Source organism: Streptomyces sp. NPDC051064 (genome assembly GCF_044455985.1).
Lineage (GTDB): Bacteria > Actinomycetota > Actinomycetes > Streptomycetales > Streptomycetaceae > Streptomyces.
In genome coordinates, this window is sequence record NZ_JBITFK010000005.1 from 228,118 (window position 1) to 285,788 (window position 57,671).

Consider the following 57,671-nt stretch of genomic DNA (forward strand, 5'->3'; position numbering starts at 1 on the left):
GGTGCACCTGGGTTCGGTGCTGGAGTACGGCCGGACGCGGGTCGGGACAGCGTCGGACGTCGCCGCGCCCGCACATCCGACCAGCGCGTACGGCCGGGCGAAGCTCGCTGCGACCCGGGCCGTGCTGGAGCGGATCGAGGCGGGCGAGCTGGAGGGCATGGTGCTGCGCATCGCCAATCTGGCGGGCCCCCGCAGCCCCGACGTCAGCCTGCTGGGCCGGGTGGCCGGCCAGTTGTGGGCGGCGGGCGGGCAGCCGGCGGCGGTGGAACTGGATCCGTTGCTGGCCCACCGGGACTACGTGGACGTACGCGACGTCGCCGACGCGGTCGTGGCGGCCGTGGACTCGAAGGTCTCCGGCGAGATCGTCGACATCGGCAGCGGCCACAGCACCTCCGTCCGCACGCTGGTCGACATGCTCATCGAGCGCAGCGGGCTGCCCGCGTCGGTACGGGAGCGTTCGGACGTGGGGATCCAGCACTCCACCGAGGAATGGTCGCTCGTGAACACCGCGCCGGCCGAGCACCTGCTCGGCTGGCGCTCCCGTCGGTCCCTCGCAGAGGCGGTGGACGGATTCTGGCTCGAGTTCGTCGAACGCCAAGGCCCGCGGGACGAACACCACCCCCTAAACGAAACGGAGAACCATCCGCGATGACTGCGTATGTCTGGGACTACCTGCCGGAGTACGAGCAGGAGAGGGAGGAGTTGCTGGAGGCGGTCGACACGGTGTTCAGCTCCGGTCAACTGGTGCTCGGGCCGAGTGTCGACGGCTTCGAGCGCGAGTTCGCGGACTACCACGGGCTGGCACACTGCACGGGCGTGGACAACGGGACCAACGCGGTGCGGCTCGGTCTCCACGCGGTGGGGGTGGGCCCCGGCGACGAGGTGATCACGGTGTCGAACACCGCGGCGCCCACAGTGGTGGCGATCGACGGCGTCGGCGCCATACCGGTGTTCGTGGACATCCGCGAGGAGGACTATCTGATCGACATCGACCAGGTGGCCGCCGCGATCACCCCCCGCACCAAGGCCCTGCTGCCGGTGCATCTGTACGGGCAGTGTGCGGACATGGGCGCGATCAACGATCTGGCGGACCGGCACGGCCTGGCGGTGCTGGAGGACTGCGCGCAGGCACACGGCGCCCGGCACCACGGGAGGCTGGCCGGGACCATGGGCAGGGCCGCGGCGTTCTCCTTCTACCCGACGAAGGTGCTGGGCGCGTACGGGGACGGCGGCGCGGTCGTCACGGACGACGAGGCGGTGGACGCCTCGCTGCGGCGACTGCGCTACTACGGCATGGAGAAGACCTACTACGTGGTGGAGACTCCCGGCTACAACAGTCGGCTGGACGCGGTTCAGGCGGAGATCCTGCGCCGGAAGCTGACGCGGCTGGACACCTATGTGGAGGGCCGCCGGGCGGTGGCGAGGCGGTACGAGGAGGGGCTCGGCGATCTCGCCGAGAAGGGCTTGCTCCTGCCGTCGGTGAACGAGGGCAATGAGCACGTCTTTTACGTCTACGTGGCCCGCCACCCGCGCCGGGACGAGATCATCGAGGCCCTCAAGGGCTACGGGATCACCCTCAACATCAGCTATCCGTGGCCGGTACACACCATGTCGGGCTTCGAAAGACTCGGCTACGGGGAGGGCTCGTTGCCGGTGACGGAACGTCTGGCGAAGGAGATCTTCTCGCTGCCGATGTATCCGTCGCTGCCGGTCGAGCTCCAGGAGAAGGTGATCTCCGCGGTGCGCGAGGTGGTGCTCTCGTTCTGAGCCGTACGCGAGGAGGAGGGCCACCCCGCGGTCGCGGGGTGGCCCTTCTCCTCGTGCGGAGCTCAGGGTCGGACGAGTCCCTCGATGACCTTCACGACCTCGGCCTGGGAAGGCATCGAGGCGATCTCCGCGGCGAGTTCACCGGCTTTCGCGCGGTAGGAGGTGTCGCCGAGGATCTTCGACACCGCGGCCTCGGTGTCCTCTACGGGCACGGTGTGCGAGGAGAGCGTGATGGATGCCCCGAACTCGTCCACCGGGCGCATCGGGATCGCGGAGGCGAGGATCTCCGGCAGGACCAGCTGTGGGGTGCCCGCGTTGAGCAGCGTCATCACGGTGACCCCGCCGCCGTGGTGCAGCACCAGATCCGCCGTCGGGGCGACCACGTCCAGCGGGACGAAGCCGGCCCTCACGTCCGGAAACTCGGCGCGCAGTTGGGCGGCGACCGGCTCCGGGGCGGCGACTATCACCTCGACGTCGCCGCCACCCAGGACGGGTCCGCCGAGCAGCGGGCGGAAGAAGTCGAGCCCGAGGGCCGGGATGAAGACGCTGCGCGATCCCGAGGTGATGACCACGCGGGGGCGGTCGCCCTTGGCGTACATCCACGGCTCCAGCGCGATCTGCGGGTTACCGGGGGCCCAGCGCATCGGCTGCGCGGGCTCGGCGTGCCGGGGCCGTACCGTCGGCGGCGTGATGTCGACGAAGAGGTCGGGCTCCGGTATCGCGGCCAGTCCGAACGCGGCCAGTTCCGGCTTGAGTTCGTCGGTCGCACCCTGCCAGTCGATGTCGGTGCGGTCGTATATGGCCCAGGTGTGGCTCACCAGGGGGATGGAGAACTTGTGGGCTGTCAGCGGGGCGGCGTGGTTGTACTCCCCGCCGATCACCACGTCGGGCCGCCAGGCCTCGGCGAGCTCCTCGGTGCCCCGGTAGCTGGCCGCCGAGAGCCGTGCGAAGCCCCGGCCCGCGAAGTCCATCTCTGTGCTCTCGCTGGTGGGCATGGGCAGCCAGTTGCCCTGCCGGTCCTTGAGCATGGCGTCGCCCATGCCCAGGTCGGTCACGCCGCGGGCGGGCAGTCCGAGACCGGTGACGAGGTCGAGGTTCTCCTCGGGCGAGGCGACCAGGACCTCGTGGCCCGCGGCACGGGCCGCCCAGGCGAGGGGCACGCTGGCGTGGACGGGAGCCGAACCGCCTCCGACGACAAACAGGAACCGCACGATGGATCTCCTTCGTTCATCTGGGACAGGGGCCCCGGGCGTCCAGCGCACCCGTCGGACCCGGGGTCAGGTTCTTTCGTCCGGGTCGAGCCCGGCCTGACCCGGGCAAGAGGCTCTAGTGGTGCTTCGTTACCTTGAGTGATCTTGCCTGGTGGTGGGCATCCTCGAGGTCTGGAACTGGGGGATGCAGAAGGGCTCCGGGGTGGGTTGGCGGAGTTCGTGGGTGATGTGTTCGGGTCGTTGCCGAGGCGGGATCAGCGGCGGTGGGGTGCGTGTTATCTGCGCGGTCTGATGCTGGACGGCCGGCGCAAGTCGATCCAGCCGATTTCTGAGCGGTTGCCGGACGGGAACATGCAGGCCCTGCAGCAGTTCGTGAACCAGTCGCCGTGGGATCCGTTGCCGGTGCGGCAGCGGATCGCCCGGAGACTGTCCGAAGTGATCACGCCGCAGGTGTGGGGTGATCGACGATGTGTCGTTTCCCAAGTGCGGCCGGGCCTCGGCCGGGGTGGCCCGCCAGTACTGCGGGGCGCTCGGCAAGAGGGCGAACTGCCAGGTCGCGGTCAGTGTTCATGCCGCGACGGACACCGCGTCGTGCCCGCTGGACTGGCAGTTGTATCTGCCCCGGGAGTGGACGGACGAGCCGGGCCGCTGCCACCGGGCCGGCATCCCGGAGGGCACCGTCCATCAGGAGAAATGGCGTCTCGCGCTCGGGCTGCTGGACAACGTGGCCGGTTGGGGACTGACCGCTCCGGTCGTGGTCGCGGATGCGGGCTACGGCGTCAGCACCCCCTTCCGTCACGGCCTTCACGAGCGGGGCCTGTCCTATGTGCTGGCCTTGACAGGGAAGGAAGTCGCCCACGAGCTGGACATCGAGCCGCACCAGCCAAGTTACGGAGGACTGGGGCCACCGACGCTTCCCCGCTACCGGACGGCACCGCGAGCTCTTTCCCTCCACGCGGCCGAGGCCGCTGCCGCCGACCAGTTCACCGAGGTGGGCTGGCGGCAGGGCAGCCAAGGGCCGATGCCCTCCCGGTTCGCGGTCCTGACCGTCCGGCCGGCGGGCATGAAGTCCCTGGCCGACGCCCAGGCCGCGGGCGGCGGACGCAACCAGTGGGACGGCATCCTGCCCACCTCCACCGTCCTGGTGGAATGGCCCGCGGACCAGAACACTCCGACGGGTACTGGATATCGAACCTGCCGCCCGACACCCCGGCCGCCGACCTGGTGCGGTGGGCGAAGATGCGCTGGCGCATCGAACACGACTACCGCGAACTCACACACGGCCTCGGCCTGGACCACTTCGAGGGCCGCACCTGGCGCGGCCGACACCACCACGTCACCCTCGTCACCGCCGCCCAGGCATTCCTCACCCTCAGGCGGCTCGACCCAAAGTCCACACGCCGGCCTGACCCTCTACCAGGTCCTGGACACACTCCAGAACCTGCTGAAGAGCTGGACCGGCACCTGCACCACCTGCCACCGACCCCTGCCCCGCAGAAGAACCAGACACAGAACCTAACGAAGCACTACTAGCGGCCCACGGCCTTCGCGTAGCGGCGGATGGACAGCGGTACGAAGATCACGAGGATCAGCGCCACCCACAGGAAGGCCGAGAGAACGGGGTGTTGGAGCGGCCACACCTCCGGCTCCGGCCGGCCTGCCGGGATGTTGCCGAACAGTTGGCGGCACGCCTCGACGACCGCGGCCACCGGGTTCCAGTCGGCGACGACCTGGAGGACCTTGGGCAGCCCCTCACTCGGCACGAACGAGTTCGAGATGAAGGTGAGCGGCAGCAGCACCATGAGCATCACGTTGCCCAGCACCTCGGGCGACTTCGCGGTCAGACCGATCGCCGCGGTGATCCAGGAGGCCGCGTAGGCGAAGAGGAACAGCAGCAGGAAGGCGAGCGCGGCGTCCAGGAAGTTGGACCGGATGCGCCAGCCCATCAGCAGCCCGGTCAGCGACATCAGAATGATCACGAGAACGTTGTTCACCGCGTCGCCGCTGGTCCGACCGACCAGCACCGCGGACTGCGAGATGGGCAGCGACCGAAACCGGTCCACGAGGCCGAGCTTCATGTCGTGCGCGATGCCCACGCCGGTGTTGGAGGCGGTCAGCAGCATCGTCTGGGTCAGGATGCCGATGATCATGAACTCGCGGTAGTTCGAGCCGTGCACGTCGATCGCGCTGCCGAACACGAACCCGAAGAGAAGCGCGAAGGCGATGGGAGCGGCGCTGGTGAACACCACGATGTCGGGGTTGCGCAGGTTCTTGAGAACGTTGCGCTTGGTGAGGACGAGGCCGTCCTCGACGGCCTGGGTGAAGGCGCTCAATGGACCTGCTCCTCGATCTTGCTGCCGGCCGCCGCCGTGTCGGAGTTCTCGGTCAGGGCGAGGAAGACCTCGTCCATGCTGGGCCGGCGCAGGGTGACTCCCGCCAGCCGGAGGTTGTGCTGATCGAGCAGCCGGATCGCGGAGACCAGCGTGGCCGGGCCGTCGCTGACGGGCACGATCACCCGCTTGTCCGCCTCCTCCACCATGGGCTCGCCCGAAGCGAGTTCGGCGAGCAGGGCACCGGCGTGCCGGGCGTCCTCGGCGGTGCTCGTGGTCAGTTCGATGCGCTCTCCGCCGACCCGGTCCTTGAGTACGTCGGGGGTGCCTTCGGCGATCACCCGGCCTCGGTCGATCACGGTGATCCGATCGGCCAGCTGGTCGGCCTCCTCCAGGTACTGGGTCGTGAGCAGCAGGGTGCTGCCGCCGCTCACCAGCTCGCCGATCACCTCCCAGACGGCCATCCGGCTGCGGACGTCGAGCCCGGTCGTCGGCTCGTCGAGGAAGAGCACCTCGGGCTTGGAGACCACCGCGCAGGCGAGGTCCACGCGGCGGCGCATTCCCCCGGAGTAGCCCTTGACCTGGCGGTTGGCGTTCTCGGTGAGGTCGAAGCGCTCCACCAGTTCGTCGGCACGCCTGCTGCTCTCGGTGACGCCGAGGTGGTAGAGCCTGCCGATCATCCGGAGGTTCTCCCGGGCGGTGAGGTCCTCGTCGACGGCCGCGTACTGGCCGGAGAGGCCGATCTTGCGACGGAGCTGGACGGCGTCGCTCCGCACGTCCAGGCCCGCGACGGTCGCCCGTCCCGCGTCGGCGCGCAGAAGGGTGGCGAGGACGCGCACGGTCGTGGTCTTGCCGGAGCCGTTGGGCCCGAGAAGTCCCAGTACGGATCCTTCGGGGACGGTCAGGTCCACCCCGTTCAGGGCGGTATGGGTGCCGAACTTCTTTCTGAGCCCCTCGGCGACAATCGCGTGGGTCATTGGTCCTCCATGAGCGGTACCTGCGCGGTGTGATCGCAGCGGCCGGCCGGTGGTCTCCCGGCGGGCCGGGCCCAGCGTAGGAACGATCGCGGTCAGCTTCGGTCCCCGATTCCCGGGTCGGCACGGTGGGACGGTTTCTGGCCGAATGTGCCCCGCAGACACGCCGGAAGCAGACCGGAAGGTACTTGCGCTCCTGACCGCCGGCTCGTCAAGCAGCCTAAAAAGCACAGAAGTTGTGGGATCAAGGCGGAATCCAGACGTCCCTGAGTGATGGCTCGCACCCTGGCACCGAGCCAAGCGCGTGGTGACCGGAGCGCCCCCGGCGTCCGGCCCCGGCGTCCCCACCAGTTGTCGTCGAAGCGGTCATCAGCCGACCGAAAACGGAGCCAGCAGATGAAACGGATTCTCGGCCCTCTCGCCATCACCGTCGCCCTCGGCGCCGCCCTGACCACCGCTCCCGCGGCGGCCGCCACCCCGGAGACCGTGGCGGCTCATCAGATCCGGGCGAAGGCCGCCGGCGTGTGGACCGGCACCGTGGCCGTCCCGGACGGAACGGTGGAGGTCACCATGTCCTTCCACCCGAACGGGACCGTCTGCTTGGTGGAGCCGCCGCCCGGCCCCGACGGTGGGGCCGAGGGCAGCGGGACGTGGACACGGACGGGCCCGGCCACATTCTCCTTCCGGGTCACGGAACGCTTCCTCGACGGTTCGGGAGCCACCGTCGCGTCGCTGCGTGCCGGTCACCGGGCGACCCTGCAGGGAGCGAACACGTTCACCACGGTGGGCGAGGCCTCGTACTACGACCCGGCCGGCAACGTTCTGGCCACGTTCGCCACGAGCAGCTCGATGCACCGGACCCAGCAGGCGCCGACGCCGAGTTGCCCCTGACGCCAGGGCCTGCCGGCCGGATCCACCGGCAGGCGGCCCGCTCAGCCCTCGGCGGGCTCGTCGCGGACGAGCGACCGTGACTTGACCAGCAGTTCGCCATCCTCCCGCACCAGGACGTCGCTGACCGCGTAGCTCGACTCGAACCGGGTGTCCCCCTCCGCCCCGGTGAGGGTGACGAGCGAGCCGTAGGAGACGGCGATGCTGCCGTCCTCGGCGCGGTCCATCAGGTAGTGGTCGTTCCAGTGCCGGACCACGACGGTCCGGTACCTCGGCAGCGCCTGCTCGGCGTGGGCGAGCATCGCCGCCCTGCCGTCGAGCGACTGCCCCCGGTGGACGTGGTGGGTCACACCGTCCTCGGTGAACGTCTTCACGTAGGCCTTGACGTCCTGTGCGTCCAGCAGGCTCATCTGATGTGCGTAGAACCGGAGGATGTCGACGTACTGGTCCGTGCTTACCGCTGCCATGCGGCGCCCCCATTCGTCGTGGCGAGAAGCCTTCGGGTGTCTGATCGGTCGGCCGGTCGGCCGATGTTCCGGGTGTCCCATGCCTCTGCGTTCAACGGCGGTGAGTCAGGCCGCAGTTGGGCTTCCAGATCGACGGCGGAGCGGAGCACGGCCCGCTGCAGTTTCTGCAGCCGGATGGACGGCTCCACGCCGAGTTCCCTGTTCAGGGTGTCGCGCAGGGTCCGGTACGACTGGAGTGCCTGCGACTGCCGGCCTGCCCTGTACAGGGAGACCATGTAGTGCGCACAGAGGTTCTCGTGCATCGGGTGCTGGGCGGTCAGCACAGTGAGTTCACTGAGAACCGCGTGGTGTCGGCCGAGCCGGATGTCGGCGCCGATCCGGCTCTCCAGCACGTTGAGCCGACTCTCCTCCAGCCGGGCGACCTCTATGCTCAGCGGCATCCCGATCCGTACGTCGGCCAGCGCGCGGCCCCGCCATTCGGCCAGCGCCCTGCCCAGGTAGTGGGACACGGCCTCGTCGTCGGAGTGCTCGATCGCCTGGTTGCCGGCCTCGACGAAGCGCTCGTAGACGCGGACGTCCACGCTCTCCGGGTCGATGTCGAGGAGGTAGCCGTCGAAGCGGGTGACGAGGATTCCCTTGGCCCGACCGCGGTTCTCGGCCGTGAGCGCTGAGTCGATCAGCTTGCGCAACTGCAGAATGTACGTCTGCAGCGTTGTACGTACGCTCATCGGTGGGTGGTCACCCCACAGTTCTTCGATGAGCGTGGGCACCGATACAATACGGCCCGCATTCAGGGCCAGCAGCGCCAGGACTTGACGTGGTTTCGCCGCAGTCGGAGTGACCGACTGCTCGTTCAGGTTGGCGTCCAGTTCCCCTAGTAAACGTATGCTCACGGTTCCCCCTATGGAGCGCAATGACCATCAGTGCAATCCCAGGACGTGCAAAGAATCCTTAAAGCAGTAATCTTGGTCGAGGCTTTTTCCACGCCGAGGCATTAATACTTCCGCTAAACCGCACTATCCAGCCTTCAATCTTCCCCACCGCAACAATCCGGCAGCCAGCCAGTCACGCCCTCACCTCTGGCCGCATCGTTGTCCGGAGCGCTTGAGTCTGCCTGGAACCGGCGCGAAACAGAAGCCCCTCACGGCCGACGAGGCCACAGAACAAGCCTGTGACCTCGCCCTTCGCCGTGAAAATGACATCGCGCCACTCGGGCGACAGCTAGTAGTTGCCCAGGCCGCCGCAGACGTTGAGGGCCTGAGCGGTGATCGATGCCGCCGCGTCACTGGTCAGGTACCCGACAAGTCCAGCTACCTCCTCGGGCGTCGAGTAGCGCCCCAGTGGAATTTTACTGTTAAACCTTTCAAGCACCTGACCCTCGGTAATGCCCCAGTAATGCGCGTACCCCTGCCTGACGCGAACGGCCATCGGCGTCTCCACATATCCGGGGCAGACGGCGTTCACGGTGATGCCGCTGGTCGCCAGCTCGAATCCGACCGACTTGGTGAAGCCGATAATTCCGTGCTTGGACGCCGTGTACGGTGCCGCCAGCATGACACCTTGTTTTCCTGCGGTCGAGGCGATGTTGATGACGCGCCCCCACCCGGCGTCGGCCATACCGCCATTGGCCAGCACCTCCCTCGTGACCCGGAAAACGCTGTTGAGGTTGGTGTCCATTACATCGAGCCAGAGCGACTCGTCGAGCTTCGCCGTCTCTCCACCACCTCCGCGCCCGGCGTTGTTCACCAGAATGTCGATGCGGCCGAAGCGGTCCACCGCCGTGCGCACGGCGGCCTGTACCTGCTCGGTGGAGGTGACGTCGCAGGAGACACCGGCGGCGCGGTGGCCGGCGGCACGCAGTTCGTCCACGGTGGCGGTGACGTTCTTCTCGTCGCGCGCGCAGCCGAACACGGTGACGCCCTGCTGCGCGAGGGTCCGCGCGGTGGCCAGGCCGATTCCACTGCTGACACCGGTGATGAAGGCGATTTTCGGGCTCGTCATGGTAGTTCTCCCTGGGAAATACGGACGGGAAGCGCAGAGGGGCCGCCCGGGACGGCTGGGGTCAGGCCGCGCTGAAGGGCAGGCCGCCGTGGAACTCGACCATGTCCCGGAACCCGGCGGCCACATCGATCCGGTCCCCCGGAGGCAGGCCCGCCAGTTCGGCGTAGGCGCGGTGCAGATTGCCCGCGAGCCGCTCGGGGTCGACGAGGGCCACGAACGGGCCGGGGTCGGCCGCCCGGGCCGCCCGCAGTGGGGACAGGCCCGCGCGCAGTCCGTCCTCGGCGATCCCGCGGAGCCAGCGGACGTAGGCCTCGGTCGCGTCCAGCGCGTCGGTGCCCGCCACCGCGCCATGGCCCGGGACCACGATCTCCGGCCCGAGGGCGCGCAGCCGCTCGACCGCCGCGAGCGACCCTTCGACCGAACCCATCAGGAGGAACGGGGTGACGCCCGACCAGATCACGTCCCCGGTGAACAGCACCCTGCGCTCCGGCACCCAGGCGACGACGTCGGTGGCCGTGTGCGCCGGACCGATCTCCAGCAGTTCGACGGTGAGTCCGCCCAGGCGCACGGTCATGGCCTCCCGGAAGGTGACGTCGGGCAGGGTGAGCCGGGGCTCGCCCCAGTCGACGCCCGGCCACAGGTGGCAGAGGCCGAGGCCCGCCTCCTCGATGTCGGACCGGGTCTGCTCGTGGCTGATCACCGCCGCGCGGGGAACGAAGTGCTCGTTGCCGAAGACGTGATCGCCGTGGAAGTGGGTGTTGACCACGAAATCGGGTCCTCCCGGCACCACCCGCCGTGTCTCGTCCCGCAGGTGCAGTGCCCGCGCCCGGGTCGCGACGGTGTCCAGGACCAGGGACCGGTCCTCCCCGGCGACCAGCCCCGCGTTGTTGAGGCACCACCCACCGGGAAGCTGCTCGTAGACGTGCACGCCCTCGGCGATCTCCCGCAGCCGCGGGAAGGGCGCGCGCACCGGGTCGGGGGCCGGGGCGGCCAGGCCGCTGCCGGCCGGCCGGCCGGGAGCGCTCATCGCACGGCCCGCGCGAACAGCTCCAGGGTCTCCCCCGGACTCGGGCCGTCCAGCGCCGCGAAGATCCGCCGGCCGTCCGCACCGTGCTTGTCCAGGCGGACGTGCGCCAGATCCACCCGGGTGGAGCCGTCCTCCAGCGGGGTGAAGACGACCTCGATCTCGCTGGCGCGCTCGTCGTCCGGGATCGACTGCCAGCGGCCGTCGATCCGCCAGGTCAGCCGCAGCCGCCGCGGCGGGTCCCATTCCAGGACCTTGCCCCAGTCGATCTCGTTGCCCTCGGCGTCCCACTCGTAGTAGCGGCCGTCGGCCTTCGGGTCCATGGCCAGACCGACGCGCGGCGTGCGCAGCAGCACGTGCGACGGCGGCCACCACTCGGCCATCCGCTCGGTGAACGTCTCGAAGCAGCGCTCCGGGGACGCCGCGACGACCACCGTCTTCCTGACATCCGGGATCAGCTGATCTCCCATGGTTCCTCCCACACGATTGCCGGGTTTCGGCCACCCTCGTCCGGCGGGCTCGACCCCGCGCGGAGCACCGCTCGACCTCGCCGGACGGCCCCCGGGTCTCCAACGCGCCTGGATCGCGAGTCAAGGAGCGGCCCGCACTCTGCGAGCCAGGCCGGACCCCTACCCGGCCGGTCATCCGTCACGGAGGGAACACATGGCCCGCAGGGCAGTCATCACCGGCATCGGCGTCGTCGCGCCGAGCGGAATCGGGAGGGAGCCGTTCTGGCAGCTCCTGACCAGTGGCAGAACCGCGACCAGGACGATCACCCAGTTCGACGCGAGCGAGCACCGGTGCCGGGTCGCCGCCGAGTGCGACTTCGACCCGCTCGCGCTGGGACTGACCCGCCAGCAGGCCCGGCGCACCGACCGGGTGTCGCAACTGGCCATGGTGGCGGCCGGGGAGGCCCTCGCGGACAGCGGTCTGGAACTCGACGGCGAGCTCGCCGAGCGCACCGGGGTGGCCATCGGCAGCGCCGTCGGCGGCACCACGACGATGGAGCGGGAGTACGCCGTGCTGTCGAACGGCGGCAAGGACTGGGTCGTCGACCCCTCCTTCGCCCCGCCCCATCTGTACGACTATTTCCTGCCGAGCTCGATCGCTTCGGAAGTCGCCCTGACGACCGGGGCGTTGGGACCCGCGGCGGTGATCTCCACAGGCTGCACCTCGGGCATCGACTCCGTGGGGTACGCGGCCGAGCTGGTCCGGGACGGCACCGCGGATGTCATGATCACCGGTGCTACCGACGCACCGATCTCCCCCATCACTCTGACGTGCTTCGACGTCATCAAGGCCACCTCCGCCCGCAACGACGACCCGGCGACCGCCTGCCGGCCGTTCGACCGGACCAGGACCGGGCTGATCCTCGGCGAGGGCTCGGCCGTACTGGTGCTGGAGGAGTACGAGCACGCGCGGCGGCGCGGCGCCACGATCTACGCCGAGGTGGCCGGCTACGCGTCCCGGTGCAACGCCTTCCACATGACCGGGCTCAAGGCGGACGGCAAGGAGATGTCCGAGGCGATCGACCTGGCTCTGGGCGACGCGAGGCTCGACCCGACCGCCATCGACTATGTCAACGCCCACGGCTCGGGCACCAAGCAGAACGACCGGCACGAGACGGCCGCGGTCAAGCTCAGCCTCGGGGACCATGCCTACCGCACGCCGATGAGCGGCATCAAGGCGAGCGTCGGCCATTCCCTGGGGGCGATCGGCTCCATCGAGATCGCGGCCTGCGCGTTGTCCATGCGGCACGGCGTGGTCGTCCCCACGGCCAACCTGCACGAGGCCGATCCCGAGTGCGATCTGGACTACGTGCCGAACACCGCCCGCGAGCGCGAGCTCGGCGCCGTCCTCACCGTCGGCAGCGGTTTCGGCGGATTCCAGAGCGCGATGGTACTCAAGAACCTGGAGCGGAGCGTCTCATGAATCAGGATGTCGTCGTCACCGGCGTCGATGTGATCGCGCCCAACGGGGCCGGACTCGACGCCTATTGGGAAGCGACCCTCAAGGGCGTGTCGGCAATCCGGCCGATCAGCCGGTTCGACGCCGCGGGTTATCCCGTACGGCTGGCCGCCGAGATACCCGCGTTCGACGCGGAGTTCGCCTTCCCCAAGAAGCTGACACCGCAAACGGACCGGCTGACGCGGCTCGCCCTGATCTGCGCCGAGGGGGCCCTGTCCGACGCCGGGATCGATCCCGCCGAGCTGCCCGAGTACGCGGTCGGCGTGGCCGTCTCCAGCTCCACGGGCGGCCTGGAGTTCGGCCAGCAGCAGCTTCAGCAACTGTGGGGAACCGGCTGGGAGTCCGTCAGCCCGTACATGTCCTTCGCCTGGTATTACGCGGTCAACACCGGCCAGATCTCCATCAGGAGCGGCATGCGGGGGCCGGGCGGGGTCGTGGTCTCGGAGCAGGCCGGCGGCCTGGACTCGATGGCCTTCGCCCGCAGGCGGGTCCGCAAGGGGACGCAGGTGATGACGACAGGCGGCTTCGACAGCCTGCTGTGCCCGTACGGGATCTCCACCGTTTCGGCGGCGCCCGGGGTCAGCGGCAGCACCGACCCGGACCGGGCGTATCTGCCCTTCCGCGCGGACTCCACCGGCTTCGTGCCGGGCGAGGGCGGCGCGGTGCTGGTCCTGGAGTCCCGCACGGCCGCCGAGGAGCGCGGTGCGGAGACGGTGTACGGGGTGGTGGCCGGGCATGGGGCCGCGTTCGACCCGGATGTGACCGGGTCCGGGGGCGACGGTCTGCTGCGGGCGGCCCGTGCGGCGCTCTCGGACGCCGGGCTCATCCCGGAGGACGTCGACGTGGTGTTCGCCGACGCGTCCGGCAGCGTTCCGCTCGACCGGGCCGAGGCGGCGGCGATCGAGCGGCTGTTCGGGTCGCGGCGGGTGCCGGTCAGCGCACCCAAGTCGCTGGTGGGCCGACTGATATCCGGCGGTTCCGCCCTCGATGTCGTCACCGCGGTGCTGAGCCTGCGTGACGGGGTCGTACCGGCGGTGCCCGGCACGGTGCGCGATCTCGTCGACCCCAGGATCGACCTGGTCGTCGGAGAGCCGCGCACCGCGAGCCTGCGTTGTGCGCTGGTGCTGGCCCGGGGGCACGGCGGTTTCGCCTCGGCGATGGTTCTCACCGCTCCGTGAGCCGGAGGCGGCGCGGCCGTCCCGTACCGGTCAGCGCCGCTTGCCCGCCGGCACCACGAAGCGCGTGTACAGCAGATCGCGGACGACGTCGTCGCCGCCCTCGACCAGACCGACGTACCGCAGGTCGCGTACCAGCTTCTCGACCGGGTGGTCGTGGGTGTAGCCGAGACCGCCGAACATCTCGGACCCCGTGGTGGCCACCTGCCAGCCGGCCTGGCCGCAGTACATCTTCGCGGCCAGCGCCGAGCGCAGCGTGCCGGTCCGGTACAGGGCGGAGGCCGGTTCGGCGCCCGACAGGTACCGGTCGAACTCCGCTGCCGCCGCCCGGCACTGGTGGCGCATCACGTCGATGAGCATCTCGATCTGACCGAGCTTCCCGGCGAACACGGCGTTGTCCGCCAGCCGGGCGCCCTTGACCTGCTTCACCGCCGCGTACTCCATACAGAGATCGCGGACCCGGCGGGACGCCCCGATCGCGGTGGAGGCGATCAGGATTCTGCTGGCGTTGAGCCCCATCTCCAGGTTGCGCAGCCCGTTGCCGCGCAGGGTGTGCGCGGCGGGCACCGAACAGTCCTGGAGCCGGACCCGGTAGGTGGCAGAGCCCCGCATGCCGACCATGTCCCAGCGTTTGACGATCTCCAGCCCGGGGGTGTCGCGAGGGACCAGCAGCACCCGGAAGTCGGCCGCGTCCTCGGCGTCCCGGGCCACCACCAGCAGCAGCCCGGCCGCGTCCGCGTTGGTGGAGAAGAACTTGTCACCGTCGAGAACCAGTCGACCGCCGTCGCGCCGGAACGTGGTGCTGATCCGGGCGAGTTCGCTGCCGGCCTCCTCCTCGCTGGCGAGGATCGCGCAGACGCCGCCGTCGCGGGCCAGCCGCTCCAGCGGCTCGCGCACCAGCTCGTCGTCGCCGCAGAGCTGAAGCATGGTGGTGCCGAGGATGGAGAGAAACGACCCGAAGGCGAACCCGGCGTCTCCATAGGCGAGTTCGGAGACGATGTCGACGCTGTCCACCAGGGGGACCCCTTGCCCCCCGTAGGCGGCGGGGATCCACCAATTGGCGAGACCGGCCTCGTGCAACCGGGCCGACTCCCTGGTGGGCGCCTCCGGGAGGCTGTCGAGATGGTCCGTCCGGGGCAGGACCTCCGCGTGCACGAAGGTCCGTACCCGCTTCAGCAGACCGTCCGTCATCGGAGCCTCCCGGACGTCGTCGCCGCTCACGCCGCCTGGGAGAGCTGCTGGTTGAAGGCGTCGAGGAAGTCCCTGGGCGTCTCGATCTCCGATATCCCGTCCTCCGGAAGCTTGAGTCCGAAGTGCTGCTCCAGGCTGCTCGTGGTCGCGATGACGGCGAGCGAGTCGAAGCCCAGGTCGGTCAGTCGGGTGTCCAGGATGTCTCCGGAGAGGTCGATCGTCTCGTCCTCCCCCATCGCGCTCTTCAGGAACGTCCTCAGCTCGTCGATCGTCAGTTCGGCCATGGCGGGTCGCCTTTCTCGTAGGGTGTGACTGCGTTCGGTGCGGACTGCGGTGTGGTTCAGCGGGCCTCGACGTACTCCTGGGCCCTGGCCAGCGTCGCCCGGCTGTTCGCGCCCAGGGAGTCGCGTACGGCCTTGCGGGCCGCTTCGAGTGACGCGGGCGGGTCGGGCAGCGCCGCGATGCCCTCGGGGTCGAGGATCACCCGGTGCCGGGAGGTCACCTCGACCACACCGTCGGCGGGCGAGGTGAACAGCCATTCGCCGTTGTGCGCCTGGAGCGCGGGCGGCAGCTTCACCTGCTTGTAGACGATGCGCCGCTGCGGCTCGCAGACCCGGCCCGAGACGGTCGTGTGGACCGAGCCGTCCGGTGAGCGGGTGTCCATCTCCATGTGCTGGAGGCCCTCGGCGTCCTCGCGGAGTCCGATGCGCAGCACGTGCGGGATGCGGTCCGGCCAGTGCCGCACGTCGTACAGGAAGTCGTACGTGTCCTTCAGGGAGCCGCGGATGGTCAGCGAGTCGGAGAAGTCCAGCAGCAGTTCCCGCTCGCTCCCACCCCGCTCGACCGCCCGGCGCAGGTGCTCCAGTTCGGATGTGCTGTTGTCCTCCACCGCCCGTGCGATACGGGCGAGTTGGTCCGGGTCGTCGCCGGTGGCGCGGTAGAAGTGGTCGAGGACGACCGTACTGGTCCCGTCGCCGTGCTCCGTCACCGACCACGCGCCGCCCATCGCGGCGACCGGGTCGGTGGGAGTGGCCTGCTCGAACTCGACCCGGTGCTCCTCGGGGCGCAGCCGACGACGGGACTCCCAGGTGCGGATCTCGTCGTTGGCCATGGCCCAGATCCGGATGCGTTCCTCACGGTCGTCCCCCGACACCCGCTCGGCCCGGAGCGTGGGCGGGAAGTACAGCGGCCACAGCCCGACGTCGGACACGACGCGGTACACGGCGTCCGCCCCGGCGGGCACAGTGATGGTGTGGGTCACCTCGGTCTTGCTCATCTCGAACCCTTCCTCCCGGTCCGCGAACGCGGTACGGGGAATCTGGCAGGGCCACGTCGAGCGGCCCTACAGTGGTGATCCAGCGGCCCGTCACGCCTCGCCGAGTGCCTTGATCATGGACTCGACCAGGGCGCGCGGCGTCGGGTTCTTCAGGACCACGTCGGCAGGCAGCCGCAGTCCCGTGGCCGCGTTGAGCCGGTTGCGCAGGTCGACACTGAGCAGTGAGTCGAAGCCGAGGTCCCGGAAACCCTCGTCCGTCCCGACCGCGGAGGCGTCCCCGTAGCCGAGCACGTCGGCGGCGTGGGAGCGGACGAGCGTCAGGAACGCCTCTTCGGAGGGCTGTTCCGTGGGAAGCGCCCCGGTCTGCCGTGCCTGCCCCGTCTCCCGCGGCCCATGGGCGGGGAGGTCGCGGCTCCCGGTCGGGGCGGGCGAGTCGTTCGGACCGGTCAGTTCCTCGAACAGGCGGGCGGCCCTGCTGCCCGGCCGGATGCCGGTGAGCGCCGGCCGCAGCGGTACCCGGAGCGATCCCGCCGAGGCGAGCGCCTCCTCCAGCAGCCGCAGCGCGCGGTCCGTGGCGATGGGCGCGATCCCCATGCCTGCCAGGGCGCCGACGGCCCGCTCGGACAGGTGCGAGGTCATCCCGGTCTGCTCGGCCCACAGCCCCCAGGCCACCGAGGTGGCCTCCAGGCCCTGGGCCCGCCGGTGCTGGGCGAGCGCGTCGAGGAAGGTGTTGGCCGCCGTGTAGTTGGCCTGGCCCGGACTGCCGATCACTCCGGACGCCGAGGAGAACAGGACGAACGCCGACAGGTCGAGATCGCGGGTGAGGTCGTGGAGGTGCCAGGCGCCGTGTGCCTTGGGAGCCGTCACCGCGCGGAGCCGGGCGGGTGTGAGCTGGGTGAGCGGCGCGTCGGCGAGCACCCCCGCGGTGTGGAAGACGCTGCCGGGCGGGTTCTCGGCGATCACCTTGGCGAGCGCGGCCCGGTCTGTGACGTCGCAGGCCATGACGGTCGCCTCCGCCCCGGAGGCGGCCAGTTCGTCCCGCAGTTCCGTCGCTCCCGGGGTGTCCGGGCCGCGGCGGCTCAGCAACAGCAGCCTGCGGGCGCCGTGCGCGGCGACGAGATGGCGGGCCACCCGGGCGCCCAGCCCGTCGGTACCCCCGGTGACGAGTGCGGGCCGGTTCGGGTCGACGGCGCGCGGCATGGTCAGGACGAGCTTGCCGCGATGCTTGGCCCGGCTCAGCATCCGCAAGGGCGTCCGGCCCTCGTGGACGTCCCAGGTGCGTAGCGGCAGATGAGCCAGGGCGCCGCTCTCGAACAGGGCGATCAGCTCGTCCAGCACCTCGCCGATGCGGTCGGGGGAGATCCCCAGGATGTTGTAGGCCCGGTAGGTGATGCCCGGGTGGTCGGCCTCGGTCCGCCCGATGTCGCGGATGTCGGTCTTCCCCATCTCCGCGAACCGTCCGCCCGGGGCGAGCAGCCCCAGCGAGGCGTCGATCGCTTCCTTGGCCAGGGAGTTGAGAACGACGTCCACGCCGCGTCCACCGGTGACGGCGCGGAAGGCGTCGGCGAAGTCCAGGGTACGGGAGGAGGCGATGTGATCCTCGGGGACGCCCCAGGCGCGCAGGGTGTGCTGCTTGCCGGCGCTCGCGGTGGCGAACACCTCGCCGCCCAGGTGACGCACCAGTTGAATCGCGGCGAGTCCGACGCCCCCGGTGGCGGTGTGGATGAGCACCGACTCGCCGGGGCGGACGTCGGCCACCTCGACCAGGCACTGGTAGGCGGTGATGAACACGATCGGCACGCTCGCGGCCTGGGCGTGGCTCCACCCGGCCGGCAGCGGTCTGACCATGCGCTCGTCGACGACCGCGAGCGGGCCCAGGGAGCGTTCGAAGACTCCGAACACCTGGTCCCCGGCGGCGAACCGGGTGACGTCGACGCCGGTTTCGACGACGACGCCCGACCCTTCGCTGCCCATGGTCTTCTCACTGGCCACCAGACCGAGGCCGACCGCGATGTCGCGGAAGTTGAGCCCGGCCGCGCGGACCTCGATGCGGACCTCCCGGGGACCGAGGGAGGCCTCCGCCTCCGGGTGTGGCAGCAGGGCGAGGTGGTCGAGGGTCCCCTTGCTGGTCACATCGAGCCGCCAGGCGCGGTGGCCGTCCGGCTCCCGGAGCGTGTCGCCGGACGGCATCCGCAGCCGGGGGCGGAGCAGTACCCCGGCCCGGACCGCCACCTCCGGTTCGCCGGTGGCCAGAGCACGCGGCAGCGCCCGGAGGGACGCCGGGTCGTCGTCGATGTCGATCAGCTGGAAGGCGTCGGGGTGTTCCGCCTGGGCGGTCCTGACCAGCCCGGTGATCACCGAGGAGGCCAGGTGGCGCACCGGTTCACGGTCGACGACGGACTGCGCGCCCCGGGTGAGCACCGCCAGGCGCGCCGAGGCGAACCCGGGGTCCGCCAGCCAGCTCTGGAGCAGGTCGGTCGTCTCCCCGGCGAGCGCGTCCACATCGGCCGTCAGCGTGTTCTCGCTCCCGTCGCCGCCGAGAGCGGCGACGAGGACCGCGGGCGCGGGCCGGGCGACCCCGTCGAGCCCGGGGAAGTCGTGCGTGGCGCCCAGTCCAGGGGTGGACAGCGCCGCCCAGGCGTCCGGGGCGAGCGCCTCGGGGGTGTCCGGGACCGGGGCCCAGTGCAGGGCGAGCCCCGCTCCCTCCTCGTCGAGGCCGCCGGGCGCCGCTTCCTCCGCGAGGGGGCGCATCGTGAGCGAGGCGACGGTGGCGACGGTCCGGCCCAGCGTGTCGGCACAGTGCACGGTGACCTCGTCGCCCTCGGTGCTGATGCGCACCCGCAGGCCACGGGTCGTGGAAGGCGCGAGGGTGACGTCCCGCCAGGCGAAGGGGACCACCAGTTCGCCGCCGCTCCGGAGGATCGCGGCGTGCAGGGCGGCGTCGAGCAGCGCCGGGTGCACGGTGGCTCCGGAGCCCTCCGCGGTCCCGTCGGGCAGGCTCACCTCGGCGAAGGTGTCGGAGCCGCGCACCCACATCCCGCGCAGCCCGGCGAAGGCCGGACCGTAGCCGTAACCGCGCGCGGCCAGCCGAAGGTAGGCGTCGCTCAGGTCGATGCGGGAGGCGTCGGCGGGCGGCCAGGCGACCGAGGGCGCCGTGTCCGCCTGCGGGCTCCCGGGGGCCAGCACGCCGGAGGCGTGGGCCGTCCAGGCTTCCCCGTCGGCGGGGCAGGCGTGGACGGTGAGACGGCGGTGGCCCGCTGCGTCCGCCGGTTCCAGCAGCACGCGGAGATCGGCCGCGGTGTCCTCGGGGGAGATCAGCGGAACGCCCAGGGTCAGCTCCTGGACAACAGGAAGTCCGGCCGCCCGTCCCGCCTCGGCGAGCAGCGCCAGGAAGGCCGTCGCCGGGGCGAGCACGGTGCCGCGCACCCGGTGGTCGGCGAGCCAGGGGTGACGCGCCGGGTCGAGACGCGCGGCGAACACCGTCGTTCCCGTCGGCAGTTCGAGTGACCGCAACGCGAAGTCGCCCGTGTCCGGCCCGGCTTCGGAGGCTGGTACGCCTTCCGGGGCACTCGCCCAGTAGCGGCTGCGGTCGAAGGCGTAGGTCGGCAGCACGGCCCGGCGGCCCGGCGGCTGGAGCGGACCGAGGTCCACGGGGACGCCGACGGCCTGGGCCGCGGCGGCCGAGGTGAGGAACTGCCCGGGGCCTGCGCTGCCGCGCCGGACGGTTTCCAGGACCGAGCCGCGCACTCCCGCGGCCTCCAGGATCGCCTGCAGACCGAAGGTGAGGACCGGGTGCGGGCTGACCTCGACGAACACCCGGTGTCTGCGGTCCACGAGCCGCTGGACCGCCTCCTGGAAGCGCACGGGGTTGCGCAGGTTCTCGAACCAGTACGAGGCGTCCATGGCCGAGGCCTCGATCGGCTCGCCGGTCAGCGTCGAATACACCGGCACGGTCCCGGGGCCCGGAGCGACGCCGGACAGGCCCTCGGCCAGCGGTTCGCGCAGGACGTCCATGGCCTCGGTGTGCGAGGCGTAGTCGACCTCGATGCGCCGGGCGTCGATCCCGCGCGCCTCGCAGACGGCCAGCAGGCCCTCCAACGACGGGACACCGCCCGCCACGACCGTGCTGGAAGGCCCGTTGAGCGCGGCGATCCCGGCCTTCCCGTTCGTGCCGTCCGCCGCGTCCAGCAGTCCCTGGGTCGCTTCCGCACCCAGCGGCACGGAGACCATTCCGCCGCTGCCCGCAACCGTGTGCAGGGCCTTGCTCCGCAGGGCGACGATCCGGCACGCGTCGTCGAGGGTGAGCACCCCGGCCACGTGCGCTGCGGCGATCTCACCCTGCGAGTGGCCGACGACGGCCGCGGGCCGCACCCCGGCCGCCTCCCACATCCGGGCCAGCGACACCATCACCGCGAACAGCGCGGGCTGGACGACGTCGACGCGGTCCAGGTCCTCGCCACGCAGCACTTCGGACAGCCGCCAGTCGACGTACGGCTCCAGTGCCCGTTCGCACGCCTCGACGCTGCGGCGGAACGGCTCCGACCGGTCCATCAGCTCCCGGCCCATCCCCCGCCACTGCGACCCCTGGCCGGGGAAGACGAACACCGGTCCGGCGGAGCCCTGCCGGGCCTCGCCTCTCAGCACGGTCGGCGATCGGTAGCGGCCGGGCGAGGGGGGTTCGTAGGTCCCCGAGGCCAACTGGCCGAGTCCGCGGGCGAGGTCAGCGGCGTCGTCGGCGACCACGGCGGCCCGGTGAGCGAAGCGGGTACGGGAGCGGAGGACCCGGGAGACGTCCTCGGGCGCGGTGTCAGGGGCGTCGGTGAGGAATGCGCCTAGGGCCGCCGCCTGGGTGCGCAGGGCGTCGGGGCTCGGGGCGGACAGCTGCCAGACGTGGGGGCCCCCGGCGGGTGCGTCCTCCGTCGGCTCCGGGGCAGGGGCCCGGACGGCCTCCTCCAGGACCACGTGGGCGTTGCTTCCGCTGATGCCGAAGGAGGAGACCCCGGCACGCCGGGGACCTTCCTCCGCCCGGTTCCAGTCACGGGCCTCGTGCAGCAGGGCGAGACCGCTGCTCGCCCAGTCCACGTGCCGGCTCGGGGTGCCCGTGTGAAGGGTGGCGGGCATGACCCCGGCGCGCATCGCCTGCACGACCTTGATCACGCCGCCCACGCCGGCGGCGGCCTGCGCGTGTCCCAGATTGGACTTCAGCGAGCCGAGCCACAGCGGGCGCTCCGCGGTACGGCCCGAGCCGTAGGCTGCCGCCAGCGCGCGGGCTTCGATCGGGTCACCCAGTTCGGTGCCGGTGCCGTGCCCCTCCACCAGGTCGACGGTGTGCGGGTGGAGCCCCGCCCGGTCCAGGGCGAGCGAGATGACCTTCTCCTGGGCGGACTTGCTGGGCGCGGTCAGCCCGTTGCTCGCACCGTCCTGGTTGGTCGCGCTGCCCCGGATCAGGGCGAGGATCTCGTGGCCGTGGGCGAGGGCGTCCGACTGCCGCTCCAGCAGGAGCAGGCCGGCGCCCTCCGACCAGGCGGTGCCGTTGGCGTCGTCGGAGTAGGAGCGGCAGCGTCCGTCCGGGGACAGTCCGCCCTGGCGGCTGAAGTCGATGAACATGCCGGGGGTCGGCATCACCGCGACCCCGCCGGCCAGCGCGCGGTCGCACTCGCCCTGGCGCAGCGCCTGGACAGCGAGGTGCAGGGCGACCAGCGAGGAGGAGCAGGCGGTGTCGACGGTGAGTGCGGGGCCGCGCAGGCCGAACCAGTAGGCGATGCGGCCCGACGCGACGCTGGTGGTGCTGCCGGTGATCCGGTAGCCGCCCGCGTCCTCGTTGTCCTCGTGCAGCCGGGGCCCGTACTCCTGGGCCATAGCGCCGACGAATACGCCGGTGTCGCTGCCGGCCAGCGTGTCCTTGTCGAGGCCGGCCCGTTCGAAGGTCTCCCATGCCACTTCGAGGAGCAGCCGCTGCTGCGGGTCCATCCCGGCGGCCTCGCGGGGTGAGATGCCGAAGAACTTGGCGTCGAACAGGTCCGCGTCGTGGACGAACCCACCGTGCCGCGTGCTGGAGCGCCCGTCGGCATCGGACAGGTCCCAGCCGCGGTTGCCGGGGAACGGGGAGATGGCGTCGCCGCCGGACGCGACGAGCCTCCAGAGGTCCTCCGGGGACCGTACGCCTCCCGGATACCGGCAGCCCATGGACACGATGGCGATCGGTTCCTGGCCCCCGTGGGGAGCAGGTATTTCCTGGGTCATGGTGCTCAAGGCCTTTCGTCGCGTGGAAGGTGGGGCCGGGGCGGACGGGGCTACAGCGGCGCGTCGCTCCCCAGGGCCTCGATCAGGGCCCCCGGGGTGGGGTGGTCGAACAGCAGGGTTGTGGGCATGGACCGCCCGGTGGCGCGGGTGAGCACCGTGCGCAGGGTGACGGCCATCCGGGAGTCCAGACCGAGCGCGTTGAAGTTCTCGTGCAGGTCGAGTTCGGTGGCCGGGGGCAGCCCGAGGGTGCTCAGGGTGCTGCTGACGACCAGTTCGTAGAGGTCGCCGGACCACTGCGCGGTGGGTTCGGCGGGCAGCGGCGCGGTGGACGGCACGGTGTCGAGCCAGAACGGTTCGCGCCCGAAGGGGTAGGGCGGCAGGTCGGTGCGGCGGGCATGCGGGCCGTGGACCGCCCCCGGATCGATCGGCGCGCCGAAGACGTAGGTCGCGGCGGCGGTCCCGGCGACGCCCGCCACCTCGTCCCGGTCGGCCATCGGCGCGCTGAAGAGGGCCTCGCCCAGGTCCACGGTCTCCGCCGCCATGTTCACCAGGCCCCGCCCCGGACCGATCTCGACGAAGAACCGGGCGCCGAGGTCGTGCGCGGTGCGCAGCGCGGGCCCGAACCGCACGGTGGCGCGCAGGTGGTGCGGCCAGTGTTCCGGGCGGTCGATCTCCCCGGGGATCACCGGCCGGCCGGTCACCGCCGAGATGATGCGCGGGCCGGTGGGCGGATGCCAGGTGAGCCCCTCGGCCAGCGCGAGCAGTTCGGCTTGGATCGGTTCCATCAGCGGGGAGTGCCCGGCAACGGCGATCCGCAGCCGGCGGGTGCGGCGGCCCAGCTGCTCGAAGTGGGCCGCAGCCGCGAGGGTGGCCTTCTCCTCGCCGGAGAGCACGAGGGACTGCGGGCTGTTGACGGCGGCGACGGAGACCGGTCCGGGCTCGGGGCCGAGCAGGCCCCGCGCCTCCCTCTCCGCGGCCTGTACTGCGATCATCGCGCCGCCGGGCGGCAGGGTGTTGATGAGCCGGCTGCGGCGCGCGACGAACAGCGCCGCGTCCTCCAGGGACAGGACGCCCGCCACGTGCGCGGCGGTGATCTCGCCCTGGGAGTGGCCGAGCAGCAGGTCCGGCGCCATGCCCCAGGACTCGAACAGCCGGTAGAGGGCGGCCTCCAGGGCGAACAGCGCGGGCTGGGCGTGGTGGCGCCGGTCGGGCAGGTCGTCGCGGCCCCACAGGATGTCGGCGAGGCTCGCGCCGAGGGCCGGCTCCATCGCGGCGCATGCCGCGTCGAAGGTGCGGGCGAACACCTCGAACTCCTTGTGGAGCCGCTGGCCCATGCCGGGCTGCTGCGCCCCCTGCCCAGGGAAGAGGTAAGCGGTGAGACCTTCGCCGGGGGTTCCCTCGACGACGCCGGGGGCGTCGGGGTGCGGGCCGTCGGCGAGCACCCGAAGCCGGGCGACCAGTTCGTCGAGGTCGCTCGCGACGACCGCGCCCCGGTGGTGCAGGAGTGTCCGGGTGGTGACGGAGGAGAGGCCGATGTCGGCCAGGGACACCGGGTCCGCTGCCGGGTCCCGGCGCGCGGGGTCGAGGGCGTCGGCGAAGGCGGCCGCGTGCCGGCGCATCGCCGGGTCGCTGCGGCCGGACACCAGGACGGGCACGGGGGTGGCGGCATCCGTCTCCGGGCTCGCGGGGACGGTCCCGGCGGGGTGTTCACCCAGCACCACATGGCAGTTGGTGCCGCCGAGGCCGAACGAGGAGACACCGGCGATGGACGGCTCCGGTCGTCGAGGCCACGTGCCACGGACCGCGCACACCCGCAGCCGGTTCGCGTCGAGGTCGATCGCCGGGTTGGGCTCCTGGTAGTTGAGGCTGGCCGGCAGCTCGCCGTGGTGCAGGCCGAGCGCGGTCTTGATGAAGCCCGCGATGCCCGCCGCGCCCTCCAGGTGGCCGATGTTCGTCTTGACCGAGCCGACCCACAGGGGGAAGTCCGACGGCCGCCCGGAGCCGTGCACCGCGCCGAGCGCGGACGCCTCGACCGGGTCGCCCAACGCCGTTCCCGTACCGTGCAGTTCGACGTAGGAGACGTCTTCGGGCGCGACGCCCGCGCACCGGCAGGCGGCGGTGAGCACCGACTGCTGGGCCTCGCTGCTGGGCGCGGTGAGGCCGGTCCGTCCGCCGTCGCTGTTCATGGCGCTGCCCAGCACGGTGCAGTAGATCCGGTCGCCGTCGGCGAGCGCTCGCTCCAGCGGCTTGAGGAGCAGGACGCCGGCCCCCTCGCCCCGGACGATCCCGTCGGCCCGGGAGTCGAACGTGTGGCACCGCCCCCGGGGCGAGAGGGCGCCGAGCGCCTGGACGGCGTCGTCGCCCTCGGCGGCGAGGTTGAGCTGCACCCCTGCGACGAGAGCCGCCGAGCACTCCCCCGCCTCCAGCGACCGCAGCGCTTGGTGGAGGGCGCTGAGCGACGAGGACTGCCCGGTGTCGACGGTCAGGCTGGGGCCGGTGAAACCGAGGAAGTGGGAGAGGCGGTTGGCCAGGAACGCCCGGCCGGTCCCGGTCATCGTGTAGGCGGTGGCGGTCCCGGCGGTCCGGCCCATCAGGGAATAGTCGTCGGCGCAGTTGCCGACGAAGACGCCGACAGGCTCCCGGGAGAGGGTGTCGGGAGCGGTCCGGGCGTCCTCCAGGGCGTGCCAGGCCAGTTCGAGGAGCAGCCGCTGCTGGGGATCCGTCGCGGCGGCCTCCGGCGCGGGCATCTGGAAGAACTCGGCGTCGAAGAGTTCGACGCCGTCGAGGTAGCCGCCGTCGCGGCGCCCGGTCCGCCGGCTCCCGGCCGGGCCGATGGCCTCGCTGCCGGAGATCAACAGCCGCCAGAACGCGTCGAGGCCGTCGGCGCCGGGGAACCGGCAGGACATGCCGACCACCGCGACAGGTTCCTGCTGCCGGGGCGTGGGTCGTCGGGTCGGGTTCTGGGACACGGTCTCCTCCGGATTCGGCGGTCGGGCGGGCGGTGGCAGCGTGCGCGCGGGCGCTTCCAGCGGCGCGAACAGCCGCTCCACGGCCGCTGCGGTCTCCCGGCGGTCGGCCTCGTCGCCCCGGCACCGGTCGGGCAGCAGCGGCAGCACGGAGCTACGGCGGGCGACCACGGACGGCTGTCTGCGGGCCAGGACGCTGAGGCTGTTGCCCGGTCCGGCCTCGACCAGCAGACAGTCGTGGTCGGCCAGCAGCCCGGTGAGTGTGGGGGCGAAATGGACGGTCGCGGCGGCCTGCCCGGCCCAGAAGTACGGGTCCACCGCGTCCCGGTCGGTGAGCAGGCCCCGGGTGTAGGCGGAGTACAGGGGCAGTTGCGGGGGCCGCAGTCCGGTGGCCCGCCAGTCCGGCAGGGAGGCCGTCACCGCCTCGGCGACCAGGGGGCTGTGGAACGCCTGCCGGGCTCGTACCTTGCGGCAGATCAGTCCCCGTTCCTCCAGCGTCCGAGCCGCCCGCGCCAGCGGGGCCTCCGCGCCGGCCAGCAGCAGTTGCCGGGGGGCGTTGACCGCCGCCAGGTGTACATCAGCGTTCAGGAGGTCTGCGACGTCGGCCTCCGAGGCCGCCACGGCGAGCATCCCGCCCGGCGGGGTGTCGGCGAACTGCCGGACGCGGTCGCGCAACAGCCGGACCCCGTCGGTGAAGTCGAGCACTCCGGCCAGGGTGGCGGCCGCGAGTTCCCCGACGCTGTGTCCGATCAGGGCCACCGGGCGCACACCTCGCTCCAGCAGCATCCGGCCGAGCGCGTGGTTCACCGCGTACAGCAGGGGCTGGGCCACCGACACGTCGTCGTACAGGGGTGAGGGGCGCTCGGCCAGCCACTCGGACCGCAACGCGGGTCCGGCGTCCTCGTACAGCGTGAAGGCACGGTCCATCCAGGCGGTGAACGACTCGTCGTGGCCGTAGAGGCCCGCCGCCATCCTGGGGTGCTGGGCGCCCTGTCCGGCGAACATCAGGGCGACGGGCCGGGTGGTCGGGGGCAAGAGCGGCATCCACGTACCTTTCCTGGGATTCGGCCACACGGTGCGTCCCGGCGTTCGAGCCACGCCTGAGAACGGTTCGAACCGCGGGGGCTCCATCCGGCCTCGAGCCGGTTTTGACGTCGCCGCCACAGACTCCGGGCCCGGGGGCCGTATCCGGCTTCACCCGCCGGCGACGATCCGGCCGAGTGGTGCACGAGGGAGGATCCGGTGAACGTCACGGACGTGTTCATTTCCGGGGTCGGGCTTCATCTGCCGCCTGCCCTGCCCGTCGCCGAGGTGGCGCGGCAGGGTTTCGCGGACGAACGGACGATCCGGCGCAGCCGGATGCGTTCGGTGTGCGTCGGCGAGGAGTCGGGGCCCGAGATGGCGGTTCGAGCGGCCCGGGAGGCGTTGCGCGCGGCGGGAGCCGGCCGGGAGGACATCAGCCTCGTTCTGCACGCCAGTACGTACTACCAGGGGCATGACCTCTGGGCGCCCGCCTCCTACGTCCAGCGGGAGACAGTGGGCGGCTCCTGCCCGGCGATGGACGTCGGGCAGCTCTCCAACGGTGGTATGGCGGCCATGGAGTTGGCGGTCGCCGCGCTGCTGTCCGGCCGGGCCCCGCACAGTGTGCTGATCACCACGGGCGACCGGTTCGCCCTGCCCGGGTTCGACCGCTGGGAGACCGACCCGGGGACGGTGTGCGGGGACGGCGGAACGGCGGCCGTCCTGTCCACCGCCGGCGGCTTCGCCCGCCTGCGCAGCCTGGTGACGGTCTCAGATCCGACACTGGAGTCGATGGGCCGGGGCGACGACCCGTTCGGTACGACGCCGCTGGGCGTCCGCTCCCCGGTCAGTGTGGCCGGGCACCGGGCGCGGCTGGTCGAGCAACTCGGCATGGGCGAGCTCATCGAACGCCTGCAAGCCGGGCAACGTAATGCGTTCGAGCGGGCGTTGACGGACGCGGACGTCAAGGCCGACGGCATCGCCTGGTTCGTGTTGCCCCATCTGGGCCGCCCGAAGATGGACTTCCAGTTCTTCGGCGCACTGGACATCGACGCCGACCGGAGCACCTGGTCGTGGGGGTCCGGGGTGGGACACCTGGGTGCGGGCGATCCCTTCGGGGGGCTGGCCCATCTGGTGCGGACCGGCGCCCTGGCCCCCGGACAGTTCTGCGCCCTCGTCAGCGCCGGCGGAGGTTTCGCCTGGTCGGTGGCGGTGCTGGAGATCGTCTGCCTCCCGACAGCCGGGACGCCCTCCCCTTCTGCCCCTGCGACAAGGAAGTCGAGCGCATCGTCATGACAACCCGTGAAACCCCGCCCGACACCGGGCCCGACCCGAGCGCGAACGCCCCGGGCGAGAACGCGCTGACGGCGTTCCACGAGCAACGGCCTCAGTGGGCCCCGGCACCTCCCGGCGGCGGTGCCGCCTCGGCCTGGCTTCCGGCGGCCGCACCGACCCACGTACCCGTCGAGCACGCGGTGGTGGTGGTGCCGATGGACTACACGGACCCCGCGGGCCGCAGGCTTTCGATCGCCGTCAGCCGGCTCCGGGCCAAGGACCCGGAGCGGCGTCGCGGCATCCTGCTGCTGGTCAACGGAGGCCCCGGGGGCTACTTCGGGCTCGGCCGGGGCTTTCCCGCCGCGCTGGCGCACACAGGGCTCACCGAGGTCTACGACCTGATCGGCTTCGACCCGCGCGGCACCGGGGACTCCACGCCACTTCGCGGCGAGATCACCCCGCCGGCCGCGCCGTTCGACTCACGCCCCCCGGACTCCGCCTTCGCGTTGATCTCCGAGGACTTCCGCATACGCGAGGAAGGCAACCTGCGAGCGGGCGGCGAGCTGCGTCCGCACATCAACACGCCCAACACCGCCCGGGACATGGACGTGATCCGCGCGGTGCTCGGCGAGGACAGCCTCAACTACCTGGGCTACACCTACGGCACCTACCTCGGCGCGGTCTACGGAGCACTGTTCCCCGACCGGCTGGACCGCAGCGTCCTGGACTCCTGTGTGCATCCCGACTGGTCCTGGCGCGAGCAGGCCATGGCCCAGGGGCGCGCCAACCGGGACAACGTGGAGGCCTGGGCCGCCTGGACCGCGCGGCGCGAGAGCCACTTCGGGCTCGGGACCTCCGGCGAGCAGGTGCTCGCCGCGGTCGAGGCGGCCGCCGCCGCGATCACCACCACCCCGGGCGCCGTCCCGCTGCGGTCGCTGTTCGACGGGGCGATGGGGTTCCGCTCGGCCGACCGCTCGAAGTGGCGGGAGCTGGCGGACCTGGTGGCCGACGTCCGGACGGGCGGCGCCGAGGCGGCCGGGAAGTGGCTCGCGAACGAGAAGGTGTGGCCGCCGAGCGAGACCGAGGGCGAGACCCGGTGCGGGGTGCTCGACGCGGTGACGGTCGAGAAGGACTGGCCGGCGGACCTTGAGGTCTACTACGAGGACATGCGCCGCTTCCGGGAACACTTCCCGTACGGCTACGGCGTGATGCGCGCCCAGACCTGGGTGGGGGCCTTCCGTACGTTCACCCCGCCGGAGCGTCCCGTGGAACTGTCCGCCCGCGGCTACCCGGCCGGGCTGGTCGTGCACGCCGAGGGCGACCCGACCGACCACTACGAGGGCGGGGCCGCGATGGCCGCCCGGCTCGGGCACCGGCTGATCACGGTCGCCGACTCGGGCCAGCACGAGATCTATGGCTTCGTTCGCAATCCGGACGTGGACAGGCTCGTCGAGGGCTACTTCGTCGACGGCGTCCTGCCCGACGACACGTCCTGCCTGAGCACGGTGAGCCGCCCGGACGTTCCGGCGGACGACGGCGCCGGCTCCGTCCCCCGTGAACAGAGGAAGGAATCATGACTCGCGTGCTCGTCATCGGCGGCGGGATCGCCGGGGCCGTCTGCGTCATCGCCCTTCAGAAGGCGGGCTTCGAGCCCACCCTCTACGAGGCCTTCGACCGCACCGCCGACGGCATCGGCAACTTCGTCAACATCGGCCCGAACGGCATCGACGCCCTGGACAGCATCGGCCTGGGCCACCTGGTCCGGGAGAAGGGCTTCGACACGCCCGCCATCGCGTTCTACAGCGACACCGGCCGGGCGCTGACCGGCGACGTCGCCACCGACCGGCTGGCGCACCGGGGCCAGATCATCCAGACGATCCGCCGCTCCGACCTCTACGTCGGGCTGCGGGACGAGGCGGCGCGGCGCGGGATCCCCATCGAGTTCGGCAAGCGGATCGTGGACGCGAGCGTCGACGGCGACGGGGTGCGGGCGGTCTTCGAGGACGGGACGCATGCCGGGGGCGATCTTCTGGTGGGGGCGGACGGTCTGCGCTCGCAGGTCCGCCGTATCATCGACCCCTCGGCTCCCTCGCCGCGCTATCTGGGGGTGCTCAACGCCTTCGGCCGCGCCGATGGGCTCCAGTTGGAGGGCCCGCCGGGCGTCATCCGGATGTTCTTCGGCAGGCGGAGCTTCTTCAGCTATACCAAGCACCCCGACGGCAGCCTCTGGTGGTTCGCCAACCCGCCGCGCGCCGAGGAACCGGACCAGGAGCTGTTGCGGCTCAGGACGGCGACCTGGCGCGGGGACCTGCTGCGCCTGTTCGAGGACGACCGTACTCCGGCGGCCGCCATCATCGGGGCGACCCGGGACCTCGCACCGCCGTCCCCGACGTACGACCTGCCGCCGGTGCCCCGCTGGCACCGCGACCGGATGATCGTGATCGGTGACGCGGCGCACGCGGTGTCCCCCACGGCGGGCCAGGGCTGCGCGGTGGCCATGGAGGACGCGGTCGTGCTGGCCAAGTGCCTGCGCGACGCGCCCTCACACGAGCGGGGATTCGTCAGCTACGAGGCGGCGAGGCGCAAGCGCGTCGAGGACATCGTCGCGCAGGGGAAGTACAACAACGAGGGCAATATCCGACGCGGCCCTGCGGGCCGTCTGCTGCGCAACTTCTTCATCTCCAGAGCCTTCCGCGGGACCGGGGGCAAGGGCGACCCCACCTGGATGATGAGCCATCACATCGACTGGGACGCCAAGGAGCCGGCCGTGGACGGGGTCGCCGCCACCGGGCCCGGACCGGGGCTACGCACCCAGGGATGACCGGACACCCCGGGCGCCCCGGGGCCTCTGGCCGTGACCGCCCCCGCGCCCCCGAGAAGGGCCGGACAGCCAAGGAGATCGCACGATGACGACCGAATCCCGTTGCCCTGTCGCCCACCCCCCCTTCCCCTACGCGCGTCAGGGGCCGTTCACCGCGCCCGCGCAGTATGCGGAAATGATCGAGAAGGGTGTCACGCAGGTGACACTCGCCCAGTCGGGCCTGCGGGTCTGGACGGTGACCGGCTACGCCAACGTCCGCAGTCTGCTGACGGACCCCCGGGTGAGCGCCTCGCGCAGACTGCCCGGCTTCCCCTTCTACTTCATCGCGCCGCCGGAGTTCCGCACGGAGACCTCCTTCATCGGGTACGACGCGCCGGAGCACACCCGGGCGCGGGGCAAGGTCGCCGCCGCGTTCACGTACCAGCGGGTGCAGAAGATGCGCGGGCGCATCCAGGAGGTCGTCGACGAACACATCGACCGGATGCTCGACCTGGCCCCGCCGGTCGACTTCCACCGGCTGTTCTCGCTGTCGCTGCCGACGACGGTGATCTGCGAGATGCTGGGCGTCCCGCAGGACGACCACGACTTCATCATCGAGCACAGCAACAACATGTTCGGCGGCCGCAGTGCGCCCGAGCAGCGGCGGGCCGCGATCATCGAGGTCAACGCGTACGTCGAGAAGCTGGTGCGGCTCAAGACGGAGACGCCCGGCGAGGACGTCATCAGCATGGCCATCGCGGCGTACGAGGAGTCGGGCGAGGAGTACACGGAACGCGATCTGGTCAACATGGTCCGAATGCTGATGAACGGCGGTCACGAGACCACCGCGAGCATGATCTCCTTCGGCACCGCCGCCCTGCTGGAGCACCCGGAGCAGCTGGCGGAACTGCTGGCCGATCCGGAGAAGATGATCGGCCCGGCCACCGAGGAACTGCTGCGCGTGGTGACGATAGGCGACGTGGGGGTGCCTCGGGTCGCGCTGGAGGACATCGAGATCGACGGCACGGTCATCCCGGCCGGTGACGGGATCCTGTGCCTCCTGCTCACCGCCAACCGGGACCCCGAGGTCTTCCCCGACCCCGACGAGCTGATCCTGAGCCGGGGCAGCCGCAAGCAGGTCGGGTTCGGGTACGGGGCGCACCTGTGCATCGGCGCGGAGCTGGCCCGGTTGGAGATGCAGATCGTCTGGACGACGCTGTTCCGCCGGATCCCATCGCTGCGGCTGGTCAAGCCGTTGGACGAGGTGCCCCGCAAGGAGGGCGCGATCGTGTACGGCGTTCACGAGCTGCACGTCACCTGGGACGTGTGAGGGCCATGGGCGAAGAGGTGTACGGCTCCGGACTCGCGGAGATCTACGAGCTCATCTACGCCGGCCGCGGCAAGGACTACCCCGCGGAGTCCGCCGAGGTGGCCGCCCATGTGCGGGCCCGGAGGCCGGACGCGAGCACGCTGCTCGACGTGGCCTGCGGGACGGGCGGCCACATGGCCTTCCTGCGGGAGACCTTCGACGTGGTGGAGGGACTCGAACTATCCGAGCACATGATCGTCAAGGCCGGGGAGAGCATGCCCGGCATTCCGGTGCACGCGGGCGACATGCGGGACTTCTCGCTGGAGCGGTCCTACGACGCGGTCATCTGCATGTTCAGCTCCATCGGGTACATGGACACCCCCGAGGAGTTGGAGGCCTCCCTGAGCGGCATGGCCCGGCACCTGACGCCCGGCGGGGTCATCGTGCTCGAACCCTGGTACTTTCCGGACGCGTTCCTCCCCGGGTACATCGCGGAGGACCTAGTGCGGTCCGACGGCCGGGTCACGGTGCGGATCTCGCACTCCACCCGCGAGGGCGACCGGGTCCCGATCGTCGTCCACTACCTGGACGCGTTGAAGGACAGCGGGATCCGGCACTTCACCGACGTGCACCGGATGCGGTTGTTCACTCGTGAGACCTACGAGCGGGCCTTCGAGGGGGCGGGCTGCTCGGTCGAGTACGTCCGGACCGACCGGTTCGGCTGCGGGCTGTTCGTCGGCGTGCTGAAGTGAGAGCGCCGCTCTGAAGCGGACGAAGGGGGTCCGGGCCACCTGGCCCGGACCCCCTTCCTCGTTCCTCCCGCTGATCCGCCTACCGGCCGGCCACCGGCCGGTGCTCCGCCCGGTCCGTCCGCCACATGTCCCGCAGGGAGACGGCGAGGGTGGTCCGGGGCCGCCAGTCGAGCAGTTGCGCGGCGCGTCGGATGTCGGCCCGGGTCCAGGCGCCGCCGAGGCTGCGGACCTCCTGGGCCCGTTCGTCGAGGATCTCGGCCGGGAAGCCGGCGGCGGTGACGAAGAGCCGCACCAGGGTGGGCATGTCCACGGCCGTCCCGCTGCCGATGTTCACGGCCTGGCCGGTCGCCGTCGACTCGGCGGCCTTCAGGACCGCTTCGGCGACATCGCGTACATCCACGAAGTCGCGCCGCGCGTCGCCCAGGGTGACCGGCATCCGGTCACCGGTGGCCACCGCCTCACGCAACAGGGCGACGAGCTTGCCGGGAAAGCTCTCGGGCGACGGGTGGGGGCCGCTGACGTTGGCGACCCGCAGGACCAGCCCGTCCGCCGCACCGGTCCGGGTGGCTGCCAGCACCGCCTGCGAACCGGCCAGTTTGCTCCGGGTGTAGGGGGTCACCGGGCGCGGATGGAGCGCCTCGTCCATGACGGTGCCCGCGGAGACCTCGCCGTACTCGTGCATCGTGCCGATGTGGACGAGGCGGACACGTTCCTCCACGGTGCCCAGGGCCGCGAGCAGGCGGCAGACCAGGCCGAGGTTCAGGTCCGCCAGTTCCTCGTCGGTCCTGGCCCAGCCGTCGGTGGCGTTCGCCGCGTCGGTGGCGTTGACCACGACGTCCACCCGGTGCTCGCGCAGCAGCCGGCCGATGCTCTCGGGCGAGGCGCGGCCGAGGTCGAGCCCGACGAACCGGTGGTGGGTGGCGACGTGAGGTCGGGGCCGACGGGCCATGGCGAGGACGTAGTGGCCGCGCCGGGCGGCCAGCTCGCAGACGTGTCTGCCGAGCCAGCCGGTGCCGCCGAGGACGGCCGTCCGGAGTGTGCCGGGCGCGCCCGGTCGGGGCGTGGGCACGGCCCTAGGCCGTCCTGTACCGCAGGGCGAGGTCTTCGAGGACCGGCACGACCGCGCCGGGCGAGGGCTGCCGGGCGATCTCCTCGCGTACCTCCTTGGCCCGCTTGGCATAGCCGGTGTCCTCCAGCAGGGTGCGGCAGGAGTCCAGCAGGCTCTGCGGGGTCAGGTCGGCGGGCGGCAGGTGGCGCACCGCACCGAGGTCGGCCAGCCGGGCGATGGCCTCCAGGGGCTTGCCGCGGCCGGGGACGACGACCTGGGGGATGCCCTGGAATGAGCAGGCCATCATGGTGCCGGGGCCGCCGTGGTGGACGGCCGCGTCGCAACCGGGCAGCACGGAGGTCAGCGAGATCCACCCCGCGGCGACGACCTTGTCCGGGAGCGTGCCGAGCTTGTCGACCAGGTGGTCGGCGACCGCGACGACCAGCTCCGCGTCCAGGGACGCGAGGGCCTGGATCATCTGGCCGAGCATCGGGATGCCACCGATCTGCGGCTGGACGGACCCCAGGGTCACCAGCAGCCGGGGCCGGGTGCGGGGCTCGTGGACCCAGCCGGGCACGGCCCCCGGCTCACCGAAGGGGACATACCGTACGGGCTGCGCCCCGGGCACCGGATCGCCGAGCGCCGGGGGGCAGTTGTCGAGGACCAGGGCGGGCGGGGGCAGCTTGTCCAGCCCCAGGCGCTCCAGTTCCGGGGCCATTTCCCGCTCCACCGCGTCGGCGACCGGCAGATCGCCGGGGCCGACGATGTGCTTGACCCACGGGACGCCGTGCATCCCGGCGGCGATGGCCGGGGCCGCGAAGGAGTACGAGTCGGTGATCACGAGGTCGGGCCGCCAGCGCCCGACGAGCTCGACGGTGGCGTCGACGGTCCGCGCGGCCAGCCGGCCGAAGCCGGCACCGACGCCCGCGGCCATGTCGGCGTCGTTGTCGGGGACGCGGACCGGTCGGCCCTCCCGGTCCAGGGCCATGACCTCGCCCATGTCCAGGGGGCCATGCACCGGCGTCATGGCGAGACCGGAGCCGCGTACGGCGGGTTCGAAGCTTTCGGGGACCGTCACGAGCACTTCGTGACCGGCGGCGCGCAGCGCCCAGGCGATGGGCACGACCGGGAAGTACAGCGGGTGGGCAGGCCCTGTGGCCACGAGAATCTTCATGTTCCGGAACCTAGGAGCCGGTGCCTGATTCCCGCTCGAATCCGGCTGGTCGCGACCGGGGCCGCGCGCTGTCGGCGTACCGTCTCAGCGGGCGAGTCGGGCATCCAGCTCCAGGCACTGTTCGTAGTCGGGCAGCACCCCCGACTCCAGGGCCTGTGCGAGGCTCTGGGCCGCCCGGTCGCGTTCCGAGACGACCGGTTCGATGTCCTCGGGCAGGGACAGCGCCAGGTCGGGGTCGTCCACCGACAACGCCAGTTCGTTCTCAGGGGCGTAGGCCAGGGACAGGGTGTAAGCCATCACCGTGTCGTCCTCCAGCGCGACGAAGGCGTGGCCCAGACCGACGGGGAAGTACACCGCCCGGAAGTCCACCGGGTCGAGGACGACGGTGGCGTGGCGGCCGAAGGTCGGCGAACCACGCCGCAGGTCCACGATGATGTCGAGCGCCCGGCCCCGGGGGCAGTAGACGTACTTCGCCATACCCGGCGGGGTGCGGGTGAAGTGGACCCCGCGGACGACGCCCCGGCGGGAGCGGCTATGGCTGCTCTGCGCCACCGGGAACAGCCGATGCCCGGTCTGCCGGACGAACGCCTCCTCCTGGAAGGGCGACACGAACGCGCCGCGTGGGTCCGCGAACACCTGCGGGGTGAAGACGTGCGCGCCGACGACACCCAGTTCCTTGGCTTCCATGAGCCGTTCCTCCCGTTCCCCGTGAGCCGTTCGGGCGACGGTCGTGCCCGCACAGATGCTGGGTACGCCGTCTGGAGTGCGGGTGGGGAATCACTGGAGGCGTCCGCCGGGGGCGTCGCCAAGGCGATCGCGGACAGTGGATGACCGCGATCCCGGCTATCGTCCGGCACAGTTCGCCGCCTCGCGTGCGCTCCGTAGGAAGGACACCATGGCACTGCTCACCCGCCGGAGCCTGAACAGGGCCACCTCGCAGCGGCAGTTGCTGCTGGAGCGGACCGGCCTCTCGGCGTTGGAGGTGACGGAACGCCTCGTCGGACTGCAGGCACAGGACCCCGATCCGCCCTACATCGGCCTGTGGAGCCGGGTGGAGGACTTCCGCCTCGACGATCTGACCCGGTTGCTGTACGAGCGCCGGGTGGTGCGCGCGACGCTGTTCCGGGGGACCCAGCACCTGCTGAGCACCGAGGACTACCTGTGGGTCCGGCCGCTCCTGCAGTCGATGCTGGACCGGTGGCAGAAGGGGGCCTTCGGCAAGTTCACCGCCGGGCTCGACCTGGCCGAGATCGCGGCGTTCTCAAGGGAGTTCATCGGCGAGGGCACGGTGACCCGGGTGGAGCTGGGCCGGGCCCTGGTGGAGCGGTGGCCCGGCACCGACAAGGTCGGCATGGCCCGGTCGGTACAGGGGCTGCTGCCGGTGGTGCACCCGCCGCCGGACGGCACCTGGGGCAAGCGGGGGGCCACGCCCATCGCGCTCGCCGACCACTGGCTCGGCCGGAGTCCGGCCGTCGAGGAGCAGGCGGCCCGCAAGCTGGTCCTGCGCTACTTGGCCGCGTTCGGCCCGGCCACGGTGAAGGACGTCCAGGCCTGGAGCGGAATGACACGGCTGCGCGAGGTGGTCGACGGCCTGGGATCGCAACTGCGGCTCCACCGCAACGAGGCCGGCCAGGATCTGTACGACCTCCCCGACGCCCCGCTGCCCGACCCGGACACCCCGGCGCCGGTCCGGTTCCTCGCCGCGCTCGACAACGTGGTCCTCAGTCACTTCGACCGGTCCCGGATGATGGACGAGGTGGTGCGCAAGCACATCGTCGTCGAGGCGGCGGTGACCGTGGACGGCTTCGTGCGGGGGCTCTGGCACATCCGGCAGGAGAAGGCCGGGGCGACGCTGGTCGTCAAACCGTTCCGGCCGTTGACGGGCACCGAGGAGGAGTCCGTCATGGAGGAGGGTGGTCGTCTGCTGCGCTTCGCCGCTGACAAGGCCGAGCGCCACGACATCGAGTTCCGGCCGGTGGATCGGGGCGTCTGACCGGCCCCCTGCGGGCGACCGCCGGGGGGCGGCCGCGCGGATCATCCGGTGGGGGGACTCCCCCACCGGATGAGCACCCCGAGGAACCATAGCCGTCGTCGTGCGCCCACCGGGGATGACGGGGTAGGCCCCTAGAGGTCGGCGAGCTCCTTGGCGATGGCCATGACGTACTGCCCGTAACGGGACTTGGCGAGCCGGACGCCGAGGCTGTGGCACTCGTCGCTGGTGATGTAGCCCATGCGCAGGGCGACCTCCTCCACGCAGGCGATGCGCACGCCCTGCCGCTCCTCCAGCGTCCCGACGTACTGTCCGGCCAGCAACAGCGACTCGGGGGTACCGGTGTCCAACCAGGCGAAGCCCCGGCCGAGGTCGACCAGCCTGGCGCGTCCGCCCTCCAGGTACCAGCGGTTCACATCGGTGATCTCCAGTTCGCCGCGCGCCGACGGCCGGACGTTCTTGGCGACGTCCACGACGGAGTTGTCGTAGAAGTACAGCCCGGTGATGGCCCGGTTGGACCGCGGGTGCGTGGGCTTCTCCTCGATGGACACGAGCCGGCCGTCGGCGTCGACCTCGCCCACACCGTAGCGCTCGGGATCGTTCACCGGATAGCCGAACAGGACGCACCCGGACACGTCCCGGCTGTTTTCCGTGAGTACGGAATAGAAATTGTGCCCGTGAAAGATGTTGTCGCCCAGAATCAGGGCGACCGAGCTGTCGCCGATATGGTCGGCGCCGATCACGAATGCTTCCGCGAGTCCGTTGGCCTCGACCTGTTCGGCGTATTCGATCTGGAGTCCGAGATGTGATCCGTCGCCCAGCAGCCGCCGGAACTGCGGGAGATCGTCGGGGGTCGAGATGACCAGGACCTCCCGGATGCCGGCCAGCATCAGAATGCTCAACGGGTAGTAGATCATCGGTTTGTCGCCGACCGGCAGTAGCTGCTTGGAAACAGCGATGGTCACGGGCTGGAGTCTGGTTCCCGATCCGCCCGCAAGAATGATCCCCTTCACCGGGTGACACCTCTCGATCACTGGTTGCACAGCACCGCAGGGCGATCAGTGCATCATGGGGCATTCGAGCAGGTCTCGATGTGCGCTCGAATCCGGGGTCCTTCTCGAATGAGCGGGCATGGCACCCCGTCAAGTTCCTGTCGAGCAATTTTCGAGAACCCGCACCTACGGTCACCGACATGACTTCATGCCGTATCTGCCAAGGCGTGGTGCAGGAGTTCTTCGACTTCGGCCGACAGCCTCTCTCCGACGCCTTCCGCAGGCCCGAGGACAGCTCGGAGGCATTCTTCTACCGGCTCGCCGTGGGCGTCTGCGAACAGTGCACCATGGTGCAGCTGATGGAAGAAGTGCCCCGCGAACGGATGTTCCGCGCGGACTACCCGTACCACTCCTCGATGTCCTCGGTGATGCGGGACCACTTCACCCGCACCGCCCACCAACTGCTCGCGGCGGGCGGGCAGGGCGAGGACCCCTTCGTGGTGGAGATCGGCTGCAACGACGGGGTCATGCTCAAGACCGTCGCCGAACAGGGCGTCCGGCACCTGGGCGTGGACCCGTCCCGGGATGTGGCCGAGCTGGCCGCCGGCAAGGGCGTCCGAGTGAAGATCGACTTCTTCCAGGAGTCGACGGCCACCGCCATACGCGCGACCGACGGACCCGCCGACGTGATCTACGCCGCGAACACCATCTGCCACATCCCCTACCTGGACTCGGTGTTCCGCGGGGTCGACGCCCTGCTGGCCCCCGACGGCATCTTCGTGTTCGAGGACCCCTACCTCGGGGACATCGTCGAGCGCACCAGCTTCGACCAGATCTACGACGAGCACTTCTACCTGTTCTCGGCCTCGTCCGTACGGGCCACCGCGCGCAGGTTCGGCTTCGAGCTCGTCGACGTCGAGCGCCTCCCGGTGCACGGTGGCGAGGTGCGCTACACCATCGGCCGCGAGGGGCGTCGGGAGCCCGCGGCGGCCGTCGACTCGCTGATCGCCGAGGAGCGCAAGCGCCAGATCGTCGACATCACGATCCTGGAGAACTTCGCGGTCGAGGTGAAGCGGAACTGCGAGGCGCTCACCACGCTGCTGGCCCAGTTGCGCGAGCAGGGCCACACAGTCGCCGCGTACGGCGCGACGGCGAAGAGCGCCACCGTCGCCAACTACTGCGACATCGGCCCGGACCTCGTTCCGGCGGTGTTCGACTCCACGGCGGCCAAGCAGGGCCGGCTCACGCCCGGGACGCATATCCCGGTCCGGCCGATGGAGGAGTTCTCCGCTCCGTACCCCGACTACGCGCTGCTCTTCGCGTGGAACCACGCGGACGAGATCATCGCCAAGGAGCAGGAGTTCCGCGCCCGGGGCGGGAAGTGGATCGTGTACGTCCCCGAGGTGAAGATCATCTGACCGGACGGCCGACGGCCACCGATGCCCGTCCGTGCGCGCCCTCCCCCCGCCATGGGGGGACGGCGCGCACGGACGCGCGAGCCGGCCGCGCCGTGCGGCACGCGGACGGCCGTCGGTCAAGCGCGGATCACCGGTTCGGGACCCGTTCGGGCGGTGTCCTTCTGCGGGGCGGGCCTGCTCCACCGCCGCATGGCCGGACGCTCTACGCTCACGTACAACAGCCAGGCGAGCAGCATGCTGACAACGATCACGAGAGCGCTCTCGTAGAGCGCACGCGAAAGCGTCGACTGGCGCATCCAGCCGTCGGGTTTGGACATGCCGAGCGGTCCGTAGCCCAGGACGAACCAGTGCACCATGTAGAGGGCGAAGGAGATCTCCCCGAAGAAGACCATGGTCCGGCTCTTCAGGAGTGTGCGCCGGCCGTCCGCGTCGGCGGTGGCCGCGGCGGCGATGACCAGGGCGAGGAAGAACGCGATCCCGGACGACTGACTGAACGTCTCCGGCAGCGTCTTGACGATGACGAGATAGCTCGCCAGCGCCAGCACGACGGCGGGCAGAAGGCCCAGGCGGATCCACCGGCCGCTCAGCACGATCTGCGCGACCAGCATGCCGAGAACGAACTCCAGCGCCCGGACGACCGGGAAGTAGTAGACGAACCACTCCTCCCACCACGGGATCGAGCTTGCCAGGGAGTCGGCCATGGTCGGGGTGTCCGGGAGCAGCCAGGCCACGAACGGCAACACGCAGATCGCGACGGCGACACCCCCGGCCCACAGCCAGAGCCGCTGCGCCCGGACCCGGCGCACCAGCAGAAGCAGCGCCGGGAAGCAGAGGTAGAACAGCAGCTCACAGGCCAGTGTCCAACTGGCACCGCTGGACGCGAAGTTGAGGACGACCTCCTGGGAGGGTATCCAGCTCTGCACGAGGAACAGGGTGGGCAGGGTGTTGGCCGCCGTGACCGGGTTCCCGTACACGAGCATGAGGACGGTGACGACGGCCAGGGTGACGAGGTGGTTGGGGTAGATCTTCACCAGCCGACGACGCCAGAACAGACGTTTGGTGTCGGTGGGCCGGGCCACCCAGGTCAGCACGAAGCCGCTCAGGACGAAGAAGAACACCACCCCGGTCGGCCCGGCCGGGTAGAGGTAGTCCCCGACGGAGGCGACCCACGGCTCCTGCACCCGGGGCACGACCACGATGGTGATGTGGCAGATCAGCACCATGAAGGCGGCGACGAATCGCATTCCGGTCAGGGAGGGAAGCCGCGCCGGGAAGGCGTCAGAGGATGGGGGCGTGGCGGCGCGCCCGCGTGGTGACGGCGCTCCGGCGTCATTGTCGGGACGTTGGATGTGTGGTTGCGAGGGGCCCTTCATGGTGACCAACATGGGCCGGTTGGCTTGAGGACTCCTCGGAAACCGCCTCACCAGCCGGCTCCAAAAATCGCGTCGCGGTCCAAAGCGCGTACCCACGCGCCACCTGACTCTGCGCCATTCGGCTTGTGCAACGCCCGAGCAAGATGATCTCCAGGTGAGCTTGTTTGTGCAGGTCAGGAGCGTTGTACAGGAGTTCCGCGACATCTGAAAGCCTGCTGAAGAGGCACCGTCACACCCCTCCTGACCTGCACAAATGCGAGGTGGGTGAGGCGTGACGGAGTCTCTGGGACTTCTCTGGGACAGAGAACCAGGAGCAACGCCTCTCAGCAAGCCCGGTCAACGTGTCACTCATCCGTGCAGCAGTCCCGAACCGTCTACCAGCGCAAGGACGGCCGCTGGGAAGCAGCCGGATACGTCCTCGCCCCCGGCAACACCCGCAAGCCCATCCGCGTCTACGGCAACACCCGCAAGGAAGCGCAGGCCAAGCTCACCGAGAAGATAGCCGCCAGCAACCGCGGCCTCCCCGTCCCCTCCGCGCAGGGCAGTGTGGTGGCTTACCTGACGTACGGGCTGGAGAACGTCGCCGTCCACCAGCTCCGCGAGAACACCCACACCCGCTACAACGCCGTCGCCCGGCTCTACCTCATCCCCGAACTGGGCAAGAAGAAGCTCGCCAAGCTCACCGCCAAGGATGTCCGCACGTGGCTCGACCGGCTCCGCAGCACCTGCCAGTGCTGCACCCGTGGCATCGACGCCCACCGCGATCAGCCCCGTTGCTGTGCCGCCGGGGCGTGCTGCTCCAAGCGGCTCTCCCCGCTGACGTACATCCACTCCGTCCTCAAGTCCGCCCTGGAGCACGCGGTGCGTGAGGAGGAGATCCCGCGCAACGTCGCCCGCAACGTACGCACCGGTACACCGCGCCCTCGTCGGTTCGAACCGCTCACGGCAGATGAAGCCCGCCAGTTCCTCGCCGCCGCCCGCAATGACCGCCTGTGCGCGCTGTACGAACTCGCCCTCCGCACCGGGCTCCGAAAGGGCGAACTCCTCGGCCTCCATTGGGAAGACCTCGACGACGTCCTGACCGGCACTGCCAGCATTCGCCGCACCCTCCAGCGCACCCAGACCGGCGGGCTGACCACCCTCCCCACCAAGACCCGCGCATCCGAACGCCGCATCGCCCTTCCCGGCGAGTGCATCCACTCGCTCAAGGAACACCGTGAGGTCCAAGAAGGAGAACGACAGGCGGCGGCGTGCGATTGGAGGGACAACCGCCTTGTCTTTAGCACGCCGGCAGGAAGGCCGATCGATCCGGCGAACGGACGCGCGTAGGGCTTGAGGGTCTACGGTGTCCCGGGCCAGCGCCACGAGCGTCACATGGACACTCCTGCCACCGGGCCGGCCGCTCGCCATCAGGTACGGAGTCGCCGAGTGCGGCCGCCGGGCGGCCCCGCCCATGGGAAGGGCGCCCGGCGGTCCGGTCAGGGGCGTGGTCAGCGCACTGCGTACGCGCTGACCACGGTCTGGGTGACGGAGTTGCCGTTGGAGTCGGTCAGTTCGGTCTTCAGAGTGACCGTCTTGCCGGCCGCGTCCGCGTGGTTCACGGTCGCGGTCCAGTGACCGTTCTGCTGTGCGGTGGTGGCCTCGGCCCAGGTCTGGCCGCCGTCGTACGAGTAGGAGACCTTGGCGGCGGTCAGCTTGCCGGGCGTGTAGCCCGCGTGGCCCGTGACGCTCAGGCCGATCTTCTGATCGTCTTGAGCCGCAAGGGCCTTCATACCGTCCGTCGCCAGGTCGTAGCCCGGGAAGAGCAGCGGTATGCCCTGAGAGTACGCGGTCTCGTCCCGCTTCGAACGGAATTTCCAGGTCGTCTCGGTCCGGGTGGACCGCTTCCACACGGCGGCGGGCGAACCGAACTTGGCGGTGGTCATGGTGAGTTCGTAGGCCGCGTCCTCCGCCGGGACGGTGAACACCCCGGAAGGCCAGCCGGACTCGCCGAGCACCTCACCACCGCTGCTGAGCCTGATGTTGCCCATGTCCCCGAAGCTGCCCTGGAGACCGCCGTGTTCGTTGTCGGCCCAGAAGCCCGGGGCGACACCGATCAGGTTGTCCTGACGCTCGGCGGCGAGCTGCGGCTCGCCCGAGGAGTCGCGCGGAGCGGAGGGACCGAGGATGCCCCGGTACCAGCTCTCCGTGCGCTGTGAACCGGACTTGTAGGTACGGGGCTTGTCGAACAGCGACTCGCCCCAGGGGAAGCTGGAGGAGAGGTACCGCTGCCAGCTGGTGTCGCCCGCCGAGTAGTACTCGGTGCGTTTGCCGGGGACGGAGACGGTGTCGTAGACGGCGGAGTAGCTGCCGCCGTAAGGCCGGTCGTAGATCATGACGTCGACGTAGTCGGCGGCGACACCCATCGCCTCGTACGTGGCGGTGGACTTGCCGAGCTTGCTGTCACGGACCTTGTACGTGCGGTCCGAAGTGACCGGGCCGGTCTCGGGGAAGCTCAGGTTGTAGACGAACGGACTGACGGCAGTGCCCTTCCAGCGCAGCGTCACGGGTCCGTCGGCCAGGGCGGCGGTCAGGTCGGCGGCCTCTCCCGTCTCGATCCCGAGGGAGGGCAGCGGCGCCGTACCGTAGCCGATGACCGGTTGCCAGGAGCCGGCGGCCGGCCGGTACCCGATGATCGCCTTTGCGCCGGCGGTCTTGGCGTTCCGCGCCTGGGTGGCCATGTATCCGTCGTCGGTGACCTTCACCAGGGCGATCTTGCCCGTGACATCGGCAGCCTTCAGCTCGGCGGCGGTGCCGGTGCCGGCGTCGACGAGCGCGGCCTCACCCGTACCGTCGAGGTTGGCGGAGCTGGTGCTCGCGGCCCACGGGTGCAGCTCGGCACCGCCGACGACCGAGAGCTCCTCGATCAGCGGGGCGTACGCACGCCAGAAGCTGGTGAAGTCGAAGTCGCCGTCGCTCGCCTTGCCCTCGATGTCGACGAGGTAGTTCTCGACGAAGCGGTTGCCGGTGAGGGAGCCCGCGTGCAGCCAGACGTCGTCCCAGCTGCGGCCGAAGGCGAGCGTCGTGGAGCGGCTCTCGGAGTTGCGGTCCTCGGTCTTCACCTGGACCCGGTGGGCCTTGCGGGCGTCCAGTACAAGGGTGGTGTCCTTGGTGACGTTCAGCTGCGGCCGCGCCAGATAACCGACGGACTCGACGCGCGTCCCGGTGGCGTCCGTCAAGTCCGGCGAGGTGACGAAGCTGGAGACGAAGTACGCGCCGGGCCGGACCTGGTACACCTGGTCGGTGGAGCCGTCGTTGTAGCGGCGCTCACCGCTGGCGTCGTCGGTGCCGATGACGTCCACCGAGGAGGAGCCGGCGGCGGGCTTGCCGGTGCGGTCGATGAGCTTGACCCGCAGGGTGACCGTCTCCGCGCCGACGTACAGGGAGAACGGGGTGGAGACCTTGGCGCCGTCGGCACCGGTGGCCAGCACGCGGCCGGTGACATCACCGTACTGAGCGGCCTTCAGGCTCGCCGTCGGGTCGATGTCCAGCGGGACCTTGACGGTCGCTCCGGCCGGGACGGTGACACTGCTCGCGTCGAGCTTGGCAACCGAGGAGCGGACGTCCGAGCCGTCGTTGCCGGTGACACCCGTGACCTTAAGGGACAGCTTCACAGGCTTGCTGCCGGAGTTCGTGTACGGGACCTCGACCGTGGTGCGGTCGGACTTGTCCTGCGGCCAGTTGAACGTGCCACCCTGGACGGCGGGGGCGCCGACGACGGTGGTGTCGATGGCGGCCTTCACATCGAGACGGCCGCCGCCGGTCTCTCGTACGTCACCGGGGATGTCGCTCTTCGCGGTCGACACGAGGGCCGCCTTGATCTGCTGTGCGGTCCAGTCCGGGTGACGCTGTTTCACGATGGCTGCGGCGCCCGCGACATGCGGGGTGGCCATCGACGTACCGGACATCGACCGGTACGCGTACACCCCGCGGCCACCTGCTGCCGCAGCCGAGATGGCGACGCCGGGCGCGGCGATCTCCGGCTTGAGAGTGTGTGCACCGACCGCGGGTCCGCGGCTGGAGAACACGGCCGTGGAGTCGTCGCGGTCGACGGCGCCGACGGTCAGCACGCTGGGCGCGCAGCCCGGCGAGGAGACGGTGTTCAGCGTCGGACCGGCGTTGCCAGCCGCGATCACGAACAAGGTGTCCTTGCTCTGGGCGAGTTCCTCGGCGGCGACGCTCATCGGGTCGGTACAGTCGGTCGGCGCAGTGCTGCCGAGGCTCATCGAGACGACATCGGCCTTCTGGTCGACGGCCCACTGCATACCGGCGATGATCCAGGACTCGGCACCTTCGCCGGAGTCGTTGAGGACTTTGCCCGCGAGCAGGTCGGCGCCGGGGGCGACGCCCTTCTTCTTGCCGTCGCTGGCCGCGCCGGAGCCGCCCACCGTGGAGACGGTGTGGGTGCCGTGGCCCTGCCGGTCGTCGGTGGTGTCGGAGTCGGTGAAGTTCTCCGAGGCGGCGATCCGGCCCTTGAGGTCAGGGTGTTCGGCGTCGACACCGGTGTCGAGCACGGCAACCTTGGTGCCCTTGCCGTCGTAACCGGCGGCCCAGGCGAGGTCGGCGCCGATCTGCTTGGTGGACCGGTCCAGGCTGGCTTGAACCTTGCGGTCGAGCCAGAGCTTCTTCAGACCGGAGGCCGAACGCGAACGGGTGTTGGTGACGTCCGACCAGAAGTCGTCGGCCTTCGTCTTGTCGGCCTTGAGGGCGACGCCTTCGATCGCCTTCAGCTCGGGTCCGCGCTTCGCGCCGCGCGGGGTGACGCGCGCGGTACGGGCCAGGTCCTGGCCGTACACCGCGATCACCGGCAGAGACTTCGTGCTCGCGTCGTCGTAGCCCTGGCGGATCAGTCCCGTGACGTTGAAGAGCTCCTCGTCGACCTTGCCGGCAACGAGTGCGCCGGTCGCGGTGTCCGGGTAGACATACAGGTCCGTGCCGGACTGCCGGGTCTCGAGGAGGGGCACGGTGCCGTCCTCACGCGGCAGTGCGGTGGCCGACTGAGTCCCTGAACCGTCCGTGATCACCATGACCTTGTCACCGGTGACCAAGGTGATGGTGACGGGCTTGCCGCCCTTCTCGGCAGCGGCAGCGGTGGCTGCGGCACTGCCGGTCAGCGGTCTCTTCGCGGCGGACTCGTCCGGTGGCGCAGCCACAGACGGCGCGACCACGGTGACGGCCAGGACGGCGGCGGTTGCCGCCCCCAGTGCCGTACGCGATATCGGGCGCATCGCTCTCCCCAGATGAACCCGGAACAGCACAGTTCAAACTGTCTGATTCCGGAGGCTATTGGTACTGCAGTGGGCGCCACATTGGCAGAGTGGAGGGCGATAAAGGGATGATGTACACGGCGGGTTTACGCCGCGGCCACTTTCCGCCACAAGCCGACCCGCCAAAGAGCGTGGAGCAATGTGGCCTTGACGCGTCCGGGGGCCCCGCACCTGTTCACCGATGCCGAATGAGCTGGTCGTGGGTGCGCTGCGCGCCCTGGCCACCGCCACCCTGCCGGTGATCGCGGCGGTCTGCGGGAGGACCGTGCCCGCCGCCCTCTACGAGGCCACCCGCCCGGCGAGCACGCCGGGGAATGTGGCGGGCAGCGCGGCGGCGTATGCGCCGCCCGTCTTGTCCGGGGCTCTGTCCGTGCGCCGGCGCCTGCCGCGAACGCGGTTGATGCGCCGGCGGAGAGCGGCCGGGCCGCGCCTGATCTGTCCGAACTGCAAACTTCTGCGAATATGGAGCAGCCGGCACGACATCCCCTTCGTTATGAGGCCGGGTGATCCTGGTCCGGATGCCGCACTTTCACCTGCTCTCAATCCACTGCCCCCGCATGCCGTGATCCGGTGCGTATGAAGAAGTCGCACCGCATGAACAGCAAGAGTTCCCTCATTCGCCGTAACGCCTCCGTCATGGCCCTGTTCTCCCGAGGGACTGTAGAACGTTCGGATCTGTCTCACTTGCGGTGGTGACGGATAGTGAAGTCATCCCAGAAGGATGCGGTGCGGAGAAGGGGGAATCCGGCCCGGCCGTACATCTGCCGTTTGATCAGCTTCGTTTTGTTATTGACGCCTTCGGTGCCGCCGTTGTGATACGCCCTGGTCAGAGCGGCGTTCACGGCATCGCGGTCTCGTTCGAGACCGCGGGAAGGCATTTAGAGGTCATCTCATTTCGGTGACTCGGTATTCTGTGAGTCATGGTGAGGATCGTTGAACGGCTGGTGCCGGACGAGTTGTGGGAGCTGTTCCAGCGAGTCGTGCCGGAGGCGCCGTCGCGGCCGCAGGGCGGAGGTCGGCGTCGGCACGGTGACCGGGAAGTGCTGGCCGCGATCGTCTTCGTGGCCACGTCGGGTTGCACCTGGCAGCAGCTGCCTTCGGCGTCGTTCGGACCGTCCGGAGCGACCGCCCACCGGCGGTTCTCGGAGTGGTCGAAGGCCAGAGTGTGGGCCAAGCTCCACCGCCTGGTCCTCGACGAGCTCGGTGCCCGTGGCGAGCTGGACTGGTCGAGGTGCGCGATCGACTCGGTGAACATGCGGGCCCTGAAAAGGGGGACCTGACAGGTCCGAATCCTGTCGACCGGGGCAAGTATGGCTCGAAGATCCACCTGGTCACGGAAAGGTCAGGTCTGCCCATATCCGTCGGCATTTCCGGGGCCAACCTGCACGACAGTCAGGCCCTGATCCCGCTCGTGAAGGGCATCCCGCCGATCCGTTCGCGCCGCGGCCGGCGACGGCGCAAGCCCGGCAAGCTTCACGCCGACAAGGGATACGACTACGTCCACCTGCGGCGATGGTTACGCGAGCGCGGCATCACCCACCGCATCGCCCGTAAGGGAGTCGAGTCCTCGCAACGGCTGGGCCGCCATCGCTGGACCGTGGAACGCACCATGGCCTGGCTCGCCGGGTGCCGACGACTCCACCGACGCTACGAACGCAAGGCCGACCACTTCCTCGCCTTCACCAGCATCGCCTGCACCCTCATCTGCTACCGCCGGCTCGCCAAATGAGATGACTTCTTAGCACGCCGCCGTGACCTGGACCGCTTCAACGCGCTGAGCTCCTTCCCCGGAGTGCGGCTGATTCTCCGCTTCTCCGCCTCAACGGTGTTCCGGACGCCCGACCGCATGCTCAGCGAGATCCGCGGCGCTGGCGAGTCCGGTGCGGGCGTGACCGAACTTCGAGACTCGGGACCCCGAGCTCCGAGCCCACCATTCGGCCCTGCGGCTCATATCGGCTCGCACCAGCCTCGCTGGGCGACGACAGGAACTGCTGGCTGTGACACGGAAGCCGCCCCAGGCGGACGTAGTCGATCCCGGCTCACTCCAGCCACTCGGGCATCGCGTCGTGGGGGAACTGCGGGCTCCGCCGCGAACCGGGGTGCGCCCGGACGTCGGCCGGTACGTGGATGCGCTGGGCGTCGAGCAGGCCGGTGAGGGTCTCCTCCGGGCAGGCCCAGTGCCCACGGCTCCACGCGGATCTACGTCCGGTCGGCCATCGAACCGTCCGTCACGCCCGCTCCCGCGAGTAAGGCTCCGTAAGGCTGCCGGCGCACGCCAGGGAGGCGGATCGGCGTCGGCGCGGCAGCGGTGTCATGCCAGCGGGTAGCCGACGATGCTGTGGGTGGCGGCCGGGCTGTCCTCGGTCGTGTAGTAGTGGCTGACCCGACCGTCGAAGCGGGCGCTGTCCCCGGCGTGGAGGTCGTAGGGCACCTCGTCGACGACGAGGGTGACCCGGCCGGCGATGACCATGACGTACTCGACGGAGCCCGTGCCGTGCGAGCTGAGCTGGCTCTGGGCGTGGGGGTGGAGGCGGGAGCGGTAGACCTCGAAGCGGCTGTGGCCGTGTGCGGCGAAGAGGAGGTTGACCGCGCTCTCCCCTTCGGGCTCGTCGAGTTCGGCGGCGCGCAGGATCTCCGGCTCGCGCAGCGAGGTGCGCAGCAGGTCGACGGGGTCGGTACGGAGCACGGTGGCGATGCGAGTGACGACGTCCAGAGTCGGATTGGCCTCGCCGCGTTCGATCTGGGAGAGCAGGGCCTTGCTTATCCCGGTCGCGGCGGACATCTCGCGCAGGCTCCATCCCTGGGCGAGACGGCGGCGGTTGAGGTTGGCCGACAGGGCGTCCCGCACGGAGTCGACGGCTGCCGGGCGGGCCGCGTCCGCCTTCGGGGCGGGCGCGGCGGGCGGCAGCGGGCCTTGCGGCACTGACATCGCGAACGTCTCCTTCGGCCGGGTGGAGTTCCGGTGAGCGGCCCCCACAGACCGACCGGCTGACGGGGGCCGTCAGTCTAGGGTGTGTCCGCCGCGTTCCGCCCGGCTCCCGGGCCGGGGACGGCGTCGAGCATCCGGCGCGTCCACGGGTGCCGGGGGTGGTCCAGGACCTCGGACACCGTGCCGTGTTCGACGAGTTCGCCCCGGACCATGACGGCGACCTCGTCGGCGATCTGCCGCACCACGCCCAGGTCGTGGGTGATGAACAGCACCGCGAAGCCGTCACTGCGCTGCATGTCGGCCAGCAGATTGAGGAGTTGGGCCTGTACGGAGACGTCGAGTGCGGCCACCGCCTCGTCGCAGATCAGGAGCCGGGGACGTACGGCGAACGCCCTTGCCAGGGCGACGCGTTGACGTTCGCCGCCGGACAGCCTGGTGGGCCGCCGGCGGGCGTACGCGGGTGGCAGGCCGACCTGGGCGAGGAGCCGGCCGACCTGTTCGTCGCGTCGGCGGCGGCGTTGTGCGCGTGAGCCTCCGGAGATCCGGCCGGCAGCGGTCAGCGCCTCCGCCAGGGTGGTGCCGACGGTGCGCAGCGGGGGCAGCGAGGAGTACGGGTCCTGGAAGACGATCTGCACCTGTGGGGCGAGCCGCGACCGCTCCGCGTGGGTGGGCATCCGTCCGGCGGCCAGCGGCAGACCGCCGACGTCGACCTGGCCCTGGTCGAAGCTCTCCAGGCCGACGGCGATGCGGGCCAGGGTGGTCTTCCCCGAGCCGGACTCGCCGACCAGCGCGGTGATCCGGCCGTCCGGCACGGTCAGGTCCACGTCCCGGACGGCGGGGCGGCCGTCGCCGTCACCCCGGAAGGTACGGCGTACGCCCCTGACGCGCAGGGCCGGTACGGCGTCCTCCGGCGCGGTCGGCGCGGCATCGGTGGTGCCGGCAGGCTCGGGGGACGGCGGGGTGAGGTCCCCGCCGATCTCGGCCAGCCGTATGCAGGCGCTGAGCCGGTCACCGGTGTCCCGGGGAGCGCCCTCGGGCGGCACGGGGGCAGCGGTCGGCGCCCTGAGCGTCACGGCGGTGGTGCGGCATTCGGGAGCCGCGTGGGGGCAGCGGTCGGCGAACGGGCAGCCGGTGGTGCGGTCGCCCGGCGGGGGCACGGAGCCGGGGACCGTGGGCAGCCGCGGGTGCCGGATGTGCGGGGAGGGCTCGGCCGCGAGCAGCGAGGCGGTGTACGGGTGGCGGGGGGCCCGGCGCAGATCCGCCGCCCGGCCCTGTTCGAGTACGGCACCGGCGTACAGGACGTAGACCCGGTCGCAGGTGGAGAAGGCGACCGAGAGGTCGTGCGTGATGAGCAGCAGGCCCATGCCGCGGCGTTCGAGCAGGCCGCGCAGGAGGTCCAGGACGGCACGCTGATTGGCGGCGTCGAGCGCGGTGGTCGGTTCGTCGGCGATGAGCAGGTCCGGGTCACCGGCCAGGGCCGCGGCGGTGGCGACGCGCTGGCGCATGCCGCCGGAGAGCTCGTGGGGGTAGCGGTCGGCGACGTCCGGTGCCAGGCCGACCTCGGCGAGCCGCCGGACCGTCTCGACGCGCAGGGCCGCGCGGCGCGCCCGCCTGCCGCGGGCCCCGGCGAGGGCGGGCAGGTGGTCACTGAGGCCGTCGGCGATCTGCCGCCCGCAGGTGAGTTGCGGGTGGAGCATCGTGAAGGGGTCCTGCATGAGCAGGGAGACCCGTCGTCCGCGCAGGGCGTGGCGTTCACCCGGAGGCAGGTCCCGTACCTCCTGGCCGGCCAGCCGGATACTGCCGTCGGTCACGGTGACCCCGCCGGGAAGCAGTCCGGCCACGGCTCGTACGGCGAGCGACTTGCCGCTGCCCGATTCCCCGACGACGGCGATGCACTCCCCCGCCGCGACGGACAGCCCGACGCCGTCGAGGAGTGTGGTCGGGCCGGTCCCGGCTCCGGTCGCGGTGAGCCGCAGGCCGGTGACCTCCAGCAGAGCAGCGGGGTAGGCCGTGGCGGCGGCTTCGGCGTGGACCTCGGTCATCAGGGCCTCCGGTCGGAAAAGTACTCGAACAGCCGGTCGCCGAGCAGGTTCACCACGACCGCGGAGACGATCACGGCCACGGCCGGTGCCAGGGCGGCCGAGGGGTTGTCGTACAGGAGGGTACGGTTCTCGGCCAGCATCCGGCCCCAGTCCGGGGCGCCGGGCGGCACACCCAGGCCGAGGAAGGACAGCGAGGACAGGGCGACGATCGCGCCCGCGAAGTTGAGCATCGTGTTGGCGACGACCACCGGCAGCACGTTGGGCCAGATGTGCCGCACCATGATCGTCCGGGAGGGCAGGCCGAGCGTCCTGGCCGCCTCCACGTACGGGCGGTGGCGCTGTTCCAGGACCGCCGAACTGACCAGCCGGATGTCTCCGGGAGAGGTCAGCACGACCAGGACGCCGACCGCGAGGGCGTACCCTCCGCCGCCGATTCCGGCGACGACGATGGTCACGAGCAGGGCGGGCAGGGCCAGCAGCAGGTCGGCCAGGCGGCGTACGGCGGTGTCGGCGATCCCGCCGAAGTAGCCGGCGGTCAGGCCGAGCACATTGCCGATGAGCATGGACCCGACGGCGACCAGCGCGGCCCCCGCCAGGGTGCTGCGCGCGCCGGCGGCCAGCATGTGCCAGACGTCCCGGCCGAGTTCGTCGGTGCCGAGGAGATGTCCGTCGCCGGGCATCGCGCCGGTGGCCATCAGATCCTGCCGGTTCCAGTCGGGGAACACCCACTGGCCGGCGACGGCTGCGGCGACCAGGAGGACGGCGGTCACGGCGCAGACGGTGGTGAGGGGGCCGAAGAGGCGTCGTCCGCCCTTCCTCGCGGAGACGGCGGGCGCTGTGCGGGCGGTGGCGGGCGGCGTGCTCATGCCTTCACCTCGGTCGGTCCGGCCGGCGCGCTCCGGCCGGGACGGCGGCGTTCGGTGCGCAGTTGTGGGTCGACCAGGGGGTGGGTGAGGTCGGTGGCGAGGTTGACGAGACAGATCAGGGCGGCGACCAGGAGGGCCTCGGCCTGGACGACGGGGACGTCCTTGAAGGTCACGGACTGCACGAGGAGCTGCCCGAGCCCCGGCAGCGCGAACACCTGCTCGACCAGGACGGTGCCGGCCAGGAGGTAGGCCAGGACGAGTCCGATGCCGGTGGTGACCGGGACGACGGTGCCCCGCAGTACGTACCGGAGGAGCACCGTGCGGGTCGGTACACCTCGGGCCAGGGCGAACGTCACGTGTTCCCGGGCCAGTTCGCGGATGACCGCGGCGCGGACGAGCTTGATCAGCACGGCGGTCACGGCGAGGCCGAGGGTGATACCGGGGAGCAGCAGATGGAGCAGCCGGTCGGTGCCGCCCGCTCCCGGCCCGTACGCGGGCAGCCAGCCCAGCATCAGGGAGAAGACGTAGATGAGAAGCAGACCGCCGGCGAAGGCCGGGGTGGACAGGGCGAGGACGCCGAGGCTCTGCACGGCGCGGTCGACGGGCCGCCGGGCTCGCAGGCCGGCCAGGGTGCCCAGCGGGAGGCCGAGCAGCAGAGCGACGGCGAATCCGGCCAGCACGAGCTGTCCGGTGAGCGCCAGTCGGTCGCCGAGCGCCGCGGCGACGCTCTCGCCGGTGCGGATGGAGGTGCCCAGATCGCCGCTGAACGCACCCGCCAGCCACCGTACGTACTGCGTGACAAGTGATTCGTCCAGGTGGTGCGCGGCCCGTACGGACGCCAGGGCCTCGGGGGTGGCGCTGCGGGTGCCGAGGAGAGTGCGGGCGGGGTCACCGGGCGCGAGCCGTAGCAGTGCGAACACTGCGAGGGAGAGGACGAACAGGAGCCCGGCGGTGCCCGCGAGCCGCCGAAGCACGTAGCGGACGGGCAGTGCCTGCCGCAGCCGCGTATGCCGGAGCGGCGGCGGGGCGGCCTGGCGATGACTGGGGTCGGTCACGGGGCTTCCTTCGTGCCGTGGACGAGGCCGGGGGCTGGGCCCGGAACCGGGCGTGGGCCTGGCCCGGCGCCGCGCGGCAGGGCGTGATGCGCGGTACGGTCGCCGGCCGGCGACGCGCGTACGACGTGCTGGGTGAGCCATTCCTCGGCGCGGGCGGTGGCGTCCAGCAGGTGGGCGGGGCCGGTGAACTCGTGCCCCTCGCCGGGGTAGACGTGGAGCTCGACGGGCGCCGTGGCGCGACGCGACAGTGCTCGGTACAGCTCGTGCGCCTGGCCGAGCGGGGTGACCCGGTCGTGTTCGCCGTGCAGGACGAGTGTGGGGGTTCCGCTGCCGCCGTCGGCGAAGAGCGGGGAACGGCCGATCAGGGCGGCGCGGCCCTCGGGGGTATCGGCGTCGCCGATGGCGTACGTCTGCTCGTAGCCCCCGCCGATGACGGAGGTGTGGGCGAAACTCAGCCAGTCGGTGGGCGCGGAGATTACGACCGCCGCGCGGAAGATGTCGGTCCGGGCGGCAGCGAGCGCGGCCAGGAACCCGCCGTAGCTGTGGCCGAGTACGGCGGACCGGCCGGGCAGCGCCTCCCCCTCCGCGACCAGGTGTGCGACGCCGCTGAGGATGTCGTCGAGGTCACCGTCGCCGAAGGCGCCGACGGCGGCGCGGGCGTGGTCCAGCCCGTAGCCGCTGCTTCCGCGCGGATTGGGCAGCAGGACCAGCCAGCCGGCGGCGGCCAGGGCCGGCGCCAGGCCGAGCACGTCCGCCGGCGCGTATCCGGCGGACCACTGCCAGGAGGGGCCGCCGTGCAGCGCCACCGCGAGCGGGCGCGCGCGGGGGACCGTAGCGGCCGTTCCGGCGGGGAGGCCGGCGGGCGCCGGGATGCCGGGGGCGTCGAGGAGCAGGCCGTGCACCCGCGCCCCGTCCGACGTGGTCCATGCGACCTGCCGGGTCCGGACCCGGGCGAGGTCACCGTGGCCGCCCTCCCCGCGTGCGGCGGCCGGGTCGGGGGCGGTGACGGGCCGCCAGATCCAGGCGCCCGGGCCGGACGTCGGCGCCACAACGGCCTGCGGGGGTACGCCGGGCGCCTCGCGTACGGTCGCGGCGGTCAGGCCGTCGCCGCTGAGACTCAGGGCGGGCTGCGCACCGGCGCCGGTGAGCACGGCCTGTTCCTCGTGGAGCACGGTGACTCCGGTGCCGGAGGACCCCTTCCCGGCCCGGACGTCCGCGACGCGGGTTCCGGTGCCGCTCCAGCCGGCGGTGAGCAGCCGGTCCGCGTCGTGCGGGTGGAACCGGATCCAGGTGACGTCCTCGGCGTCGGCGGCGGTCGCGACGGTGTCGTCCGTGAGGTCCACGAGGAGCGGTCGCCCGGCGACGATGGAGATGCCCTCGGCGACGACCGCGCGGCGGCCGTCCTCACCGATCGCGGGCGCGGCGAGCTGCCCCCGGGGTTCGTGAAGGGTGACGGCACGGCCGTCGGCGAGGTCGATCCGGACGAGGCGCGCGTGGTAGTAGCCGGCCGGCAGCGGGTCCTCGGAGACGGTGGCCACGACCGTGCGGCCGCCACGCCAGGCGGCGTTCCAGACGGTCAGCCCGGCCGGCCCGGCATCCCGCAGGACGACCGGCGCGAACAGCAGAGACGCGTCGGCGGACCGAAGCAGGCCGTGCAGCAGCCGGCGCCAGCCGGTGTCCGGGCGGTAGGAGGCCGGGGCGGGGTCCGGGCCCAGCCGGACGGGCAGCCCCAGGTTCATCCCGTCACGTTCGGCTCCGTCGTCGGCTGTGATCAGCAGGACCTCGGTGCCGTCGTCGGAGACGGACAGGTCCTCCACGGCGCCGGGGACGGTGACGAGTTCACGGCGCGCGCCGGTACGGGTGTCCCACGCGGTCAGCCGGGGGCGGCCCGGACCGGCCGGTTCGGTGACCAGCAGGACCGTCCGGGAGTCCGGAAGCCAGCGTGGGGTGTGCCGGGACCGCCCGTCGGGGCCGGACGAGGCGGTGGGCAGCGGGAGTGCCGGGCCCTCGGCCGGTGTGATCAGGACGTCGCTGCCCCACGGTCCGAGGACGGTGACCGCCACGCGGCGTCCGTCGGGGCTGATCCGGCTGTCCGTCGGCACGGTCAGGTCCGACATGGCCGTACGGACGCGGCGGACGACCGCGGCCGGGGCTCCGGCGGGGCCGGGTACCGGGGTGGGGCGGGGCATGTGCGTTCCGTTCGTGCTGCGGACGGGACGGACCGTGGCGCCGGGCGGGGGCGGGACCGGTGGTCCGGGGGGGGTGCGTGCCGGGCGGGCTCGGGGGCGTGCTCGCCCGGCACGCGGTCTCAGGTAGCCGCCTTCTTGACCCTGGTGGCCCAGGGGCCGACGAGGGCGAAGGGGCCGGGCTCCTCGAACACGAGGTCCTCGGAGAAGGCCGTCGCGGTCTGCGCCCACCACAACGGAAGGTAGGGAAGATCCGCGGCGGCGGCCGTGACTGCGGTCATCAGGTGCGCACCGCGTGCTGCCGGGTCGGTGGTCTTCCGGGCGGCGGCCAGCGCCTCGTCGACGACGGAGTTGTCGTAGTGCGGCAGGTTCGTCGCGGTGGCCTGACCGTCCAGATAGGCGTTGGTGAGCTCCGCCGGGTCCCCGGTGACGGGGTAGTACCAGAGGAACTGCAGCGGCTTCCTGCCAGGCAGGAGATCGGCGATCCACTGTTCGAGCGTGGTCTCCTTGACGTTCAGCGTGATGCCGAGCTCCTTCAGCGAGGCGGCCAGCGCCAGCGCCGCCTTGCCCAGCTGGGGCCCGCTGCCCGGATACGTGAGGTCCAGGCTGAAGCCGTCCTTGTGGGCGGACTTCGCCAGTTCGGCCTTGGCCAGGTCGAGGTCGAAGTCCCAGGCGGGCAGCTTGTCGTACGCGGCGTCGACCGCGTCGGCGGCGAGCAGGTCACCCCACATGTCGGGCGAGACGAGGGCGGAGGCCACCTCGGCCTTGCCGTGCAGGATGCCCTTGGTCATGCCCGCCCGGTCGGCTGCGTGGGCGAACGCCTTGCGCACGTGCACGTCGTCGAAGGGCGCCTGGGCGGTGTCGAAGGCCAGGGCGACCACCGAGCGGTCACCGGTGTAGGTGACCTGCGCGTCGGCCTCCCAGGTGCGGGCCTCGTCGGAGGGGAGGCCCAGCGCGCCGTCGACGGAACCGGACTTCATGGCCACGAGCCGGGTCCCGGCGTCGGGTATGAACGACAGCTTGAGCGACCGCACCGAGGGCCGGTCGCCCCACCAGTCGTCGTTGCGTTCCAGGCCGACGTGGTCGTCGGCGGCGAAGGACGTCACCCGGTACGGCCCCGACCCGAGCAGCAGCGTCCTGGGGGTGCCGACCTTGCCCTTGTTCCGGGCGAGGAACGCCTTGCTGCTGATCAGCAGGGTGCCGGGGGTCGGTGTCCAGGCGAAGGCCGCGTCGGGGTTCTTCAGACGTACGGTGATCTCACGGGCGCCGGTCGCTTTGACGGAGGCGACGTCGGCCCAGGCGTAAGCCAGTCCGCTCGCGTCGTCCCGGGCGGCCTCGACGGAGGCGAGCACATCGTCGGTGGTGACCGGGGTGCCGTCGGAGAACTTCGCGTCACGGCGCAGGGTGTAGACGTAGGTCGTGGCGTCGGGCTGTTTCCAGCTCTCGGCAAGGCCGGGCTGGAGCTTGCCGGTCGGCCCGACGGAGAGCAGGGACTCCTGGACCAGGCAGGCCACCACGTAGTTCAGAATGCCGGACTCGCGGCTGACGTCCAGGGTCGAGACGGACGAGGGCAGCGCCAGGGTCAAGGTGTCGACCGGCTCGTCCGTGCCCTGGCCGACGGCACCGTCGGCCCCGTCGCGCTTCTGCGGCGAACACGCCGAGAGGACCGCCGAGAAGGCGAGCACACCGATGCCCGCTCCCGCCGCACGGAGGACTCCGCGCCGCCCGATCGGTCCGTTCGGTCCCGAATGCATGGGAACCACCTATCCGTCCGCCTGGGCGTCCACTGAGAATGCCCAACTGGCAACAGAAGGTATACGCGAAGCTTTGAGGGTGTCAAAGGAGTCCTGGGATGTGGTCGGACCCGATCCGCTTCGAGCGGGCGGCCCAGGTCCGCGCGCGTTTCGGTCGCCGGGAAGCTACGGACGCCCATATCGGACATGCGGGCGTGGCGGAGCCCGGGAGTCGTATCCAGCTCCCGGGCCCCTTCGGGGTTGCCACCCAATTGCGCTTGCCGGCGCCGTTCGTGCTCTGACCGGGATGGTTCACCGGGTTTCGGTTCACACTGTTGGATGGCGGGCCCGTTGGATGTGAGCTGACAGGCCGTCCGACAGGTGGAGGCGTGGTCGCAGAGCCCGTTCGAGTCCGCTGGCCAACTGATCAGGAAGGGCAGCGGTTACAGCAGATCGTGCGCCGGGGCAGCACCAACTCGGTGCGCCACCGGCGCGCGATGATGCTGCTCGCCTCGGCCGGCGGGAACCGCGTCCCGGTGATCGCCCAGCTGGTCCAAGCCGACGAGGGCACCGTCCGCGACGTGATTCATCGGTTCAACGAGATCGGCCTGGCCTGCCTTGACCCTCACTGGGCGGGAGGCCGTCCCCGCCTGCTCAGCTCTGACGATGAGGACTTCGTCATCCAGACGGCCACCACCCGCCCCGCCAAGCTCGGCCAGCCCTTCACCCGCTGGTCCCTGCGCAAGCTCGTCGCCTACCTGTGTGAAGTCCACGGTCGGGTCATCCGCATCGGCCGCGAGGCGTTACGCTGCCCGCTCGCCCGGCGCGGCGTCACTTTCCAGCGCACCAAGACGTGGAAGGAGTCCCCGGACCCCGAGCGCGAGGCGAAGCTGGACCGGATCGAGGAAGTGGTGGACCGGCT

The 57,671-nt window shown here is 71.1% G+C and carries 40 protein-coding genes and 3 pseudogenes (2 of these 43 only partly in view); 17 read left to right on the top strand and 26 right to left on the bottom strand.

Translation table 11 applies throughout. The features are described from left to right. Window positions 1–652: the 3' portion of an NAD(P)-dependent oxidoreductase gene (locus ACIBCU_RS19220; protein ID WP_362935267.1), read on the top strand. Its footprint begins 332 nt before the window's first position; the window shows 652 of its 984 coding nt (coding positions 333–984); the start codon falls outside the window, past its left edge; the stop codon is at window positions 650–652. Continuing rightward, a complete protein-coding gene (locus ACIBCU_RS19225; RefSeq protein WP_399232603.1) occupies window positions 649–1,767 on the top strand; it encodes a DegT/DnrJ/EryC1/StrS family aminotransferase in 1,119 nt (372 codons plus the stop codon). Before ACIBCU_RS19220 ends, ACIBCU_RS19225 begins: the two co-directional genes overlap by 4 nt. A gap of 62 nt (window positions 1,768–1,829) precedes the next feature. Here ACIBCU_RS19225 and ACIBCU_RS19230 read toward each other — a convergent pair whose 3' ends face one another. Beyond that, the gene (locus tag ACIBCU_RS19230; RefSeq protein WP_362935273.1) at window positions 1,830–2,978 is read right to left on the bottom strand and encodes a nucleotide disphospho-sugar-binding domain-containing protein; all 1,149 of its coding nucleotides are present in this window, start codon (window positions 2,976–2,978) and stop codon (window positions 1,830–1,832) included. A gap of 171 nt (window positions 2,979–3,149) precedes the next feature. Between ACIBCU_RS19230 and ACIBCU_RS19235 the strand changes: the two are divergent. Further along, window positions 3,150–4,426, top strand: a pseudogene (locus ACIBCU_RS19235) (IS701 family transposase). An 81-nt stretch (window positions 4,427–4,507) separates the two neighbouring features. Here ACIBCU_RS19235 and ACIBCU_RS19240 read toward each other — a convergent pair. Both ACIBCU_RS19240 and ACIBCU_RS19245 read right to left on the bottom strand, forming a co-directional pair. Continuing rightward, entirely contained in the window at window positions 4,508–5,311 is an 804-nt protein-coding gene (locus ACIBCU_RS19240; protein ID WP_399232606.1) for an ABC transporter permease, read from the bottom strand. Beyond that, a complete protein-coding gene (locus tag ACIBCU_RS19245; protein WP_362935276.1) occupies window positions 5,308–6,285 on the bottom strand; it encodes an ATP-binding cassette domain-containing protein in 978 nt (325 codons plus the stop codon). The genes ACIBCU_RS19240 and ACIBCU_RS19245 overlap by 4 nt, the downstream gene beginning before the upstream one ends. Before the next feature lie 393 nt (window positions 6,286–6,678). Here ACIBCU_RS19245 and ACIBCU_RS19250 point away from each other — a divergent pair, with 393 nt between their 5' ends. Next, window positions 6,679–7,173 (top strand): hypothetical protein, encoded by a 495-nt coding sequence (locus tag ACIBCU_RS19250; protein WP_362935279.1) that lies wholly within the window; start codon window positions 6,679–6,681, stop codon window positions 7,171–7,173. Between the two features lie 41 nt (window positions 7,174–7,214). Here the strand turns inward: ACIBCU_RS19250 and ACIBCU_RS19255 are convergent, their stop codons facing one another. The 5 genes from ACIBCU_RS19255 to ACIBCU_RS19275 all read right to left on the bottom strand — a co-directional run bounded on the left by ACIBCU_RS19255 (window position 7,215) and on the right by ACIBCU_RS19275 (window position 11,132). Then, window positions 7,215–7,637 (bottom strand): nuclear transport factor 2 family protein, encoded by a 423-nt coding sequence (locus ACIBCU_RS19255; RefSeq protein ID WP_362935282.1) that lies wholly within the window; start codon window positions 7,635–7,637, stop codon window positions 7,215–7,217. Beyond that, a complete protein-coding gene (locus tag ACIBCU_RS19260) occupies window positions 7,625–8,530 on the bottom strand; it encodes a BTAD domain-containing putative transcriptional regulator (protein ID WP_399232610.1) in 906 nt (301 codons plus the stop codon). Before ACIBCU_RS19260 ends, ACIBCU_RS19255 begins: the two co-directional genes overlap by 13 nt. 328 nt (window positions 8,531–8,858) lie before the next feature. Next, complete coding sequence (locus ACIBCU_RS19265; protein ID WP_329815729.1) at window positions 8,859–9,638, bottom strand: SDR family NAD(P)-dependent oxidoreductase; 780 nt, start codon at window positions 9,636–9,638, stop codon at window positions 8,859–8,861. Window positions 9,639–9,699: 61 nt separating this feature from the next. Next, window positions 9,700–10,665, bottom strand: a complete 966-nt coding sequence (locus ACIBCU_RS19270; RefSeq protein ID WP_362935288.1) for an MBL fold metallo-hydrolase — start codon at window positions 10,663–10,665, stop codon at window positions 9,700–9,702. Continuing rightward, entirely contained in the window at window positions 10,662–11,132 is a 471-nt protein-coding gene (locus tag ACIBCU_RS19275; protein ID WP_329815731.1) for an SRPBCC domain-containing protein, read from the bottom strand. Before ACIBCU_RS19275 ends, ACIBCU_RS19270 begins: the two co-directional genes overlap by 4 nt. A 193-nt stretch (window positions 11,133–11,325) precedes the next feature. Here ACIBCU_RS19275 and ACIBCU_RS19280 point away from each other — a divergent pair, with 193 nt between their 5' ends. Both ACIBCU_RS19280 and ACIBCU_RS19285 read left to right on the top strand, forming a co-directional pair. After that, entirely contained in the window at window positions 11,326–12,594 is a 1,269-nt protein-coding gene (locus ACIBCU_RS19280; protein WP_329815732.1) for a beta-ketoacyl-[acyl-carrier-protein] synthase family protein, read from the top strand. Then, window positions 12,591–13,808, top strand: a complete 1,218-nt coding sequence (locus ACIBCU_RS19285; protein ID WP_362935293.1) for a beta-ketoacyl synthase N-terminal-like domain-containing protein — start codon at window positions 12,591–12,593, stop codon at window positions 13,806–13,808. The genes ACIBCU_RS19280 and ACIBCU_RS19285 overlap by 4 nt, the downstream gene beginning before the upstream one ends. Before the next feature lie 30 nt (window positions 13,809–13,838). On the opposite strand, the gene ACIBCU_RS19290 is transcribed toward ACIBCU_RS19285, so the two are convergent. The 5 genes from ACIBCU_RS19290 to ACIBCU_RS19310 form a co-directional block, all read right to left on the bottom strand. Beyond that, window positions 13,839–14,996, bottom strand: coding sequence for an acyl-CoA dehydrogenase family protein (locus ACIBCU_RS19290; protein ID WP_399232615.1), 1,158 nt, complete (start codon window positions 14,994–14,996; stop codon window positions 13,839–13,841). 26 nt (window positions 14,997–15,022) lie between these two features. Further along, window positions 15,023–15,280, bottom strand: a complete 258-nt coding sequence (locus ACIBCU_RS19295) for an acyl carrier protein (protein ID WP_399232617.1) — start codon at window positions 15,278–15,280, stop codon at window positions 15,023–15,025. 56 nt (window positions 15,281–15,336) lie between these two features. Then, a complete protein-coding gene (locus ACIBCU_RS19300; protein ID WP_362935302.1) occupies window positions 15,337–16,272 on the bottom strand; it encodes an aromatase/cyclase in 936 nt (311 codons plus the stop codon). 90 nt (window positions 16,273–16,362) lie between these two features. Continuing rightward, window positions 16,363–22,515, bottom strand: coding sequence for a type I polyketide synthase (locus ACIBCU_RS19305; RefSeq protein ID WP_399232620.1), 6,153 nt, complete (start codon window positions 22,513–22,515; stop codon window positions 16,363–16,365). 50 nt (window positions 22,516–22,565) lie between these two features. Further along, a complete protein-coding gene (locus tag ACIBCU_RS19310; protein WP_399232623.1) occupies window positions 22,566–26,525 on the bottom strand; it encodes an acyltransferase domain-containing protein in 3,960 nt (1,319 codons plus the stop codon). Window positions 26,526–26,723: 198 nt separating this feature from the next. Between ACIBCU_RS19310 and ACIBCU_RS19315 the strand changes: the two genes are divergently transcribed. The 5 genes from ACIBCU_RS19315 (at window position 26,724) to ACIBCU_RS19335 (ending at window position 32,637) form a co-directional block, all read left to right on the top strand. Continuing rightward, window positions 26,724–27,797: a ketoacyl-ACP synthase III family protein gene (locus ACIBCU_RS19315; RefSeq protein ID WP_362935308.1), complete on the top strand. Its 1,074-nt coding sequence runs from the start codon at window positions 26,724–26,726 to the stop codon at window positions 27,795–27,797. Next, window positions 27,794–29,353 carry an alpha/beta fold hydrolase gene (locus ACIBCU_RS19320; protein WP_399232626.1) on the top strand — a complete coding sequence of 520 codons (1,560 nt, stop codon included), beginning with the start codon at window positions 27,794–27,796 and terminating at the stop codon, window positions 29,351–29,353. Before ACIBCU_RS19315 ends, ACIBCU_RS19320 begins: the two co-directional genes overlap by 4 nt. Continuing rightward, window positions 29,350–30,597 carry an FAD-dependent oxidoreductase gene (locus ACIBCU_RS19325; RefSeq protein ID WP_399232628.1) on the top strand — a complete coding sequence of 416 codons (1,248 nt, stop codon included), beginning with the start codon at window positions 29,350–29,352 and terminating at the stop codon, window positions 30,595–30,597. Before ACIBCU_RS19320 ends, ACIBCU_RS19325 begins: the two co-directional genes overlap by 4 nt. Window positions 30,598–30,682: 85 nt before the next feature. Continuing rightward, complete coding sequence (locus ACIBCU_RS19330) at window positions 30,683–31,906, top strand: cytochrome P450 (protein WP_399232630.1); 1,224 nt, start codon at window positions 30,683–30,685, stop codon at window positions 31,904–31,906. Window positions 31,907–31,911: 5 nt separating this feature from the next. Continuing rightward, window positions 31,912–32,637, top strand: coding sequence for a class I SAM-dependent methyltransferase (locus ACIBCU_RS19335; RefSeq protein WP_362935401.1), 726 nt, complete (start codon window positions 31,912–31,914; stop codon window positions 32,635–32,637). Between the two features lie 79 nt (window positions 32,638–32,716). On the opposite strand, the gene ACIBCU_RS19340 is transcribed toward ACIBCU_RS19335, so the two are convergent. The 3 genes from ACIBCU_RS19340 to ACIBCU_RS19350 all read right to left on the bottom strand — a co-directional run bounded on the left by ACIBCU_RS19340 (window position 32,717) and on the right by ACIBCU_RS19350 (window position 35,546). Then, the gene (locus ACIBCU_RS19340) at window positions 32,717–33,706 is read right to left on the bottom strand and encodes an NAD-dependent epimerase/dehydratase family protein (RefSeq protein ID WP_362935320.1); all 990 of its coding nucleotides are present in this window, start codon (window positions 33,704–33,706) and stop codon (window positions 32,717–32,719) included. Between the two features lie 4 nt (window positions 33,707–33,710). Continuing rightward, complete coding sequence (locus ACIBCU_RS19345) at window positions 33,711–34,859, bottom strand: nucleotide disphospho-sugar-binding domain-containing protein (protein WP_399232632.1); 1,149 nt, start codon at window positions 34,857–34,859, stop codon at window positions 33,711–33,713. 84 nt (window positions 34,860–34,943) lie between these two features. Continuing rightward, window positions 34,944–35,546: a dTDP-4-dehydrorhamnose 3,5-epimerase family protein gene (locus tag ACIBCU_RS19350; protein WP_362935326.1), complete on the bottom strand. Its 603-nt coding sequence runs from the start codon at window positions 35,544–35,546 to the stop codon at window positions 34,944–34,946. A gap of 208 nt (window positions 35,547–35,754) precedes the next feature. Here ACIBCU_RS19350 and ACIBCU_RS19355 point away from each other — a divergent pair, with 208 nt between their 5' ends. Then, window positions 35,755–36,852 carry a winged helix DNA-binding domain-containing protein gene (locus tag ACIBCU_RS19355; protein WP_399232635.1) on the top strand — a complete coding sequence of 366 codons (1,098 nt, stop codon included), beginning with the start codon at window positions 35,755–35,757 and terminating at the stop codon, window positions 36,850–36,852. 131 nt (window positions 36,853–36,983) lie between these two features. On the opposite strand, the gene rfbA is transcribed toward ACIBCU_RS19355, so the two are convergent. After that, window positions 36,984–37,862 (bottom strand): glucose-1-phosphate thymidylyltransferase RfbA, encoded by an 879-nt coding sequence (rfbA, locus tag ACIBCU_RS19360; protein ID WP_399232637.1) that lies wholly within the window; start codon window positions 37,860–37,862, stop codon window positions 36,984–36,986. A 179-nt stretch (window positions 37,863–38,041) separates the two neighbouring features. Between rfbA and ACIBCU_RS19365 the strand changes: the two genes are divergently transcribed. After that, window positions 38,042–39,259, top strand: coding sequence for a class I SAM-dependent methyltransferase (locus tag ACIBCU_RS19365; protein ID WP_362935335.1), 1,218 nt, complete (start codon window positions 38,042–38,044; stop codon window positions 39,257–39,259). 116 nt (window positions 39,260–39,375) lie between these two features. Here ACIBCU_RS19365 and ACIBCU_RS19370 read toward each other — a convergent pair whose 3' ends face one another. Continuing rightward, the gene (locus ACIBCU_RS19370; RefSeq protein ID WP_399232640.1) at window positions 39,376–40,503 is read right to left on the bottom strand and encodes an acyltransferase family protein; all 1,128 of its coding nucleotides are present in this window, start codon (window positions 40,501–40,503) and stop codon (window positions 39,376–39,378) included. 483 nt (window positions 40,504–40,986) lie between these two features. Between ACIBCU_RS19370 and xerC the strand changes: the two are divergent. Further along, window positions 40,987–41,949: pseudogene (gene xerC / locus ACIBCU_RS19375) on the top strand (tyrosine recombinase XerC); the annotation flags it as partial. A 173-nt stretch (window positions 41,950–42,122) separates the two neighbouring features. Here the strand turns inward: xerC and ACIBCU_RS19380 are convergent. Beyond that, the gene (locus ACIBCU_RS19380; RefSeq protein ID WP_399232643.1) at window positions 42,123–45,899 is read right to left on the bottom strand and encodes a S8 family peptidase; all 3,777 of its coding nucleotides are present in this window, start codon (window positions 45,897–45,899) and stop codon (window positions 42,123–42,125) included. Window positions 45,900–46,119: 220 nt separating this feature from the next. Between ACIBCU_RS19380 and ACIBCU_RS19385 the strand changes: the two genes are divergently transcribed. Further along, a complete protein-coding gene (locus tag ACIBCU_RS19385) occupies window positions 46,120–46,518 on the top strand; it encodes a Na+/H+ antiporter NhaA (RefSeq protein ID WP_362935344.1) in 399 nt (132 codons plus the stop codon). 100 nt (window positions 46,519–46,618) lie between these two features. Here ACIBCU_RS19385 and ACIBCU_RS19390 read toward each other — a convergent pair. Next, window positions 46,619–46,804: pseudogene (locus ACIBCU_RS19390) on the bottom strand (transposase); the annotation flags it as partial. A gap of 54 nt (window positions 46,805–46,858) precedes the next feature. On the opposite strand from ACIBCU_RS19390, the gene ACIBCU_RS19395 reads away from it, so the two are divergent. Continuing rightward, window positions 46,859–47,667, top strand: a protein-coding gene (locus tag ACIBCU_RS19395; RefSeq protein ID WP_399232645.1) for an IS5 family transposase whose coding sequence is annotated in 2 segments (ribosomal slippage) — window positions 46,859–47,216 and window positions 47,216–47,667 — 810 coding nt in all. Because the reading frame shifts where the segments join, the coding sequence is not laid out codon by codon here. 582 nt (window positions 47,668–48,249) lie between these two features. Here ACIBCU_RS19395 and ACIBCU_RS19400 read toward each other — a convergent pair. The 6 genes from ACIBCU_RS19400 to ACIBCU_RS19425 all read right to left on the bottom strand — a co-directional run bounded on the left by ACIBCU_RS19400 (window position 48,250) and on the right by ACIBCU_RS19425 (window position 56,770). Then, a complete protein-coding gene (locus tag ACIBCU_RS19400) occupies window positions 48,250–48,867 on the bottom strand; it encodes a helix-turn-helix domain-containing protein (protein WP_399232647.1) in 618 nt (205 codons plus the stop codon). Between the two features lie 77 nt (window positions 48,868–48,944). Further along, on the bottom strand, window positions 48,945–50,909 hold the full coding sequence (locus tag ACIBCU_RS19405; protein WP_399232649.1) for an ABC transporter ATP-binding protein: 1,965 nt from the start codon (window positions 50,907–50,909) through the stop codon (window positions 48,945–48,947). Further along, a complete protein-coding gene (locus tag ACIBCU_RS19410; RefSeq protein WP_399232651.1) occupies window positions 50,909–51,775 on the bottom strand; it encodes an ABC transporter permease in 867 nt (288 codons plus the stop codon). Before ACIBCU_RS19410 ends, ACIBCU_RS19405 begins: the two co-directional genes overlap by 1 nt. After that, window positions 51,772–52,830 (bottom strand): ABC transporter permease, encoded by a 1,059-nt coding sequence (locus ACIBCU_RS19415; RefSeq protein ID WP_399232653.1) that lies wholly within the window; start codon window positions 52,828–52,830, stop codon window positions 51,772–51,774. Before ACIBCU_RS19415 ends, ACIBCU_RS19410 begins: the two co-directional genes overlap by 4 nt. Continuing rightward, entirely contained in the window at window positions 52,827–55,019 is a 2,193-nt protein-coding gene (locus ACIBCU_RS19420) for an alpha/beta fold hydrolase (protein ID WP_399232655.1), read from the bottom strand. The genes ACIBCU_RS19415 and ACIBCU_RS19420 overlap by 4 nt, the downstream gene beginning before the upstream one ends. Before the next feature lie 119 nt (window positions 55,020–55,138). Further along, window positions 55,139–56,770, bottom strand: a complete 1,632-nt coding sequence (locus tag ACIBCU_RS19425; protein ID WP_399232657.1) for an ABC transporter substrate-binding protein — start codon at window positions 56,768–56,770, stop codon at window positions 55,139–55,141. A 476-nt stretch (window positions 56,771–57,246) separates the two neighbouring features. On the opposite strand from ACIBCU_RS19425, the gene ACIBCU_RS19430 reads away from it, so the two are divergent. Further along, a protein-coding gene (locus ACIBCU_RS19430) for an IS630 family transposase (RefSeq protein ID WP_399233053.1) crosses the window boundary here: on the top strand, window positions 57,247–57,671 show its start. It continues 592 nt past the right edge of the window; the window shows 425 of its 1,017 coding nt (coding positions 1–425); the start codon lies at window positions 57,247–57,249; the stop codon falls past the right edge of the window.

What these genes read in the sequence shown, in the direction of transcription:
- ACIBCU_RS19225 (WP_399232603.1), top strand. Translation starts at nt 649, where the DNA reads ATGACTGCGTATGTCTGGGACTACCTGCCGGAGTACGAGCAGGAGAGG.
- ACIBCU_RS19245 (WP_362935276.1), bottom strand. Translation starts at nt 6,285, where the DNA reads ATGACCCACGCGATTGTCGCCGAGGGGCTCAGAAAGAAGTTCGGCACC.
- ACIBCU_RS19250 (WP_362935279.1), top strand. Translation starts at nt 6,679, where the DNA reads ATGAAACGGATTCTCGGCCCTCTCGCCATCACCGTCGCCCTCGGCGCC.
- ACIBCU_RS19255 (WP_362935282.1), bottom strand. Translation starts at nt 7,637, where the DNA reads ATGGCAGCGGTAAGCACGGACCAGTACGTCGACATCCTCCGGTTCTAC.
- ACIBCU_RS19265 (WP_329815729.1), bottom strand. Translation starts at nt 9,638, where the DNA reads ATGACGAGCCCGAAAATCGCCTTCATCACCGGTGTCAGCAGTGGAATC.
- ACIBCU_RS19270 (WP_362935288.1), bottom strand. Translation starts at nt 10,665, where the DNA reads ATGAGCGCTCCCGGCCGGCCGGCCGGCAGCGGCCTGGCCGCCCCGGCC.
- ACIBCU_RS19275 (WP_329815731.1), bottom strand. Translation starts at nt 11,132, where the DNA reads ATGGGAGATCAGCTGATCCCGGATGTCAGGAAGACGGTGGTCGTCGCG.
- ACIBCU_RS19280 (WP_329815732.1), top strand. Translation starts at nt 11,326, where the DNA reads ATGGCCCGCAGGGCAGTCATCACCGGCATCGGCGTCGTCGCGCCGAGC.
- ACIBCU_RS19285 (WP_362935293.1), top strand. Translation starts at nt 12,591, where the DNA reads ATGAATCAGGATGTCGTCGTCACCGGCGTCGATGTGATCGCGCCCAAC.
- ACIBCU_RS19290 (WP_399232615.1), bottom strand. Translation starts at nt 14,996, where the DNA reads ATGACGGACGGTCTGCTGAAGCGGGTACGGACCTTCGTGCACGCGGAG.
- ACIBCU_RS19295 (WP_399232617.1), bottom strand. Translation starts at nt 15,280, where the DNA reads ATGGCCGAACTGACGATCGACGAGCTGAGGACGTTCCTGAAGAGCGCG.
- ACIBCU_RS19300 (WP_362935302.1), bottom strand. Translation starts at nt 16,272, where the DNA reads ATGAGCAAGACCGAGGTGACCCACACCATCACTGTGCCCGCCGGGGCG.
- ACIBCU_RS19305 (WP_399232620.1), bottom strand. Translation starts at nt 22,515, where the DNA reads ATGACCCAGGAAATACCTGCTCCCCACGGGGGCCAGGAACCGATCGCC.
- ACIBCU_RS19310 (WP_399232623.1), bottom strand. Translation starts at nt 26,525, where the DNA reads ATGCCGCTCTTGCCCCCGACCACCCGGCCCGTCGCCCTGATGTTCGCC.
- ACIBCU_RS19320 (WP_399232626.1), top strand. Translation starts at nt 27,794, where the DNA reads ATGACAACCCGTGAAACCCCGCCCGACACCGGGCCCGACCCGAGCGCG.
- ACIBCU_RS19325 (WP_399232628.1), top strand. Translation starts at nt 29,350, where the DNA reads ATGACTCGCGTGCTCGTCATCGGCGGCGGGATCGCCGGGGCCGTCTGC.
- ACIBCU_RS19330 (WP_399232630.1), top strand. Translation starts at nt 30,683, where the DNA reads ATGACGACCGAATCCCGTTGCCCTGTCGCCCACCCCCCCTTCCCCTAC.
- ACIBCU_RS19335 (WP_362935401.1), top strand. Translation starts at nt 31,912, where the DNA reads ATGGGCGAAGAGGTGTACGGCTCCGGACTCGCGGAGATCTACGAGCTC.
- ACIBCU_RS19345 (WP_399232632.1), bottom strand. Translation starts at nt 34,859, where the DNA reads ATGAAGATTCTCGTGGCCACAGGGCCTGCCCACCCGCTGTACTTCCCG.
- ACIBCU_RS19350 (WP_362935326.1), bottom strand. Translation starts at nt 35,546, where the DNA reads ATGGAAGCCAAGGAACTGGGTGTCGTCGGCGCGCACGTCTTCACCCCG.
- ACIBCU_RS19355 (WP_399232635.1), top strand. Translation starts at nt 35,755, where the DNA reads ATGGCACTGCTCACCCGCCGGAGCCTGAACAGGGCCACCTCGCAGCGG.
- ACIBCU_RS19365 (WP_362935335.1), top strand. Translation starts at nt 38,042, where the DNA reads ATGACTTCATGCCGTATCTGCCAAGGCGTGGTGCAGGAGTTCTTCGAC.
- ACIBCU_RS19370 (WP_399232640.1), bottom strand. Translation starts at nt 40,503, where the DNA reads ATGCGATTCGTCGCCGCCTTCATGGTGCTGATCTGCCACATCACCATC.
- ACIBCU_RS19380 (WP_399232643.1), bottom strand. Translation starts at nt 45,899, where the DNA reads ATGCGCCCGATATCGCGTACGGCACTGGGGGCGGCAACCGCCGCCGTC.
- ACIBCU_RS19385 (WP_362935344.1), top strand. Translation starts at nt 46,120, where the DNA reads ATGCCGAATGAGCTGGTCGTGGGTGCGCTGCGCGCCCTGGCCACCGCC.
- ACIBCU_RS19400 (WP_399232647.1), bottom strand. Translation starts at nt 48,867, where the DNA reads ATGTCAGTGCCGCAAGGCCCGCTGCCGCCCGCCGCGCCCGCCCCGAAG.
- ACIBCU_RS19405 (WP_399232649.1), bottom strand. Translation starts at nt 50,909, where the DNA reads ATGACCGAGGTCCACGCCGAAGCCGCCGCCACGGCCTACCCCGCTGCT.
- ACIBCU_RS19410 (WP_399232651.1), bottom strand. Translation starts at nt 51,775, where the DNA reads ATGAGCACGCCGCCCGCCACCGCCCGCACAGCGCCCGCCGTCTCCGCG.
- ACIBCU_RS19420 (WP_399232655.1), bottom strand. Translation starts at nt 55,019, where the DNA reads ATGCCCCGCCCCACCCCGGTACCCGGCCCCGCCGGAGCCCCGGCCGCG.
- ACIBCU_RS19425 (WP_399232657.1), bottom strand. Translation starts at nt 56,770, where the DNA reads ATGCATTCGGGACCGAACGGACCGATCGGGCGGCGCGGAGTCCTCCGT.